At 60.2% G+C, this 57,671-nt stretch carries 53 protein-coding genes and 2 pseudogenes (2 of these 55 running past the window's edge); 31 read left to right on the top strand and 24 right to left on the bottom strand.

The genetic code is table 11. The features are described 5' to 3' along the window. Positions 1-8, top strand: the 3' portion of a protein-coding gene (locus AC0L2R_RS20665) for a competence protein CoiA family protein (RefSeq protein ID WP_473511193.1). The gene continues 904 nt to the left of window position 1, outside the view; the window shows 8 of its 912 coding nt (coding positions 905-912); its start codon lies off the left edge, out of view; it ends in the stop codon at positions 6-8. Between the two features lie 16 nt (positions 9-24). Then, positions 25-981: a hypothetical protein gene (locus AC0L2R_RS20660; RefSeq protein ID WP_473511191.1), complete on the top strand. Its 957-nt coding sequence runs from the start codon at positions 25-27 to the stop codon at positions 979-981. 372 nt (positions 982-1,353) lie between these two features. Here AC0L2R_RS20660 and AC0L2R_RS20655 read toward each other — a convergent pair whose 3' ends face one another. Further along, positions 1,354-2,757: a hypothetical protein gene (locus tag AC0L2R_RS20655; protein ID WP_473511189.1), complete on the bottom strand. Its 1,404-nt coding sequence runs from the start codon at positions 2,755-2,757 to the stop codon at positions 1,354-1,356. Between the two features lie 123 nt (positions 2,758-2,880). On the opposite strand from AC0L2R_RS20655, the gene AC0L2R_RS20650 reads away from it, so the two are divergent. Further along, positions 2,881-3,540, top strand: coding sequence for a hypothetical protein (locus AC0L2R_RS20650; RefSeq protein ID WP_473511188.1), 660 nt, complete (start codon positions 2,881-2,883; stop codon positions 3,538-3,540). Positions 3,541-3,590: 50 nt separating this feature from the next. On the opposite strand, the gene AC0L2R_RS20645 is transcribed toward AC0L2R_RS20650, so the two are convergent. Continuing rightward, the gene (locus AC0L2R_RS20645) at positions 3,591-4,199 is read right to left on the bottom strand and encodes a hypothetical protein (RefSeq protein WP_473493397.1); all 609 of its coding nucleotides are present in this window, start codon (positions 4,197-4,199) and stop codon (positions 3,591-3,593) included. A gap of 287 nt (positions 4,200-4,486) precedes the next feature. Between AC0L2R_RS20645 and AC0L2R_RS20640 the strand changes: the two are divergent. Both AC0L2R_RS20640 and AC0L2R_RS20635 read left to right on the top strand, forming a co-directional pair. Then, positions 4,487-5,188 (top strand): annotated as a pseudogene (locus tag AC0L2R_RS20640) (IS110 family RNA-guided transposase); the annotation flags it as partial. Between the two features lie 969 nt (positions 5,189-6,157). After that, on the top strand, positions 6,158-6,466 hold the full coding sequence (locus tag AC0L2R_RS20635; RefSeq protein ID WP_473493396.1) for a hypothetical protein: 309 nt from the start codon (positions 6,158-6,160) through the stop codon (positions 6,464-6,466). A gap of 176 nt (positions 6,467-6,642) precedes the next feature. On the opposite strand, the gene AC0L2R_RS20630 is transcribed toward AC0L2R_RS20635, so the two are convergent. Continuing rightward, positions 6,643-8,139: a hypothetical protein gene (locus tag AC0L2R_RS20630; RefSeq protein WP_473511186.1), complete on the bottom strand. Its 1,497-nt coding sequence runs from the start codon at positions 8,137-8,139 to the stop codon at positions 6,643-6,645. Positions 8,140-8,887: 748 nt separating this feature from the next. On the opposite strand from AC0L2R_RS20630, the gene AC0L2R_RS20625 reads away from it, so the two are divergent. Continuing rightward, positions 8,888-9,772 carry a DUF4365 domain-containing protein gene (locus AC0L2R_RS20625; protein ID WP_473511185.1) on the top strand — a complete coding sequence of 295 codons (885 nt, stop codon included), beginning with the start codon at positions 8,888-8,890 and terminating at the stop codon, positions 9,770-9,772. Here the strand turns inward: AC0L2R_RS20625 and AC0L2R_RS20620 are convergent, their stop codons facing one another. Then, a complete protein-coding gene (locus AC0L2R_RS20620; RefSeq protein ID WP_473511183.1) occupies positions 9,773-10,087 on the bottom strand; it encodes a hypothetical protein in 315 nt (104 codons plus the stop codon). Between the two features lie 863 nt (positions 10,088-10,950). Further along, a complete protein-coding gene (locus AC0L2R_RS20615) occupies positions 10,951-11,187 on the bottom strand; it encodes a helix-turn-helix transcriptional regulator (protein WP_473511181.1) in 237 nt (78 codons plus the stop codon). Positions 11,188-11,321: 134 nt separating this feature from the next. Between AC0L2R_RS20615 and AC0L2R_RS20610 the strand changes: the two genes are divergently transcribed. From AC0L2R_RS20610 to AC0L2R_RS20590, 5 genes are all read left to right on the top strand, one after another. Further along, entirely contained in the window at positions 11,322-12,008 is a 687-nt protein-coding gene (locus AC0L2R_RS20610; protein WP_473511179.1) for a hypothetical protein, read from the top strand. A 132-nt stretch (positions 12,009-12,140) separates the two neighbouring features. Then, positions 12,141-12,350, top strand: coding sequence for a hypothetical protein (locus AC0L2R_RS20605; protein ID WP_473511177.1), 210 nt, complete (start codon positions 12,141-12,143; stop codon positions 12,348-12,350). 133 nt (positions 12,351-12,483) lie between these two features. Next, positions 12,484-14,076 carry a recombinase family protein gene (locus AC0L2R_RS20600; protein WP_473511175.1) on the top strand — a complete coding sequence of 531 codons (1,593 nt, stop codon included), beginning with the start codon at positions 12,484-12,486 and terminating at the stop codon, positions 14,074-14,076. 207 nt (positions 14,077-14,283) lie between these two features. After that, positions 14,284-16,320, top strand: a complete 2,037-nt coding sequence (locus tag AC0L2R_RS20595) for a gluzincin family metallopeptidase (protein ID WP_473511174.1) — start codon at positions 14,284-14,286, stop codon at positions 16,318-16,320. Beyond that, on the top strand, positions 16,302-17,663 hold the full coding sequence (locus tag AC0L2R_RS20590; protein WP_473511172.1) for a ComEC/Rec2 family competence protein: 1,362 nt from the start codon (positions 16,302-16,304) through the stop codon (positions 17,661-17,663). The genes AC0L2R_RS20595 and AC0L2R_RS20590 overlap by 19 nt, the downstream gene beginning before the upstream one ends. Positions 17,664-17,702: 39 nt before the next feature. On the opposite strand, the gene AC0L2R_RS20585 is transcribed toward AC0L2R_RS20590, so the two are convergent. From AC0L2R_RS20585 to AC0L2R_RS20570, 4 genes are all read right to left on the bottom strand, one after another. Beyond that, complete coding sequence (locus AC0L2R_RS20585) at positions 17,703-19,790, bottom strand: patatin-like phospholipase family protein (RefSeq protein ID WP_473511170.1); 2,088 nt, start codon at positions 19,788-19,790, stop codon at positions 17,703-17,705. Between the two features lie 211 nt (positions 19,791-20,001). Continuing rightward, positions 20,002-20,418, bottom strand: a complete 417-nt coding sequence (locus AC0L2R_RS20580) for a hypothetical protein (RefSeq protein WP_473511169.1) — start codon at positions 20,416-20,418, stop codon at positions 20,002-20,004. A gap of 197 nt (positions 20,419-20,615) precedes the next feature. Further along, positions 20,616-21,956, bottom strand: a complete 1,341-nt coding sequence (locus AC0L2R_RS20575; protein WP_473511168.1) for a hypothetical protein — start codon at positions 21,954-21,956, stop codon at positions 20,616-20,618. A 1,287-nt stretch (positions 21,957-23,243) separates the two neighbouring features. Further along, positions 23,244-23,480 carry a hypothetical protein gene (locus AC0L2R_RS20570; protein WP_473493387.1) on the bottom strand — a complete coding sequence of 79 codons (237 nt, stop codon included), beginning with the start codon at positions 23,478-23,480 and terminating at the stop codon, positions 23,244-23,246. Positions 23,481-23,663: 183 nt separating this feature from the next. Between AC0L2R_RS20570 and AC0L2R_RS20565 the strand changes: the two genes are divergently transcribed. Together AC0L2R_RS20565 and AC0L2R_RS20560 are read left to right on the top strand one after the other, a co-directional pair. Beyond that, a complete protein-coding gene (locus AC0L2R_RS20565) occupies positions 23,664-23,864 on the top strand; it encodes a hypothetical protein (protein WP_473493386.1) in 201 nt (66 codons plus the stop codon). A 9-nt stretch (positions 23,865-23,873) separates the two neighbouring features. After that, complete coding sequence (locus tag AC0L2R_RS20560) at positions 23,874-24,449, top strand: Fic/DOC family protein (RefSeq protein WP_473511166.1); 576 nt, start codon at positions 23,874-23,876, stop codon at positions 24,447-24,449. An 86-nt stretch (positions 24,450-24,535) separates the two neighbouring features. Here AC0L2R_RS20560 and AC0L2R_RS20555 read toward each other — a convergent pair whose 3' ends face one another. Further along, on the bottom strand, positions 24,536-24,736 hold the full coding sequence (locus AC0L2R_RS20555; RefSeq protein ID WP_473511165.1) for a hypothetical protein: 201 nt from the start codon (positions 24,734-24,736) through the stop codon (positions 24,536-24,538). Positions 24,737-25,548: 812 nt separating this feature from the next. On the opposite strand from AC0L2R_RS20555, the gene AC0L2R_RS20550 reads away from it, so the two are divergent. From AC0L2R_RS20550 to AC0L2R_RS20525, 6 genes are all read left to right on the top strand, one after another. Continuing rightward, positions 25,549-25,710: a hypothetical protein gene (locus tag AC0L2R_RS20550; RefSeq protein ID WP_473511163.1), complete on the top strand. Its 162-nt coding sequence runs from the start codon at positions 25,549-25,551 to the stop codon at positions 25,708-25,710. 761 nt (positions 25,711-26,471) lie between these two features. Next, positions 26,472-27,431 (top strand): MBL fold metallo-hydrolase, encoded by a 960-nt coding sequence (locus AC0L2R_RS20545; protein ID WP_473511162.1) that lies wholly within the window; start codon positions 26,472-26,474, stop codon positions 27,429-27,431. Positions 27,432-27,483: 52 nt separating this feature from the next. Further along, positions 27,484-27,690, top strand: coding sequence for a (2Fe-2S)-binding protein (locus tag AC0L2R_RS20540; protein ID WP_473490919.1), 207 nt, complete (start codon positions 27,484-27,486; stop codon positions 27,688-27,690). 148 nt (positions 27,691-27,838) lie between these two features. Next, on the top strand, positions 27,839-28,006 hold the full coding sequence (locus AC0L2R_RS20535; protein WP_473511160.1) for a hypothetical protein: 168 nt from the start codon (positions 27,839-27,841) through the stop codon (positions 28,004-28,006). Positions 28,007-28,091: 85 nt separating this feature from the next. Next, positions 28,092-29,345 carry a cytochrome b gene (locus AC0L2R_RS20530; RefSeq protein WP_473511158.1) on the top strand — a complete coding sequence of 418 codons (1,254 nt, stop codon included), beginning with the start codon at positions 28,092-28,094 and terminating at the stop codon, positions 29,343-29,345. A gap of 51 nt (positions 29,346-29,396) precedes the next feature. Further along, entirely contained in the window at positions 29,397-30,950 is a 1,554-nt protein-coding gene (locus AC0L2R_RS20525) for a mechanosensitive ion channel family protein (RefSeq protein ID WP_473511157.1), read from the top strand. A 136-nt stretch (positions 30,951-31,086) separates the two neighbouring features. Here AC0L2R_RS20525 and AC0L2R_RS20520 read toward each other — a convergent pair whose 3' ends face one another. Beyond that, on the bottom strand, positions 31,087-31,845 hold the full coding sequence (locus AC0L2R_RS20520) for a sensor histidine kinase (RefSeq protein WP_473511155.1): 759 nt from the start codon (positions 31,843-31,845) through the stop codon (positions 31,087-31,089). Between the two features lie 417 nt (positions 31,846-32,262). Between AC0L2R_RS20520 and AC0L2R_RS20515 the strand changes: the two genes are divergently transcribed. The 9 genes and pseudogenes from AC0L2R_RS20515 to AC0L2R_RS20475 all read left to right on the top strand — a co-directional run bounded on the left by AC0L2R_RS20515 (position 32,263) and on the right by AC0L2R_RS20475 (position 38,523). Continuing rightward, positions 32,263-33,048: an alpha/beta fold hydrolase gene (locus tag AC0L2R_RS20515; protein WP_473511153.1), complete on the top strand. Its 786-nt coding sequence runs from the start codon at positions 32,263-32,265 to the stop codon at positions 33,046-33,048. Positions 33,049-33,109: 61 nt separating this feature from the next. After that, a pseudogene (locus AC0L2R_RS20510) lies at positions 33,110-33,205 on the top strand (NmrA family transcriptional regulator); the annotation flags it as partial. Between the two features lie 336 nt (positions 33,206-33,541). Continuing rightward, positions 33,542-34,312, top strand: a complete 771-nt coding sequence (locus tag AC0L2R_RS20505; RefSeq protein WP_473511152.1) for an SDR family oxidoreductase — start codon at positions 33,542-33,544, stop codon at positions 34,310-34,312. Between the two features lie 199 nt (positions 34,313-34,511). Beyond that, on the top strand, positions 34,512-35,342 hold the full coding sequence (locus AC0L2R_RS20500) for an alpha/beta fold hydrolase (protein ID WP_473511151.1): 831 nt from the start codon (positions 34,512-34,514) through the stop codon (positions 35,340-35,342). A 97-nt stretch (positions 35,343-35,439) separates the two neighbouring features. After that, on the top strand, positions 35,440-35,862 hold the full coding sequence (locus AC0L2R_RS20495; RefSeq protein ID WP_473511150.1) for a cupin domain-containing protein: 423 nt from the start codon (positions 35,440-35,442) through the stop codon (positions 35,860-35,862). A gap of 95 nt (positions 35,863-35,957) precedes the next feature. Beyond that, complete coding sequence (locus tag AC0L2R_RS20490) at positions 35,958-36,395, top strand: CBS domain-containing protein (protein ID WP_473511148.1); 438 nt, start codon at positions 35,958-35,960, stop codon at positions 36,393-36,395. 49 nt (positions 36,396-36,444) lie between these two features. Beyond that, positions 36,445-37,089 (top strand): glutathione S-transferase C-terminal domain-containing protein, encoded by a 645-nt coding sequence (locus AC0L2R_RS20485; protein ID WP_473511146.1) that lies wholly within the window; start codon positions 36,445-36,447, stop codon positions 37,087-37,089. Next, a complete protein-coding gene (locus AC0L2R_RS20480; protein WP_236473690.1) occupies positions 37,076-37,825 on the top strand; it encodes an SDR family NAD(P)-dependent oxidoreductase in 750 nt (249 codons plus the stop codon). Before AC0L2R_RS20485 ends, AC0L2R_RS20480 begins: the two co-directional genes overlap by 14 nt. 50 nt (positions 37,826-37,875) lie before the next feature. After that, complete coding sequence (locus AC0L2R_RS20475) at positions 37,876-38,523, top strand: HD domain-containing protein (protein ID WP_473511145.1); 648 nt, start codon at positions 37,876-37,878, stop codon at positions 38,521-38,523. Positions 38,524-38,635: 112 nt separating this feature from the next. Here AC0L2R_RS20475 and AC0L2R_RS20470 read toward each other — a convergent pair whose 3' ends face one another. The 6 genes from AC0L2R_RS20470 to AC0L2R_RS20445 all read right to left on the bottom strand — a co-directional run bounded on the left by AC0L2R_RS20470 (position 38,636) and on the right by AC0L2R_RS20445 (position 47,083). Continuing rightward, entirely contained in the window at positions 38,636-39,343 is a 708-nt protein-coding gene (locus tag AC0L2R_RS20470; RefSeq protein WP_473511214.1) for a response regulator transcription factor, read from the bottom strand. Beyond that, positions 39,333-39,722, bottom strand: a complete 390-nt coding sequence (locus AC0L2R_RS20465; protein WP_473511143.1) for a response regulator — start codon at positions 39,720-39,722, stop codon at positions 39,333-39,335. The genes AC0L2R_RS20470 and AC0L2R_RS20465 overlap by 11 nt, the downstream gene beginning before the upstream one ends. Then, positions 39,719-40,366, bottom strand: a complete 648-nt coding sequence (locus AC0L2R_RS20460) for a response regulator transcription factor (protein WP_473511142.1) — start codon at positions 40,364-40,366, stop codon at positions 39,719-39,721. The genes AC0L2R_RS20465 and AC0L2R_RS20460 overlap by 4 nt, the downstream gene beginning before the upstream one ends. Further along, entirely contained in the window at positions 40,363-43,974 is a 3,612-nt protein-coding gene (locus AC0L2R_RS20455) for a PAS domain-containing protein (RefSeq protein ID WP_473511141.1), read from the bottom strand. The genes AC0L2R_RS20460 and AC0L2R_RS20455 overlap by 4 nt, the downstream gene beginning before the upstream one ends. Before the next feature lie 356 nt (positions 43,975-44,330). After that, complete coding sequence (locus AC0L2R_RS20450) at positions 44,331-46,058, bottom strand: DHA2 family efflux MFS transporter permease subunit (RefSeq protein ID WP_473511139.1); 1,728 nt, start codon at positions 46,056-46,058, stop codon at positions 44,331-44,333. Continuing rightward, positions 46,055-47,083 carry an HlyD family secretion protein gene (locus AC0L2R_RS20445; RefSeq protein WP_473511137.1) on the bottom strand — a complete coding sequence of 343 codons (1,029 nt, stop codon included), beginning with the start codon at positions 47,081-47,083 and terminating at the stop codon, positions 46,055-46,057. The genes AC0L2R_RS20450 and AC0L2R_RS20445 overlap by 4 nt, the downstream gene beginning before the upstream one ends. Positions 47,084-47,165: 82 nt before the next feature. On the opposite strand from AC0L2R_RS20445, the gene AC0L2R_RS20440 reads away from it, so the two are divergent. After that, positions 47,166-47,789, top strand: coding sequence for a TetR/AcrR family transcriptional regulator C-terminal domain-containing protein (locus AC0L2R_RS20440; RefSeq protein ID WP_473511135.1), 624 nt, complete (start codon positions 47,166-47,168; stop codon positions 47,787-47,789). 335 nt (positions 47,790-48,124) lie between these two features. Here the strand turns inward: AC0L2R_RS20440 and AC0L2R_RS20435 are convergent, their stop codons facing one another. The 3 genes from AC0L2R_RS20435 to AC0L2R_RS20425 form a co-directional block, all read right to left on the bottom strand. Continuing rightward, positions 48,125-48,487, bottom strand: a complete 363-nt coding sequence (locus AC0L2R_RS20435; RefSeq protein WP_473511134.1) for an SPW repeat protein — start codon at positions 48,485-48,487, stop codon at positions 48,125-48,127. A gap of 263 nt (positions 48,488-48,750) precedes the next feature. Further along, entirely contained in the window at positions 48,751-49,929 is a 1,179-nt protein-coding gene (locus AC0L2R_RS20430; protein ID WP_473511132.1) for a patatin-like phospholipase family protein, read from the bottom strand. Positions 49,930-50,080: 151 nt separating this feature from the next. Further along, entirely contained in the window at positions 50,081-50,218 is a 138-nt protein-coding gene (locus AC0L2R_RS20425) for a hypothetical protein (protein ID WP_192357996.1), read from the bottom strand. A 536-nt stretch (positions 50,219-50,754) separates the two neighbouring features. Here AC0L2R_RS20425 and AC0L2R_RS20420 point away from each other — a divergent pair. Further along, entirely contained in the window at positions 50,755-51,393 is a 639-nt protein-coding gene (locus AC0L2R_RS20420) for a response regulator transcription factor (protein ID WP_202367412.1), read from the top strand. A 92-nt stretch (positions 51,394-51,485) separates the two neighbouring features. Then, entirely contained in the window at positions 51,486-53,330 is a 1,845-nt protein-coding gene (locus tag AC0L2R_RS20415) for a PAS domain-containing sensor histidine kinase (protein WP_473511130.1), read from the top strand. A gap of 9 nt (positions 53,331-53,339) precedes the next feature. Here the strand turns inward: AC0L2R_RS20415 and AC0L2R_RS20410 are convergent, their stop codons facing one another. The 4 genes in view from AC0L2R_RS20410 to AC0L2R_RS20395 are tightly spaced (at most 29 nt apart) and all read right to left on the bottom strand, a layout consistent with a single transcriptional unit that may run on beyond the window. Next, positions 53,340-54,425 (bottom strand): ABC transporter permease, encoded by a 1,086-nt coding sequence (locus tag AC0L2R_RS20410; protein ID WP_473511212.1) that lies wholly within the window; start codon positions 54,423-54,425, stop codon positions 53,340-53,342. Then, entirely contained in the window at positions 54,329-55,192 is an 864-nt protein-coding gene (locus AC0L2R_RS20405) for an ABC transporter permease (RefSeq protein ID WP_473511129.1), read from the bottom strand. Before AC0L2R_RS20405 ends, AC0L2R_RS20410 begins: the two co-directional genes overlap by 97 nt. Further along, positions 55,189-56,991, bottom strand: coding sequence for an oligopeptide/dipeptide ABC transporter ATP-binding protein (locus tag AC0L2R_RS20400; RefSeq protein WP_473511127.1), 1,803 nt, complete (start codon positions 56,989-56,991; stop codon positions 55,189-55,191). The genes AC0L2R_RS20405 and AC0L2R_RS20400 overlap by 4 nt, the downstream gene beginning before the upstream one ends. A 29-nt stretch (positions 56,992-57,020) precedes the next feature. After that, a protein-coding gene (locus AC0L2R_RS20395) for an ABC transporter substrate-binding protein (RefSeq protein WP_473511125.1) crosses the window boundary here: on the bottom strand, positions 57,021-57,671 show its end. 1,002 nt of this gene lie beyond the right edge of the window; the window shows 651 of its 1,653 coding nt (coding positions 1,003-1,653); its start codon lies off the right edge, out of view; the stop codon is at positions 57,021-57,023.

Raw genomic sequence — 57,671 nt, 5'->3', positions numbered from 1 at the left:
CTTGGTAGCGCAGCTGCCAAGGCAGTGCCGATCGCCAAGCATTTGGAAAAGAGCGCGCTGATACGGCCGCAATTTCAGCGTGTCACTACCGAAGTAGCGAACGGTGTCGCTGTCGCCGAACCTCGCTTCGCGCCCGCTTGGAAGGCGATCGACAACTATTTGCAAAACCTGCTCGGAAAGGGCGTTCTCGTTCAGCAAGGCTACGGAGTGACGCTGGAGAGGTCCCTTGCGGACAAGTGGACCGCGCGCACGCTGGCAGAGACACAGAGAACCGCTGTCGTGCATGCCGCAGTGCAAGCAGTCGATTGGATCTTAGCCGAGCTTCCCGCCGAAGAGCGAGGGGACATGACCGGCGAGTCGTGGCTGGATTCTATCCACACGGAGACGAACATGACATATCGGGCCGCGATCGAGTCTGATGTCGAAGCGCCGAAGATCGCCGCCGAAATAGACGCCGTTGTCGCGATGTTCGGAAAGAGCGGCGCGATCCCACATGCGGCGTTGGGTTTGCCTATTCGAGGCGCAATCGAGCGCTGCGAGGCTCAGAGATCAAAGCAGGTCGAAGGGCTACGGCAGAAACAGATTCAGGAAGCCAACCGACTTAGGCAATCGCGTCGGGACCGGCTATGCGTTGACGCTGAAACGGAACTGAGCGGCCCTAATCTTGGGGCCTTTCTGAACGCGAAACGCGACGATCTGAGCGGCATGTCGCCGTTGGAAGCGGCGGAGGATAGCGAGTCGGGATTGACCAAGGCTCGAGGCGTGCTCTCCGCCGATGTCAAGCGCAAGCGATATCAGGAGAAAATCACTGCCGATACCAAGCAGTCTTTGTCAGCGAAGCATGTCGATGCTTTCCTGAACGGCCGGGATGACGACTTAGAGCGGACAACGCCGCTCTTGTACGTCCGAGATGACGCCACCTATCGGAAGGCGCTCGGGAAGCTAGCTGAATGGCAGAGGGGGTTCGGCGGACCGTTTTGATCATAGGAGCACCACCGTAAAAAATCATGGCCGGGAGGAGTCTCGGTCACTTTTCTGCGCTCATTTCACCTGGGGCCAGTGACCTGCGTTAGGATTGAGCAGTCCGTCCTCGTAGACTGCCGTAAAGCGGCGTAAATCAGCGTCATCGGCGTGACCTATCTCACGCCGTTTCTCAGACACGCCGCATTGATTTCACTGAAGAGTCTAGTGGCAGTGGGAGACCGCCACATAGTGAGACCCACTATTGAAGGGGCATTCTTTTGCTATCGGCGATGCTCAGCATAGATCGTAAACATCGCCGAAGATCGCTCGGAATTAGGATGGCTTGGGCCATAACACGAGGCTCAAACGATCCGGCTGGTGTATTGAGAGCTATGGCTGCAAGAGACCGTATTTCGTCATGAGCGCAGACACGCGGTCAATATGCGGCTGGATATTCGATCTAAGCGGAGCGACATAACCAGCTTGAGTGTGGTGCGCGGGATCACAAAACTTGATCGTGTCCCGCATTCCAGCGTGTTCGAAAGGAAGGGTGTTTGGGGTTGAGCGAAACAGGTCGGCAAGCTGGCCGGAGTTAGCGGTGTCGTAACTTGACGGTACAGGCTGACCAGTTTGCCTTAGGTACAACTCCCGAACGAATTCCTCGACTAGCACTCGGAGGCGATCAACGGCGTATGTGCGGTTGCCTTCATTGCTACTGGCTGCGCCTCTAATGTCCGCGAGCATTTGCTGGAGCCGCAATTGCCGGACAATGACAGGGCCGCCGAGTTCAAAATTCTCGTAGTGATAGTGGCGAATGTCCCTTGCCATGTTCAGGCTTCGGAGTTTGTCGATGACGCCTTTGACGTGAGAGAGGACCAGGATTTGTTTGCCGCTCTGGTCCAGAAGGTGCGGGACCACATTGGCGATAAATGCCTCCGCGTGATCATCGTCCATCGCTTGAACGGGGTCATCGAGAAGAATGAAGCCGAAGGGTGATGACGGCGTTGTCGCCCGCATCAGCCAAACCGCCAACCCGAGGCAATTAAGCTGGCATTCGCTAAGGTTTGCCGCAGCCGACATGCGTGTGCCGAAGCTGGTCGCGTGCAGTTTCATAGAGTCGTTGGCCGGTTCCATCATATCGAAACCGACAGAAACTCCCGGATTGAGGAGGGCGTAGAGTTCTTTCACCTCCTTGCCCCGCGTTTCTAGGAGGAGCGTTTGTTTGGTCTGCGCCATGGCTTCGACCGAACGGATTAGTTCCTGTGTTTCCTCCAATATCGCTGCATAGCGGGCTAACAGGTGCACGTCAGCGATGCCCTTAAGACCCTTGCCTACTGCGTCGATGAGGGCGACAGCCTCGTTCGCTGCTATTTTGCTACTGACTGTCTCAGCAATCGTGTCCCATGCCCGTTCGTAAGCCAACAGAGAACCAATGAAGGCATCCACCGCCCGAGCCAATGAATGGCGCGAAGCGTGTCGATCCTCAATCAAAGCGGCAAGCTTCTCGGCCTGCGAAGCTCGATCCTTTGTTGTGGTTGTCAGTTCCCTGTCGGCTCGAAGTGCGGTGCCAAGTTCCCGTTGAGCCTTTATGTACGCGTCGTGGGCTTCAAGATAGTTGGGGAGTTCTGCGTTTGGGCCGAGAAGGCTAGAAAGCGAGACTCTCTCCTCATCGTTCAGACCTGTGATGCCAAGGGCAGACACGGCATTTGATGCCGATGTTCTGGCCGTTTGAGAGAGTTCAATCTTGCCGTCGAGCAAGTTCGCGGCTTCGACTGTGCCGCTGGCCTCCTCCAATCGCTTTCTCAACACTGCTCGCTGTTGCGGGACCAATGTCGGCTGCTCGCACATGGGACAGTCATCCCCATGAAGTTCTAGGGCTAGCCCGTTTGTCCAGAATATAAGCAAGGCTCTTGAGTAGTGCGCGGCGGTAATGCCGGCGAGTACGCCCACAGCGTCGTCTATGGCTCCGACGGCACGCTGAAACTCTTTCAAGTCTTCGACGGCATGATCGCGGAGGAGCGAATGGTCTACGCATCGGCCGCCCAGGACTTAGCGATTTGGACACCCTTGAGCCCACCGAAACGGGCGGATTTCAAAGGTTGGAATGAGTTGATCTGCGATGCTGCCCTGGCTGGAAGCGCCCAAAAAGAGCGGCGGCACCTGTTCAAATCATTGGGGGCTGATGGTTGGGTGTTTGCCAACTGGCTGACGCATTCCCACTCAGTCACATGGCACGATGCGGAAGCTGCTCTCACAACTGTCGAACATTTTCTCGGCCTCGCCACTTCAATGGTGCTGCGGCACATCCGTTTCGTTCCCGAGGAGTGCCCCGAGTGCGGGTCTCCGCACCTGTCCCCGGGAGAGGGATTGCGTGAAGATATGCCTGAAATCGCTTGGGAGCGCCCTGTATGTGCAGACTGTGGCTGGACGGGAACTCCCGTGCCCAGCCGAGAACGAGAGCCCGAGGAATTAGCTGAACTATTCGAGCGGGAGGGCGGGGATGACAGCGACGAATGCATCATTCCAACGGTGCCGTTGAGGGAACTGCGCGGACCAAATGGTCGCAAAGGTGGGTAGGCGTCATCCGCCTCTGCCGGCTCGACCTCGCCGTCCGCACCAGCAATGGCTCATCCGGTGAGAAAGGTCGGGCCGGAGTTTGCGACAACATCAAATGCCTTTGCAACGTCATCCTCGGTGAGGAAGACAGCGGCGTACCAGTCTGTCCGTCCCGGACGTGATAAAAAGCTGGGGGACAAAACAGAACCCCAACTTTGTTGAAGTGCGGCCCCCCTTTTGGCGTTGTCGTGTTTCAACAGGTTGACCAAATCGCGGACCGCACCGAGGTCCGGATGAATGGCGATGCCCTTGGCGACTGCAAGAACCACCAGTTCGTCGTGCTTCGCCTTGTCATTCCCTCCGAGCGCGAGGCGGGTTGCTCGCTCCCAATAGTGATAGGCGGCGATCACGAACGCCTTCCTCAAGGCCGAAAGAGCTTCGTCACAGGTTTCGATCTGCAATTCCAGCGCTTGCTCTTTGGTATAAAGCAAATGGCCCTCTTCATCCCGTTCTTCAATCCATTCTCCGCCGTTTTCAATGTCCTGCGCATATTCCGCTGCCTGGGCTCTGGCCCGCTCGACATCGCTGCGAAGCGCTCGCGACGCCGAGAGGTAGCCATCGCGCAAAATCCGCGTACTTTGCTGAAACCGGTAGCCATTAAGATTAAAAAAGAACGACATTCAGGCCCCCTTAGAAGGCGTCTCAGGGAGAGTAGTCGATCCGCCACCGGTCCGCGCTCCCCGCCACCAAATTTGTATCACCATTTTGGATGTTCCCGACCGAGACGGGTTAAATGGCCGATTTCAAAATCACCAAAAAATCTGAGAGGCGGACCTCGACCTGTGCGGAACCGCGAGGCCCCCGTTGGGGGTCTGGACCACCGCGTGGCTGCGCATGGGCGCACCTTTGGCCGCACGGTGCCGCTGTCCTGTCCGTCCTGTCCGTCCCACCGATCACTTATGCGCACCGGCGCAATCTGAAGGCCAAGTTCCTCGACTTGGAGAACGCCATACGCCATTCGCTGAAGGCGTTCGGCATCCGCCTTGGCAAGGTCGGCCGAGGAGCCTTCGATCAGGCGGTGCGCGCTGCGGTATCGGAAGACCCACTGTCGTCCGAGCTGATGGACGCCATGCTGTCGGCGCGCGCAGCGCTGTGGAGGCAGTATTGCCGCCTGCACGATCTCGTCGTCAAAATGGTGGCACGCAGCGAACTGTGCCGACGCTTCATGGCAATCCCCGGCGTCGGTCCGGTGACGGCGCTCTCGTTCATGACGGCGATCGATGATCCGTCGCGCTTCCGTCACTCACGCGGTGTCGCGGCCTACTTCGGGCGGACCTCGCGGCGCTGGCAGTCGGGCACCTCGATCGACGTTCAGGCTCGCATATCAAAAGCCGGCGATGCTGATGTACGACGCTCGCTTTACGAGGCGGCGTCGGGGTTGATGACGCGCTTCAAGGGCTCCGACAAGGTCAAGAGCTGGGGCCAGGCGATCGCCAAACGTTCCTGCCACCGCAAGGCCTGTGTCGCCGTGGCGCGCAAGCTGGCAGTGATCATGCACGCCATGTGGAGCGATGGCACGTTCTATGTCGGCGATCCGGCGGCAAGCCAGGCGGGTGCCGGCCGGCGTACCCATGACAAGGCCCGCAAGCTGCTCGGAGCGCATCGATGAGAAGAAGACCGACAGTTGAAACGCATGGCGCCGGCACGCTGACAGGCGCCATCTGACACAAAAGATCCGCTCCGGCGGATGAGGACCGATGCAGACCAGGAACGACGGAACGCACGTTATCTTGCCTGCGGCCGCGCCGATCGCGAGACGGCCGGACCGCGCCGGATTGCCTGTGGCGCTGCTCCGTCACTCCGATGGAAAAGTGCGCCACGACGGTTCCCGTGCTGCAAATAAGCAGCGCTGCTACCCCGTCGCAGAGCGCGGAAGACTGCACGGCGCATCGGAACTCGACGCAAGAGTACGGAATCGTAGCATCGAGTATAGAATATTGTATTATCGTAGACTTGAGGAGCAGCGACGACGGAAATCAAGTCTATCAAAATACGACCGATTAAGATGGCAGGATAAAAGGGGCCACGTTTCGCTGCGGTTGGGGCGTTGTTTTTCAATGGGTTACATGGTGATTTCGCAATGTGTGCATAACGACTGCACATTGCGAGTATCTCATTTTCGCAGCGATTTCCGCAGCTTGACGCAGTGTGCGGCGGCTCGGCCGACCGTTGAGGAGACTTGGGCCGGGAAGGAGGCGCAGTCAGAGACGGAAGCGAGACGCTCGACAGAAACCCCAGTTCTCGGAGGGCGCACGGGTCCCTTCGGTGGCCCCTGGTCGGCACGGCTGCCTGTCAGTCGTTGTTGCGGCTCGGCGAGAGCCGACATCGCCAGCGTCGGCCGTAGGATGGCGGCCGAGCGCAGGCTTGTCAGCCAGCCGCCCAGCCTGTCGGCTGCCATGGGACCTTCCATCCTGACACGAATGCGCAAACCGTCGTGTTACGGTTCGATCGTGCTACGTCACCAGTTCGATAGCCCTCGAAGCAAATGGGAGAGTTCGCCACGTCCAGGATCAACCGCCGCGCCTTGCTTTTCCACTCCTGCAGCGCAGTCGTCGCCTCGACGGGTCCGGCGACTGCGATGGGCACAGAGCCGCCGGGCCAGGCCCTATTACCATCCAATGAACTGCGAACGCTGATCGACGTGCACAAGAGAGCATACTCGTCCTTCGGCGAAGCCTTGCACAAAGTGGGCGGTGGCAGAAATCAGTCCGCCGGAGCCAGCCGGGAGGAGGAGAAGGCGCTGCTCGCCATCTGCAGCTATGCTGCGGTTGGCGAAGCGGATCGCCTGGCCAAGGCCCGATATCTTTTAGAGATCGAGGCGCGCGGTGAACTCGACCTCGCAGAGCATATGCAGGCTGTTCTCCAATCGACGGTGTGGAAGCGATGATACGACTGGCATGCGGGCGGTCGGCTGCTGAATGGCAAACTATGCGCCTCATTTCAGACGTTGAGCCGAAATCTTGTCAACTGAAAGCCGGGCGGCGAGACCAGCAAGGGGAGCGGCTGGGAAAAGTGGCGGCGAAAGTCGACGCCGAACAAGTTCGCTAAATACCGGGTGACTGGCTAGTTCGACAGCGGGTGCTTGAAGAAGTGCTGGTCTATGGCGTCGGTGATGGTTTTCTCTTTCAGTCCCGTGCCTACCCCTCGAACAGCTTTGCCATTCTTCCAGTCGATGCGGACGTTGGTGCGTCTGGCTTTCTCATACGCCAGCATAACTAGTGCGTCGGCATCAAATTCCCCTGAAGTCCATACCTCGCAACGGATTTCAGCTTCCCGCAAAAACATATTCGCCCGCACATACTCCACAAAGGTCGGAATTCGCCTCAGCCATTCCTCTATCTCCGCTTGTGTGACCACGTGGCCAGGCTCACCAGCTTTGCATTCGTAAAGCACGCACTCGGCTTTGCCGCGCACGCACATAATGTCGATGTCGTAGAACTTACCCACCTTCGGGTCGTAAGCCTTCTTTCCCAAGTCGATTGAATTGCCGTCGTTGCGAATGAGATAGGCGCACACCAGCTCGAACAGAACGCCGCGAAGGTTCCCTGCGCGCCCGGCAATGTCTTTGAGGCTGCTCAAGAGAGTTATTAGCCTGCTCGGGTTTTTTGAGACGATTGCGGCGGCGTTCTGCAGCGTCTCTACCAGGCTGGTGAACGCGGACCCGGCGTAGCTTCCGAACAGCGATTCCGGCGTTGCCATCATCAGCCCGTTTCGATGGCCGAGCGTGTATGCCTTGCCCGTGAAGCCATCGGCCACGATAATAGGGAGTACCGAGCCTATTCGTGTTGCTAGGAGACCTCTCGCCTTCCGGATGAAATAGCGGATTTGGTACTCATCGAGAACCGTCCCCACGAACACATCGGCCACAGTGAAACCTTGCTGGTCCTTCCCCACGTTCGACTTTTTCAACGGCAGGAGGTAGCTCGGGCCAGTCAAGTCCCACTTGTATGGGCCAACCGTCCTCGGATGTTCATCGCCTCGAATGGCGATTGAATTGTAGCTGGCAACTCCGAGACGCCGTGCCCACTCCCGAATTCCATCCAGCAGGACACCTTCGGCCATCTGGCGCACATTGTACAGCGTGGGACCGTGGGAGCTCAGCGCTGGGATGCGGAGTGCGATGACACTGCCATAGTTTTGAATGTCGATAGTATGCGTCATCCCGGCGTCCTGAAGACGCTGCGCAACTTTCGCGGCCGGCACTTGCTTCTTCTGCAGGATTGGGGCGCCACTGATTACAGAGAACTCATCGACGGACACGATGCCCCCGCGTGCAGCCAATCCATCGATAGCCGCGCCATAAACTGACTCTGTTTCTCTTAGGTCGCGGTGGAAGTTGTGCCAGAACCGTTCGGTCTGCCTATCCTTGACGTGGTAGACGAAGGCTTCCTGTTTGGGCAGGAGCGGAATCGGGAAGGAATAGATGGGCGGTTTGCTACGGGAGAGGCGCTTGCGAGCTGCTTCAGCTGACAGGCCGTGCTCGGAGATAAGCAGCTCGGCCAGACGCGAGGAGCGGCTCGGGCCGTGCAGGTCTATAAGCGACGTTAGGGGGTCGGGCATGACCTGTCACACTGCGCAATTTATTAAAAGAACTACCTATTGCGAGTCTGTTTTTCGATTTCTCGTCAATGCCATTATAAAAACAATAACTTAGCAGGCGTTTTGACGCGCTGTCAATTTCTTGCTTGTCCTCTGGCCCAATGACATACCCCATGTGGCTGCCATTCGGAAGTACTTGGCCGGTCGGTCGGCCCTTGCCGTGTCCTCATCGGTAGCGGAGCGCACTTTCGGTATCTCCGTCGGTGTGGGAGGCGCGGTGCCAAGCCGTCCAACCGACAAACCGGCATGCTGCAGGTGCGGCGCAACACCTCATGTTGGGCAGTTGTATTCCTGCTTCCATCTTCTCAATCGCCGTCGGTCCACGCGCGGTGGTCACCTTATGAGGGTCGTTCATGTGGGCTCCGCCGTAGAGCTGCGCCTGCGTCACATGGAAACCCTGGGCTTGGAGACGAAACGGATGATGGTGAAAGGGCGCTCTTTGGAGCGCCTGTTTTAGTTTCCCAAGTGAATTGCGTTTTCGAACGCGTGCAAGCAATCTCCTCCCGCTATGGTCACGGTGCATCTGATTCCCGAAGGTAACCGCGAAACGTACGAGGTCCACGAGTGGCGCAACGCCGCTGGCGTGATTTCGACCGCGCATCCGAACGAGTGGGCAGATATTATTGGGGTGCCTGACGATAGCTACAAGCCGACGTGGGCGACCTACGCGAACCACAGCGCTTCGCGGTTGCATGCTGCGGAGTAGCCAATGGCGAGCGTCGTCGGTTCCGCCCTAACGGAGCGAGAAGGCGTTATCGCCGCCGATACCATCTTTACGAAGCAATTCCGCTGGCTCTTTCGAGAGCAAAAGGTTCTGGATTTCGGGGTCGATGCCGAAGTCGAGATTACTGAAAACGATATGCCTACGGGCAAACTTATCGCGCTCCAAATCAAGAGCGGCACCTCGTTCTTTAAGCGGGAAACTCGTGAAGGGTACGTATTTTACGGAGAAACGCGCCACCTAAAATATTGGACGAACCACGTCCTACCCATGTTTCTTATTCTCCATAACCCGGAAACCGACGTTACCCTTTACCAGCGAATTGAAGAGCGCCTTTGCAGGGTAACGGCTAGAGGGTGGAGCATTGTCGTTCCCCGCGAAAACGTGCTCGATGCCAGCGCCGCAGGCGACCTTGCATCTGGTCCCGACCTGGACGAAGAAGGCCAACTGCGTCTCCGCTTTAGCCTGGACGCTCCTCTGATGGAGCGCTTTGTCGACGCCGACGCCAAGATGATTTGGGAATACTGGTTCAATAAAAGCCTGAGCCTCCGCAACGCCCGCTTCATATTTGAGGGCGAAGCGCCGATAGAAGTGGGCGGTTGGTATCCCACTAGCGATATCGGTCTCGCCATGCAGAATCTCTTCCCATGGCTCACCTATGAGTACGAGGACGATTCCACCAAATGGGATATCGCTGGCGAAGCTGACATCTTTACCCTCCTGGTATCTTTGAGGCCGGAAGCTAAAGCCTATCTGGAAGCCGAGAGGTTCTTTCGAGAGGGCCTCACCGAGGAACCGCCTGACCAGCCGGTCCGCGACGATGACCAGGATGAGGACGGTTGGTATTATCGCATCCGCGACGACGACGACTGACTAGCCCTTTTGCGCCTGCTCCCAAAATTTGCGCATGACGTCGTCGGCGGTCGGCGGAAGTTCTAATCGGCTTTTGACCGTGGCTTTCTTCACAAGGACTTCCATTTGAGGCCTGTCGGCTCTCGGTGTGCCTTCCCAATATCCTGCAGCAGTGGCGTCATCGAGTGGCTTACCTGCCTTCACGGCGTCTTTGAGTGCTGAGTAGTGTCGCAGGTCGCCTACGTGAATAAAGTCCTCCTCGGCGTATTCCATTGTGTAGAGGGATTTTCTCGGATCAGAACCTTTCCCACGCATCTCCCAAAGAAATTTGGCCACCGCCAGGTCTCGCCATAGATACAGCCCCCCTTTCTTAGAGCCTCTCCCCCGGGGTGTGCAGCACGGAGGAACGTCTCTGCTACTTTCGCCATTTCGGTCAAGCCGTCCATGTTATCGCGGCCGGACACGACGATTTCGTCGTCTTCATAGTTCTCGTTCGAATAATGATATCCGATAGGCACGTACAACCCGCCAAAGCATGCGCCGATAGAAAATGCATTCTGCTGTATGATAACGGAGCTATCTGGCGTTCGTAATCGTGTGCGGGCGGATTTCCACCCCTAACTTGGCTGCTGTTTGTTGCGGATGGGTAGATGTCTCGCTACGCTTCTGCCAATTCATGCTGAATATGTTTCGGGGGTTTGATGCGAAATCGCTTTGCAGTATTGGCGGTTGTATTGGCGCTTTCGGGTTGTGAAACCAATGGGGGCACGGACGCCAGCTTCGATATCAACTCGTCTCCCGAATACAAAGAACACCAAATGTGTTTGGGTCGCCAGACATACATATACTCAAAGGCTGAGGGTTCCCCCCTTGAACTAGGGATTATAGCGTCGTCGGCATGCAACGGGACACGGACAGCTCTCTATAAGGCGATTGCCAGTGTTAAGGGCCCGGCGTACGCGCAGGGCTACACAGGGGCGTCCGAAAGGGAAGACCCGAAGTTGATAGCTGGCTCGATTATTAAAGTGCGGCAGGGCCAGAAGCCCTTTTAGCCTTCGGGGCTTTGGTTTGATGGCATAGATGAAGGCCCGCTAGGGGCCTTTTTCGTTCGACTTACGGGTTAGCGCGCTGCGGTAGACTTAGAATCGAAGAAGGGCCCGGCTTCCAGGTTTCATCGCTTGGTGGATTGGCGAGGACGGCTACACGTTGTCAGATCGTCGCGCCAATCGCACGCCGGGGCCGCCACCGTTCTCCGGAATGAATTCCACTCCGGCACCTTCGAAGGTCTCGCGTATTCGATCGAGGGTCGGTTGCTTTAACGCGTCACCTCGTTCCAGACGTACAATCGTCTGTGTTGAAACCCCTGCTTTCTTAGCAAGTTCCAGAACGCCCCAATCCAGCGCGGCCCGAGCCATCCTGCACTGCACCGGCGTCATAAGATCACCATATTATGGTGATTTTTGTTGCTCATAGTCTGCTCTAACTGTATTCATGAGTACGTTCAGCGGCCGGAAAGGTGATGCAACACCGATCCGGCCTGACCACACCCAAGCTGTTTGGAGCTCGGATCATGGCTGATTCCGACAATACCATGAGTTTGTCTGCCGTCACCCGAAGGAAGGTGCTTGCGGGAACGGCAATTACAATTGCGGCCTCCAAGGGAGGCACATTTGGCCGCAAAACCCTGGAAACCGACCAAATCGCCGATCCAGCCGTAGCGGCCTGGCAGAAATGGCGGCTGGCCCACGACCACACTGAATATCTGTGTCGGCAGCAGCAACTTCTGGAGCGAAAACTCGTCCAAACTGTTGGATTTCCTTGTTCGAAGATTCTGCTGCGCGACGGCAGGAATGTGACGTTGCATTCTCTTGAGCCACTCCGCGACGCGCTCGATCTTGGCAAAGAAGACCTCTCGGTCGGTGTAAAGGCTGAAGCCGACCTAGCAGCTCATCAGGCGCGCTGGGATGCCGCCGATAGGGAGATCGGCTATTCGGAGGCGTTGAGGGCCGAGTGTGAGGCTGCTAACCGGGCCGACGAACTGCTTGAGACGCTCTCCGAACTCCCTGCAACTTCCCTTGCCGGTGTGGCAGCCAAGCTTGATGCCGTACTTACGCAAGGGGAGGCTTCGAAGGACGATGATGAGTTTCCTTGGCCGCAGATTCGCTCGGCCTTGGAGGATGTAGTTAGGATTGGCCACCAACGAGAACCGAACTCGGTCGCTGCCTCGAAGGGGCCCAAAGGACCGCTAGAGCCCTAGGAACAACCTCCGGAAAAATGAGCGGAGCAGAAAAGGCTACAGAAGAGTACACAACGGCCATGCGAGATTACGGAGATTTCGACGATCGTTGCCCTGACAGCGCAGATGCGCGTCCCCAACAGGGTAAGTGCGATGAAGAAAACGCGAAGGGATGCTGGTCGGCAGGTCGAGGCCAATCCCTTGTCTCATACGCGGGCCGTGGACGACGCCTTACTGGAAAGGACAGTTCAGCTCTTCGAAGCACGAAGCGGTCGATCTCTGTCCAAGGAGGATGCACGCCAGATCGTGGAAAACGTCAGTGGCTTCTTCCGTATCCTTGCAGAATGGCGGAAGCTCGATTGAGCGAAGCAGCCTCGCGTCTGGCCCGGCACCTCCAACCCGATGCCATCGCCGGATCGCAGCTGGCTGACGCGACGGTCGCTCGCTTGGCAGGTAGCGTTGACTTGCCACCACTCTAAATCGCCGCGAGGAGATAATGGACAGGCGAACTGCTCAAATCGCTAAGCCCAGCAGTTTGGTCAAGGCGCTTCTGTATGCACGCGTGTCTTCGAAGGAGCAGGAGAAAGAGGGCTTCTCGATCCCGGCACAATGCAAGCTATTGAGAGAATATGCCGCTCAGAGACAGTTTGGCATCATCCAAGAATACGTGGACGTCGAGACCGCGAAAAGCAGCGGCCGGACCAACTTTAATGAGATGGTCAAATACCTGCGCAAACATCCAGGCGTACGTGTCATCTTGGTCGAGAAGACCGATCGCCTCTACCGCAACCTCAAGGATTGGGTGACGCTCGACGAGTTGGATGTCGAGATCCACCTTGCCAAGGAAGGCGTCGTGCTGTCGAACGACTCACGCTCCTCGGAAAAGTTCATGCACGGCATCAAGGTGCTGATGGCCAAGAACTACATCGACAACCTTTCCGAGGAAGCGCGTAAGGGGCAGATGGAGAAGGCCGAGCAGGGGCTCTGGCCGTCCAAGGCACCGCTGGGCTACCTAAACGTGACGGGCAAGGACGGCAGGAAGGTCATCGAGCCGGACCCGGCCTTGGCTCCCGTCGTCACGAAGCTGTTCGAGCGTTACGCCACCGGCCAATATTCGCTCAAGGCGCTTACGAAAGCGGCCCATGGTGAAGGACTGATCTACCCCAAGAGCGGCAACCCGGCCCCGGTGAGCACCGTGCATTCGATGCTGCGCAAACGGCTCTACACCGGAATGTTTCAGTGGAATGGCAAGATGCATCAGGGCCAGCACGAGCCGCTGGTATCGATCGAGCTGTGGGAGCGTGTCCAAGGCGTTCTGACCGGCCGGAACGCGACCCCGATCCATTCCTTTGGCTATGAATTTGCGTTCACGGGGCTCATGACCTGCGTCGAGTGCAACTGCGCGGTCGTGGCCGAGGTCAAGAGAGGGAAATATGTCTACTACCACTGTACCGGGCATGCCGACAAAGGGCGTGGCGGCTATGCAGACTGTCGGCGCAAATATGTGCGGGAGGAGGTACTGGACAAGACGTTTGCCGCTTTGCTCGACAGGCTTCATTTCGATGAGGAAGTGCTGACTTGGATGCGCGACGCGCTAAAGGCAAGCCATGCTGATGAGCGGCGTGAGCAGGAACAGGCCATCGAACGCTGCCAGACGCAGTACAAACGCGTCGAAGACCGCTTGCAGGCTATGTATCTGGATAAGCTCGACGGACGTATCGACAATGCTTTCTATGACCGCATGTCGGCGCAATGGCGAGTGGAACAGACGCGACTGCTACGCGAGATCGAGCGGCACAGCGAGGCGCAAGAATCATACATGGAGGACGGCCTGCGGCTCCTGGAGCTGGCCCGGGATGCCAGCCGACTATTTGCGAAACAGGCCGCAAACGAGAAAAAACGGCTCCTGAATCTAGTGCTGTCGAACTGCGAATGGGATCGCGGCGAAGTTCGCGCAAACTTCAGGCAACCTTTTGACTTACTTGCAGAATCAGCGGCTGCAGCGGCGTTGAGCGATGCCACCGGGGCGAAATTGTCCACAGGGCATCCAGTTTGGCTGGGCTTCCTGGAAGCTTTTCGAACTTTCTGACTCGCGCCTCAGCTCGAATTGCGTGTGCTTATGGGTGATATTGGGATACGAGAATCGGTTTTGGGAAAGATTTGACGAGGCATCGACTCTCTGGCGCCCGTCCCACCGGGAAGTGAACGGCAGCACGATACCTCCGCCAGGTTCGTCATGCTGAACGGCGGCTATGCTGAAGGGTTTCGGGTGCCGCCAGGCGTACGAAAGCCTCTCATGCAGGAACCCGCGGGCAGCCGGGGCGGTGAGCTGCGGCAATTGTTCAGAAGCACGCTGGTTCCGACAAGCAATGCCGACTACATGTCGTGCTGTTGTCGCATCGTCGATATGCTACGTGTGGTATTGAACTTCAATTCTGAGTTTCGGAGTCTCGCCATGCCCGCCGGACCCAAAGCGACATCTCAGACCAAAGGGACGAGGACCGGGCTCTACGCCGCCCGGCGCTACCTGACGCGGGACGCGCAAAAGGAGCTGAAGCTCCGCATTCCGTTCGACGCCTACTTCCAGGATCCCACGGTCCGCGTGCGGAATCCGGTGCTCGAGTATGATGAGTCGTTCGAGGTCCCGTGGGAGCCCGGTATCGGGGATGGCCCCACCAGCGCCTGCTTCGCCGTCGTCGACTACGACGCCTCCACCGAGATCCTCACACCGCCTGCCGAGTGGAATGCCGATAAGAATGCCTTCGTAGGCCCAGGCGGTGCGACGCTGGATCAGGCAAATGTCGACTCGCCGCAGTACCGGCAGGTCAATGTCTGGGCCACCCTGCAGAACGCTCTCGAGTTCTACGAGAACGGCTTCGGTCTCGGCAGGCCCATTCCGTTCGCCTTCGAGGGCAACCGGCTGATCGTCGTCCCCACGGCCGGCTATGGGGAGAACGCCTATTACGATCGCCAGAGCAAGTCGCTGCAGTTCTACTATTTCGACAGCGGCGAAAAGCGGATCTACACATGCCTCTCGGCCGATATCATCAACCATGAGTTTGGCCATGCCGTTCTCGACGGCCTTCGTCCTCTGCTTTCGGAATCGATCCGCGCCGAGACGGCCGCTTTCCACGAATTCGTCGGCGACCTTTCGGCAATCCTCATTGCCTTCCGAAACAACAAGCTTCGCCAGTGGCTGGCCGAAGCCACCGGCGGCAACCTGGACACCAACAGCGCCCTCTCGAGCCTCGCCGAAGAGTTCGGCAAGGCCGTCGCGGACCAGCCCTATCTGCGCAGCGCGTTGAACACGCTCCACTACGATAAGATTAAGGACGACCAGCGCCAGCACTACATGTCGCAAGTGCTGACTGGCGCCATGTTCGACATCGTCCGCAAACTGGCACCTCGATACAGGGACGGCGGTCGCTCAATCTTGCAGGCGTTCTGGTATACCGTTAGCAATATGCAGTGCATGGCGGTGCAGCCCCTCGACCTCCTGCCGCCGGTCGACGTGACCTTCGAGGACTACGCCATCGCGGTGCTGCGCAACGAGGAGATCGTCAACCCCACCGACTCCCGTGGCACGCGGCAGCTGATGATCGACGTCTTCCAGGAGCGCGGCATACTGAGCTCGGAAGTAGCTGAGCAATTCCGGCGGCCACACGACATTTTCCAGCGGCTGCGCACCGAGGTCTATCACGATCCTGCCGATATCGCCGGTTCCCGGTCCGCGGCCTACCGCTTCCTCGACGACAATCGCCGCAACCTGTTCATCCCCTACAGTGCCGATGTCGCGGTGCAGGGTCTGGCAAACGCTTCAAAATTTACTAGCGACGCGCGGCGGCAGCCGCAACAGGTGCTGCTGCAATACACTTGGCGCGAGCCCGTGCTGCTCGATGACGAACGCTTCGGGCGTTTCGCGGGCGAGACGACCAGCATGCTCTGCGGCGGCACCCTGGCGTTCGACATCGACGGCAATCTGCTCTCGTGGATGCGCAAGCCCGGCACCCAGACTTTGATCGGCGAGGACGAGGAAGACGGTGCGAATACGCCGGCCGAAGAACTGACGGCGGTGCAGACCGAGATACGGGCCGAAAGAAAGGCTGGTCGACGGCGCAAACAATCGTTCCTTGATGCGCTGGCCGCCCGCATAAAGACCGGCCGCATCGGCGAGATCGCCGGCGGCCAGCTCGGCATCCTCGAGAAGACCGTGGCGCCGCTGACCGCCGAGGCCGTAGACGGCATCCTGCGGTTCTCGCTTTCGCCGCATGTGGGCATCCACTCGGACGAGCACGAGAAAATGGGAGAGAGCCAATGGCAGATAAGCTCCTGATCCGTGCCTACAGCGTGCGTTGTGGTGATTGCATCTATGTCCGCATTCCCGACGCGCGGATAAAGGACGGCAACGTCGACGATTTCCACATTCTCATCGACTGCGGCACCAAGGCAGCCGGCGATGATTTCTTGAAGCCGGCGCTCGACCTGCTGAAGCCCGAGCTTCCGCTTGAAGACGGCAAACACCGTCTCGACCTCGTCGTCGTCAGCCACGGCCATGACGATCATATGAAGGGTTTCGACCCCGACTGGTTCGAGGACGTTGCGATCGAGAACCTGTGGTTGAGCGCGGCCATGAACCCCGAACACCCCCAGGCGGAGCTCGCCCACGCCTTTCACGACTTGGCAGACCGGGCGATGGTCAATGTCGCCGCGCGCGGCGTCGCCCTCAGCCCGGCCCTGCAGGACATCGTCGATCGCTACGGCATCAACCCCAAGGGCGCCATCAAGGCTCTCACCGAAACCCTGCCACAGCAGAACGGCATTGAACCCGTATATCTTCACACCGAAAGCACCGCCGCCGATCTCGAGCTTGAGACGCTGCAAGGCGACGTGGCGTTCCATGTCCTGGGGCCGGATATCAATATCGACTTCTACTATGGCGGCGACGAGTTGGCGGCCGACTTCCAGACATTCTCAAAGGCGGCAGCCGGCGTGATCGGCGCGCCCCAGTCGCCGAGCGCACGGCCCGAAAACATTAGCGCCCTCGACTTTCTCCGCCTCCAGTCGCGGATGATGTCCAATGCCTTTGCCTACTCCGAGGAAAACGACAGGCTGATCAACAACACCAGCATCATGCTGCTGATCGAGTGGCGCGGGCGCCGACTCCTGTTCGTGGGCGACGCCGAGTGGGACGATCCGTTCGAAGAAGGCACAAAGGCGAACGGCGCCTGGAACGTCGCCTGGAACAAGCAAAGGGCCAAGCTCGATGGGCGGCTGGACTTCCTGAAGGTCGGCCATCACGGCAGTACCAATTCCACGCCGTGGAACGAGGACGAGGACGGCACCCAGACCGAGTCGAGCACCATCCTCGACGCGATCCTGCCGCTTCCCGCCGGCAACATGCCGGCGTCCGGCCCTAAGGCCGTCGTTTCTACCGCCCGCACGCCCTACAAACCCATTCCGAGCTCCGCCCTGATGGTGGAACTCGGCAAGCGCGTCGCCAACACCGAAACCTATGGTCCACTTCTCACGCCCGCACAGATCGCGGGGCTGCCCAACTACGCCGGCCACGAGAAGGCGCTGCTCGGCCAGCCGCAGCCACAGCGCACCGACATGGAGGCCCTGGTCACGGGCACGCCCTACGTGGACATCGAGATCAAACCAGTTGCAGGGCACTAGAGCGCGGTCGTGGGCAGTCGCTCGCCCAAGCGTCGAGGGCTACTCGGCTTGGGTCAGTTCCACAAACGACGTCAGCAACTCGCCAATCTGACAGGCGGCGTAGCCATTTCGACGGGTGGACGCGTCTCTGGCGCAGGTCTCCGGCGTAAGAGGGTCCAACTGAGTATGCAGGTCGTCGATCGCCCGTTGAGAAAGAAGCCAGGCTAACGGGATTGTCACGCCGCGATCGCGCATTTGGATGCTGTAGTACCTATCGAGAGTGCTCGGCTGGTTGGCAATCGCCTCTTCAGCCATCGCGATCAATTCTTCGTCCGTCTTACCTCGTGGATCGAGCGTCACGCGCATCTCGGAAGTGGCCAAGACCAAATCTTCGAGCTCACTCAAGCCATAGTCCACTCGCGCGCTACGTACTCGGTCCACCGCCTCAAGGGCGATGCTTGCTTCGGCAAGAACGCTCGAGTAGCCGCCTGAATCTTTGGGTTCCGAGCACGGTGTTTCGTCGGCGCTCGCCTGAGCAGCGTCGCAGAGAGGTTCGTTACCGACATGCACCACCAGGATAGAAAACTTCGGTGCATCGGCTCCTCTGTCCTCCCGGTATTTATCGAGCTCCCGGTAGACTCCCATAAGTGTCGGCGCCCCCGAGTTATCGAAATAGCCCCCGTCAACGTATTGGTCTTTGATCCCCTTGAAGTCTGGGTCCTCGACCCAAACCTCACCTTCTTGTTCCACGGTAAGGGATGTGAATGACCCCGGCGGCGAAATGAACGGAAACCGCGCACTTGTACCCGCCGCCGCGCTGAGTGGCGGGCCATTGAGATAGTCCACGGCATGCCAGTCGTCCCCGCCGCCTTTCGCGTCAGTTCTGAGATAGATCGGGCTCATGCTGACCCGCCGACCGTCGCGAACTCTCGTCGAATTCAGGATGAGGTACGGAACGCTAGCGGCCTCTTCAGTCGGGACGAGGCCATAAAGCGGATTAGACAGGACGTCCTCCCCGAAAACACGTGCAAAGGAACGCTCCAAGCTCCACTCGAGCCCAAGTTGACGATCGAAAGCTGGAACGGGGACAGGCCAGAATTGCTGGAAGATCTCAGTAAAAAAGTAGCGACTGAGCAACGGTGAAAGGTGGTCGTCAGCCAACACCTCCATTGCAGCATCCTGATACGTCGAGGAACTCACGTCCTCTAGATCGCATCGGCTCGCCTCGGTTTCGGGCGGCTTGGCTTTCATTGCTGCCGCATAGATAGCGGCACCGATCGAGCCACCAGAAACCCCGCTAACTACGAATATGTGGTGGGCCAGCCGCGGGCATCTGTCGACAAGCCGAGAAAGGACCGTGGCCGTGAACACTGCGGCCCTGATGCCTCCACCTTCAGCGGCAACCAAGATCACCGGATAGGTATCAAAGTCGGCGCGGTCGGGTCGGGAGGCGAGCCAACTGCCGAAAGCATTCTCGAGTTCTATCGATGGAGTAAAATGTCCGATCCGGCGGATCTGGTGATTGTCGTTCACGTTCAGCGCGATTAGGCCGACCGCCAGCACGACCAGAAACCCAACGGCAGGTAGCCTGGTACGCCGGCCGAAACGCACCAGCCACGATGTAACGATCGTCCAAAAGCAGCAGGCCAAGAGGAGTATGTTGAGGGGACCGAGTGCCTGTGAGATCGAAATCATGCTGATGGGAAGACCAAAGGTTTCATCCCTTGTCGAAGCCGCGAATGCGCTCAGCAGCAGAATGGGCAACAGGTAAGCCAAGAGCACCGTCGGCAGGCGGTGTCCGCGTCGCGTCGTGGACGAGTGCGCCGATAGGCGCGAGTCGAGCGCAGCCCTTCGCGCCGAATGAACGTACGCGATGATCAGGACGCTCAGTAGGGCAAGAAGCCCGTAGCTCGCCGGTGCCAATTCGTCCCTGAGGCGAACCAACAAGACCGCCAGAAGGATCAGCGCAAGGCTTCCAACGATCCCGCTGATCCAAACGCGATAGCTAAACGGAACCGTCGATCGTGAAATCAAGACAGCGGATTGACGGCGCAATATGGCTGAGAGTGCTGCGGCCGACAGAAACGTGATCGCGAACTTGGTCCATTGAATATCGACCGCCTCGCTGTGACGGACGTAGCCAAGCATCGCTTCGTCCACCTGATCTGACGCCGTTCCCGGAAACAAGAAGCACGCGAGCAGGAGGATCGCCGTAATGCTGACTGGCCACATGCTGAGCAGTGCGATGGGGATGGGTTGAAGCGCTCTCCGCACCCTCCAACGCCATAGACGCAAGCGGGCGTATGCGTAGGTTGCTTCGGGCATCTCAGCTCCGTTCTTCCGTCGGCAGTATCGGCGACTAAACTGGCAACCACACAGTAGTCAGGCGGACGGTGCCGTCTAGATGCTCCATCGACACTAAGCCGTCTGAGCACGAACCTTTCCAGTGGAGGTTACCCGCGCAAATCACGACTTGCGTAATTAAATCAACGCTTTGCCGTTTGTGGACGGCCACGGCTACTCCAGGTCGACTTCCACCCAAAGGCTCTGTTTGTGGCGGATGCCCTTGATCGAACCCGAGGGCTGTAGCGCGGCAGCGCCCAATCGCTGAGTCCTTGACCTGTACTGCCTTCAGCGCACGCTCGGTAGCGATGGAATAGTCCTCGGCGACTTCGAGGTGGAGAACTTCGTGGTCTGCGAGTTCGATCAGCGCAACGGCGCCTGCGTAGATCTGATAGATGTAGCCGCGCAGCGAATGCGGTCGCCTGACGTGCACGATCGCTCCTGGTCGTGCTGCAAGCGAGGGGCCCGCTCTAAATAACTGTGAATCAGACATGCCGAAGCCTACTACGATCACCGTACTAGGAATGGATCAGCGGACGTTCCATTCCTCAAGACGCACGTTCGTGCCTCCTCCGGCAACGCACGCGCATAGCGCCCTCGAATTTGATGGTTATCGGCAGTGGATTTAAACTAGCGGACCGGAGTATTGACCAGACTATCAAAGTCAATCGACTGCAGTTGTTCGAAGGCGTCCGCTGCTGCGTCAGGCGCCAGGGCTGGTCCACCGGAATTGAGCGGCGGCAAGCAAATTGCTGGGACGCCTTCGACATCGAACGGTGCGCGGCCGGACTTCGCCTCGCTGCACATGTTCTCGAGCCCACGCTGCAGCTGCAGCGAATAGTCCACGGAAGCCGCGTCGACAATGACCGGCGTTCCGAAGAACTTGGTCTTGAGGTCGAAGACCTCGCCCGCCTTGACGTTTCGGAAGTAGTCGGTAAGCCGCTTAGGCACGTTGGTCACCGCACCCGCCGGCGGCACATTGCCGAAGTCGTCGCTGCGCGGGAATTGCGCACTACCGTGGCAAGACAGGCAAGAGCTCAGAAGGTTGTCTGCCGGTCCATTAGCGCGCCCACCCCAGCCCAGTTCTTCGCGTCCGGCCCATCCGAACAGGATGGATTGCAGCGTTGGGTCGGTCACGCTTTCGAGCAGCGGTTGCCCGGGCGCTGCGGCTGGATCGTTGCCCCAGGCCAGCCCCACGGGCCGCAGGCGACGCCATGGGTCAGGATCGGCGACGGCGTTGTTGTAGACGAAGGTGCCAAAGACCCAGCCGGTGGCGCTGTCCCGCGGGTCGCGCACCGCGATGTCGACCTGGAGCAGGCGCATCGACCGCTCGCTGCGGCCGTTCGGACCGTTGCCGCTACCGGTGTGGGTTTGCCAGCTGGGCGCGCCGGCGAGGTAGGGCAATTGTTGTTCGGTAGCCGATGTGAAGAGCAGTTTGAACGACACCGTTCCGACCGGAAACAGGATGTTGTCAATGACCGGATTGCAAGGATCGGCATAGACCTTGGCATAGGTCGTCGCGCCGAAACTGTTATAGTACCCCACCGCCCAGGTGAAAAAGGTCGTGCTGGTATTCTCTTTAAGCTGATTGGGCCGCGTCGGGCGTTCCTGCGTGAGCCCATGGAAGAACTCTCTTCCATCTTCTCCAACCTGCATCCAAAGGGCATGGTACCAGCCCCTGTCGGTGTTCTTAGTGACGTCGAAATCGACCGTATCGTTACCTTCGTAGGCGTAGTTAAGGACTGCCCAGAGGTACGCTTTCCAGTCTGCATGGTAGTCGATCGACAGGAAACCTGGCAGCGGCTCGCTCGTCGCCGCCGGATAGTCGAACTTTCCCTTGAAAGCCTCGGCCGCGGTGTGATTAGCAGGGATCGTATAGAACGTATTGTAGCTTGGAACAGTGCATGTTGCGGCCGCGGCTGCGGCCGTGGAGAGCAAAACCGCGAGAACAGCGAACACGCGCATCAGCATGACTGAATTCACCCCAAGTTCATGGAGACTAAGCGCACAAATATATCCTGGCAAGAGGCACGCTACTCGCCGTCACACTGCCGTCAACCGCCGCTAGTGGAAAGAGTTTACACCGGTCGCTTAGCCATGCGCGCGCTCCTGGATGGCGCGTCGTCAGTAGGAGGGCTCCGCCTCTATAGCGCTACGCGAACCGCGTTGCGTTTTATGATGACAAGATCCTGTCATTCGACGATAAGCGCGAGGACAGAAGGCCAGTACAACGCAATTATCGCGAACGCTACGCTCGAAGTTTGTTGTCGTTGACCCGACGACTATCGCCGCGTACGCGTAAACAGTGATCCGCAATTGCAAGCGAACCCTATCGGCAGCACTGGACACGCAATCGCCGAAACACTGATTGGACAATTCGACGATCACTACGGCGACTAAGGACGAGGAATTAACGAGGACAAGTGCGCTAATAGTCAACGCGGCGTTGACTGTCCAAATTACAATCTGTATATCCGGAAACACGAAAGCGCCGAGGTTTGGACCCTCGACGCTCCCGTACAGTCTGCGAATATGAGGCCTTTAGACGTGTCGGCGTCTGGGTCTCGTTTGCGTTGCTGTGGACACACCGCGAACGCTTCGGAAATAGCAGGCTTTTATTGAAAAGCCAACACATTCCGAAATTGTGTACAGCTTTCCCGCCCGCCATATTTTCCTCACCCAGCGCAGGAGGCGCTACCGTTTGCGGTAGTGGGCCTCCCATGCCAGCCCAATATCGGCGAATGTCCATTCACTTCGTCTGCCGTAAGCGGGGCTCTGGCGGGTAAAACATTCGTTCAAGCCGGGTTCCCTCGGGAATTTCATGGACCACGCCGTGGATTTTGGCTTGCCGCGTGCCGTTGGCTGAATCCGACGGATGAGCCCGCTGTCCGCTCAATGGTCATTCGGATTGGGAAGGGAAGCGGGGTCAGCCAGGTAGCCGCGAAGCTTTTGTAAAGTGGCGTCTTCTGGCGACTGGTGAAGGTCGGCGCGAAGTTCTTGAACGGCGAGGGCGCCCCTTGTCTGGCAGCTTCCGTCAGCATGTCGCGGCGGCTCAATTGGCTGACCGTCCCGGAAGACAGTCGCTGTAAAAGGTGGCATATCGATTTGGGTTGACCAAAGCCACAAGGCTGCTGCCAGCAAGGCCGTGATCACTGAGGCCGCTTGCAGAGCCGTCAACACTCAACTACCCATTTTGTAAGGACGCGCACCATTCGCCTCTCGGTTTTTTCCGTATCTATAAGCGCTTGGGATGGCCGTTCATAGAACCTTTGCCTCGCCGTCTTTCAAATGCACCAGTCTTGCCGCCTTGAGTACCTCTTCGCCGCTTGCGATTAAGCGAAGTCCTTGCTCCGGTAGAATATCTCCGGCCAGTTCCCTGGCTTCTTCAAGGGACTGTGCAACTGCGATTATTTGCATCCTGAGCATGCCATTCGGCATGTTCATGTCCTTGCGGCTGTGTTCAAAACGGAACCCAGTGTACGGTGCGTCTGTCATGCCACTCATACCCTTCTGTCATCTGACATTTATTTCGCCAAGCGAGCGGGTTCAAACCCGATCGAAGTGGTTATTTTCTCCAGGTTTATAGGCTTGTTTGCAAGTGCAGTAACGTTCCCTGTACAACTTGAAGGCCCCAAATTCACTTTGCCCGAGGATCGGCAGGTGTGGTAATATGGGTCCATGAAGAAGACCACCACCACCGTCCGGTCAACCAAAACAGGCCAGTTCATCCTCGGCAGCCGCAAGGGCGAGAAAATCAGCGCAGTCGAGGGCATGAAGCTATCGCCGCGCATGGGCGCAATACTGGGCGAAAGCCGCGAGCGCGGATTGAGTGGCGATGAGCGGCGCACGCTCGTCAAGAAGCAGATTGCCAAGAAGTAAGCATGCCCTGTGGTCTATGCCGCCGAAGCCGACCCGCTCTGCTATCCCGGCACGACAGTTCTCCGCAACAAGCTTGATGTCCATGACCAGGGCGAACTCGATGAAGCCGAGTTGGCCTTCTTCCTGATCCGAGCCGACGAGCCGATTCCGAGCGGTGCGCTCGATTATGCCCACTATCGAGCCATTCACCATCACCTGTTCCAGGATGTCTACGATTGGGCCGGCGAGGTGAGGGCGATCCGCATCGGCAAAGGCGGCAACTGGTTCTGTTACCCCGAATATATCGATGGGGAAATGAACCGGATTTTTAGCGAACTCGCAGCGGCTAACTACTTGATGGGGCTGTCAGCGCAAGACTTTGCGACGCGTGCGGCCCACGCACTCGCGGAAATCAATGCCGTGCATCCGTTTCGGGAGGGGAATGGGCGAACCCAGCTCACGTTCCTGGCGATGCTCACCGAGCATGCCGGCTTCGCGTTTAACGACGACGTGCTGGACCGTGAGCGTGTGATGGACGCCACGATTGGCAGTTTTGCCGGCGACGAACGACCGCTGGCCGATCTTATCGCCGACATCGTTGCCTGAGGAACGGCCAGATAATTGGAGCGCAGAGATCTTTACCCAAGATGCGCCGTAACCGCGTTTTCTTTTGGGGGCACTGGGTCTTATTTCTAAATGCCGAGAAGGGCGCCGAGCTTTTCAGTGACCGGGCGCATGGGGTTAACGCGTCCGAGATCATAGATCATGGTCGTTTCGAGATTTCCCTTGTGGTCGACGTAGTGTGATATGGCCTCATGCGACACCCCTTGACCCGCCAGCATCAGCGAGATCGCGATGCGCTTGAGGTCGTAGAGCTGGAAGTAGTCGGGCACACCCTCAGGGCTTTGAACCTGTCCAGCCCCTTGCGGAAGTTACCGCGGGGCAGGGTGTTGTCCGTATGTGACGGGAACAGCAGCTTGCTATCAGGCCAGCGGAGGCGTTGGGCCTGCACCATCCCCGCAACCCTGGAATGGATCGGCACCGAACGGTAGGCGTACTCATAGCGAGCGCGACAGCTTGATACCTTTGGTGTTGTGCTTGTGCCAGACGAGCTTGTTTGCGACGGACTTGAACACGCCAGGAGCCGGACGAGAGTTTTGTGTAGGTGGCCATTTTTTCGTGTGCGCTCCGTGTGGACCGAGAGATCGAAACGTGGCGAAAAGGGTCGTATTCTGGCGTAAATTCGTGTGCACTCGGCAGGTTCTAACGATTGATGTTACAGAGAAAATGCTGAAATCAAGATCATAGAGTGGCCGTGGCGCCCATGATGGACTGGACGGATAGGAATTAGAAACAAGTGGTTAGAGGGTGACATGCACGCGCCGTGCACACGAAGTTTTCTCTTTTCTTATGTTCAGTTTGTTCGAGCTCCCGGCGTCGAGTCCTTCCTCACGGCGTAGGCTTGACCCTCATGTATGCCTCCCTCGATCATCGAACCGACCAACGGCGCGGTTGGCAACTTCGGCGGTAGGTGAGGGCAGAGCCACATCAGGGACCGAAAAAAACCGCCCGGTCGTCGGCGACAATCTATCGTATCCGTGGACCGGATGCGACTGCTCGAAGCCCAGTTCGCCTCCGTCTCGGCAGTAGACTGTTCGAGCAATTGCCGCGTCATCCGATCGTGAGTGTTGCCTCGGCCATAAAGTTGATCGGCGCAAGCAAGCCGACCGCGATCCGTGCGATCGAGGCGCTGGCCGAAGCCGATATTCTCGTGGAAACCACCGGGAAGAAGCGCGACCGCAGCTTCGCCTATCGCGCCTATCTGGAGTGCCTGAGAACCGGAACGGAATTGGACAGCGGCGGCTGATCGCTACGCGAAATCATACCACGCAAAGCCCACATCCTAGGACCTGCATGAAGCGCCATCTTGTGCAGCGTCCTTTGCTTAGACGCGGAACCATACGGAGCGATACGGGAAGATTTCTGATTTTGGCCCGCGAAAAAGACAATGAAATCAAAGTTCTTGATACATCCTCCGGGCCCACCAAAATTATTCAATATCAACCAGTTATGCTCAACTTCGCTTAGAAGTGGCCAATCTAGTTTCTATGCTCCAGGAGTCAGGTGCATCGACTCAATCCATGAGCGGGAAGGGCGAGTTATGCCTGCTCTTCAATTCTATTGTCGTCCTGTTCGTCAGTCAGGTTTGTGCAGCCATGTATAGTCCAGCTATTTCAAGGCTGGAAAGACCCTTGGGCGACGCGTGCGGCAAAAGGCGGTAACGACGTGCGAATGGGATGGTTGGCGCGACCGATCGAGAATGCCGCGGCGGCAAGCAAGCTGGTGTCAACACCAGCTGGGCGTACTGCCAACAGGCGAGAGGCACAGCCGTTGCTCGCTGCTCAAAGCGGCGTCTTCCGACTTTCGCGGGATATCACCCATGCTCGCAACGGGTCTGCCATAGACTTTCGCATCGCCTGACCGGTGCTTCCGTCCGATGGTGGCGCAGGCCGAGGCGGTGCAACTTCCTCCGAAGACGCCAGGTGGCGGTCCATGGAGGCTCATGCCAAATCCACGGGCGCCAGCGGCGGAGGTGGCCGATACGGCCGTGGTCAGCAGGAGACAAACATGACCCTGGACAACATTTCACACCCCTCGATCCAGCATTGCGCCGACAGCCTGAACGCGAAGCACGGCAACGGTAGACCGGAGCCCGAATTGGTTCCGTCGCGCTACGCGCTGCAGGTCGGCGACATCGATGTGCTGATCGTCAGCGATGGAGTGCTGCCGATACCAGCCCCGGTTATGGCATACAACGTCGACCCGGCCGTCCGGGCGGCCTGGCTGGACGACATGTTCCTGCCGCCGGACGTGCTCGAGTGGCCGCTGAACGTGGTTGTCGTGCGCAGCGGCGGCCAGACCATACTCGTGGACGCCGGGCTGGGGGCGGACCCGGACTTGCACTTGCCGCGGGCCGGGCGGTTGGTCTCGCGGCTGGAGGCAGCCGGCATCGATCTCGCATCCGTCACCGACGTGGTGCTGACCCATATGCATATGGACCATATCGGCGGGCTGCTCATCGACGGGGTGAAGGACCAGCTGCGTCCGGATCTGCGGATTCATGTGGCGGCCGCCGAGCTCAAGTTCTGGGAGTCGCCCGATTTCTCCCGCGCCTCCATGCCAACGGGGTTCCCGGATGCGCTTCGGCGGGCGGCCAAGCGGTTCGTGAACGAGTACCGCAGCCAGTTGCGGCCGTTTGAGACGGAGCACGAGGTGGCGCCGGGGGTGGTTGTCACGCTCACTGGCGGCCACACCCCGGGGCACAGCGTGGTCCGCCTGGCGTCCGGCGGCGATAGGCTGACCTTCGCCGGCGACGCCGTGTTCCAGGTCGGGTTCGACCAACCCGACTGGCACAACGGCTTCGAACACGATCCTGAGGAGGCGGCCCGCGTCCGCATCAATCTTTTGCGGGAGCTGGCCGCGACCCGTGAGCCGCTGGTGGCCACTCACCTGCCATTCCCTTCCATCTGCCATGTGGCGGTGGACGGCGATGTCTTTCGTTGCGTACCGGCTGTCTGGGACTACTGACCCGCTTGTCGGGTCAGAGCCGCACCAGGTCGGCATCGAGACTTATCGCGCCATGATCGTGTGCTCGTGCAATGTGTTGAGCGATCAGGATGTCCGCTCCGCCGTCAAGGCGGAGCGGACGTGCTCGATCCGCCAGGTCTATGGCTGTCTCGGCTGCAGCGCCCAGTGCGGCCGTTGCGCGCGTACTATCCGCCGCATCATTGACGAGGCGCTCGCCAGCGCTCGTGCGGCATCCTGCAACGGCCGCACGCAGTCCTGACTCGGCCGCCTCGGCCGTCCGGCGCAGCCTTTCAGTCAGGAACCCATAGACCAACGTATCGGATGCATGCGTCCTCGGCGTGATAGTTCGAACACTGGAAAGGCTGGCATGCTTGGGTCCTCCACAACCCAACCAAGGAGCATCGGAAATGACGCTCGGATTCGTTCTTTCGAGGATGCTGCAGATCTTCCTGAGGGTCTGCGCCGTCGCCACGACGGCGAAGCCGGTTAGGCGCGGCGGTAACGGGTTTGCTCGCGCGATAGTCCCGCCGATCTACTACGCTGTCCCGTCGAGGAAGGTTCGTGACCGCGAGTGAACCCGCTCATCCGTGTTAAAGGGCGGCTGGCCAAGGAGCGCCGGCCGATATCGATACCGGCAATTTCAAAACCAGAGGCACTCCGATGAGCGGTGGGCATTCCACCTATATTCCCAAGACCAGGATCGGACGCTGGTTCGACGCCCGCCTGCCGGTGCCGCGCCTGGTGCATGATCAGTTCATCGTCTACCCGGTTCCGCGCAACCTGAACTACGCCTATTCGTTCGGCGGCATCCTGTCGATGATGCTGGCCGCGCAGATCGTTACCGGCGTCGTGCTGGCCATGCACTACGCGGCCGACACGACACTGGCCTTCAATTCCGTAGACAAGATCATGCGCGACGTGAATTCCGGCTGGCTGTTGCGCTACCTGCACTCCAACGGCGCGTCGTTCTTCTTCATCGCGGTCTACGTCCATGTCTCCCGTGGCCTCTATTACGGCTCCTACAAGGCGCCGCGCGAACTGCTGTGGGTCCTCGGCTGCACCAACCTTCTGTTGATGATGGCTACGGCGTTCATGGGTTACGTGCTGCCTTGGGGACAAATGTCGTTCTGGGGCGCGACCGTCATCACCGGCTTCTTCAGCGCCATTCCGCTGGTCGGCGAATGGATCCAGCAGCTTCTGCTCGGCGGCTTTGCGGTGGACAATCCGACTCTCAACCGCTTCTTTGCGCTGCATTACCTGCTGCCGTTCATGCTGACGGGCGTCGTCATCCTGCACATCTGGGCGCTTCACGTCGCCGGCCAGACCAATCCGGCAGGCATCGACGTGAAGTCAAAAACCGACGTCGTGGACTTCACGCCCCATGCCACAATGAAAGATGTGCTCGGGGCCGTGGTGTTCCTGCTCGCCTTTGCGTACTTCGTGTTCTACGTGCCGAACTATCTCGGGCATCCAGACAACTACACCGCCGCCGACCCGCTGAAGACGCCGGCGCATATCGTGCCCGAGTGGTACTTCCTGCCCTTCTACGCGATCCTGCGCGCCGTCACCTTCAACATCGGGCCGGTCGACTCGAAGCTCGGCGGGGTGCTCGCCATGTTCGGCGCCATCGCCGTGTTGTTCTTCGTGCCCTGGCTCGACACGTCGAAGGTGCGCTCGGCCGTCTACCGGCCCTTGTACAGGCGGTTCTTCTGGCTGTTTGTCGCCAACGCCCTCTTCCTTGGCTGGCTGGGGTCCAAGCCGGCGGAAGGCTGGTATATCCCCGCCATGCAGGTGTCGACCCTCTACTACTTCGCGTTCTTTCTCGTCGTCATGCCGTTGCTGGGCCTGATCGAGACGCCGCGCCGGCTGCCGAACTCGATAACCGAAGCGATTCTGGAGAAAGGCAAGGATTAACACCGAAGGATCGCTCGTCATGCGCCGAGGCGAGGATTGTGCGAGGATTTTATGGATTCGGATCCGGTCACGAGCTGGTGGAATGCTCCCCATCTCTACATGGTGCTGGTCGGTCTCGCCGGCATAGTCGTTTGGCACGTCATTCCGCGGCGGCTCTCCACCACCAGGCTGATTGTCCAGATCGCATTCTTCCTTACCATGTCGGTCCTGCTGCTTGACGGAGCCGTGCTCCCCTACGAACCGACACGGGGCACCGAGACAACCGCTAGCGCAATCCTCGTCGGTTCGGCCAAGTTGCTGTGGTGGGTTCACCTTGCCTGGGCGCTGATCGGGTTTGTCCGCATCTATCTCGTGTTCGAGCGAAAGCCGCGCGAGGCCCGCCTTCTGCAGGACCTCGTCGTCGGCGCCGTCTATGTTGGGATGCTGCTGTCGATCCTGGCTTTCGTCTTCGGTGCGCCGGTCGGAACGCTGATCGCCACCTCGGGCGTCTTTGCCATCGTACTCGGACTGGCGCTCCAGAATACGCTGAGCGACGTCTTTTCGGGCATCGCGCTCACCCTCGGCCGACCTTATGTGCTTGGGGACTGGATCGTTCTGAGCGACGGCACCGAAGGCCGCGTCGTGGAGACCAACTGGCGATCGACCCACCTGCTCACTTTGGCGCACAACGTGGTGGCGCTGCCGAACAGCTTCCTCGCGAAGCTAGGGCTGACCAATGTCAGCAGCCCTGAGGAGAGCCATGGGCTGTCCATCACGATAAGATTGGCGCCGACCAAGATGCCGGCGATCGTCGCGGACGTCATGAACGCGGCCTTACAAAGCAGCAACACAATACTGAGGGAGCCGCCGCCAGTGGTCGCCATCAAAGCTCTGGATGCGACGGCGATCGAGGTCGATTTGTTTTTTCGGGTCGCAAATGTTGGCCAGCGTATTCCAGCGACGAACGAAATCTTCGATCTTGTCTACCGTCATTCCAAGTCCGCGGGTTTGCGGCTGGCAACGCCACCCTCCTCTTCGATTCTCATGAATGACTTGCCGAACGAAGAGACGGCAAATCTCCCAGAAGTCACGCCGATCAAGCTTATAAATGCCATACCAGTATTCTCGGCGTTGACGGACAACGAAAAAGAAGCCCTCGCGGCAACGGTTACGGTGCGCACCTATCGCAAGGGCGACATCATAGCACGACAGGGAGAGATGCTGCCCTCCCTCATGATTGTTCGGACGGGCATCATTGTCCGAGAGCGCGGCGAAGATGACGCCCATCCGCAGGAGATCGGCCACCTCGCTCCCGGCGACTTTTTCGGAGAGACCGGTCTGCTCGCGGGCATTGGCGAGACCTCGACCTTGCGCGCGATGAGCCACGTCGTGGTCTACGAGATTGACCAGCAAAGCTTCGCGCCCCTGCTGCTCGACCGGCCCGAAATGGCTGAAGATCTTGCGGCGGTCCTCTCAGCCAGGATGTTCCTCGGCGGTAGCCGCACCGGACAAGAGCACACGGATTCGAAATTCGCGCTGCTCAAAGCCATGCAGACGATCTTTCACCCAATACCGTTCCGGCGCGGTTTAAGCGCCGGCAGACCGGGCCTACAAGAAGAGAGGTAGCCATGAGCATCCGACAAACCGGCGTCACAGATATCGATGATTTGCCGGTGTCCAGTGAACCTGTGAGCGGTTTCAAGGTACGGCGCGTATGGCCCTCCAGGGGCGCGCTGTGAGCCGGCACCCTATTGGCTTGCAGTTAATCCTGCCGGGCCTCCATGGCGGGCAGGCGCAATATCACTGTCGTGCCCGAGCCGACGGCGCTTTCGATATCGACGCGCCCGCCGTGGCGCTCGGCAAAATGCTTCACCATCGGCAGGCCGACGCCGCCCAGGCCCGTGCCCTTGGTGGTGAAAAAGAGATCGAAGGCGTGGAGCACGGTCTCCCGCGTCATTCCGATTCCACTGTCTTCGATACGGAGTTCGACGACAGTGCCAGGATCCAGAACGACCGCGGCGGCGTTTATCGAGATCAACCCGCCGTCCGGCATCGCGTCGCGCGCGTTGAATACGAGATTCAAGACCGCGTTCTGCAAACCCAGCGGATCGCATTTTGCAGCGGGTAGATCGCGTCCAAGGCGAACTTCGAGACGAACGTTCGTCTCCCATGCGCTTCGGACAAGGTTTTCGACCTCGGCCAAGCAGGCGCCCACGCTTGCATGTTCCGGCGCTCGATGACTTGCCGCGGCCCGGCCGACCGTCTCCCTGACAAGCGCGGCGGCTTGCTGCAGGGCGGTCCTGGCGCTGGCGATTACGGAGTCGAGAGCTGGAGCCGTCGAGACGCTCGGGTCGCGGGCGACCTGATTCAGTGCAGATGAAGCGACCTGAATTAGATTGCCCAGATCATGAACAATACCGGCCGTCGACTGCTCTGCCGGCGGGTCGGACAGGGGAACATCAGTAGTCCGGTTAAAGACATGATTGTCGGCCGTGCCTGATCTTGTTTCCGCGCCTGACATTTTCATGCCCTCTTTTGTTCGATCGACCCCTGGCAATCCGGTCGTGTGAGGACACTATATTGAGGAGCATTTCCGGGTCGATTGGATGGAGGACGAGGGCGAGCCATACGGCGGTATATGTCTCGCTGCAGTTTTCGCCGGATTGATCGCCATGGCACTGACAGCCGACGCCAGTCGGCCGCGCACTCCCTGCCAACCTTGGGCGCGCTGCCTGGGAACGTCGGCGCGGCCGGCGATGCGTTCGATCGATGCCGGGAACCTACCCGCGCGCCGACCACCGGCTACAGCTGCCACTCCCCCGGGTGCATTGTCCTAGACTTTCGGATCGCCTGACCGAGCCGTCCGTCGAATATTTTCGCGCGCCAAGTGGGCGCATTCTTCTCGGTATCGGACGACCCGCCGCACAGGAGAAGACACGTGCACAAGATCATCAGAGCTCTGGCCCTTGTTTACGCATGTTGCGTGTCGGACAGCGCGACGACGCAGGCCGCGGACCATCAGGCAAAACCGACGATCGTGCTGGTGCACGGGGCCTTTGCTGAATCGTCAAGCTGGAACGGCGTCATCGCCGAGCTCAACAGGGACGGTTTCCGGACCATCGCTGCGGCCAACCCACTTCGCGGCGTTGCAAGCGATGCGGCCGCCGTATCGGCCGTCATCGGATCCATCGGCGGACCGGTCGTCCTGGTCGGCCATTCTTACGGCGGGCCGGTCATCACCGAGGCAGCTAACGGGAAGAACAATGTGAAAGCGCTGGTCTATGTGGCCGGATTCGCCCCGGACAAAGGCGAGTCCAGTCTCACGCTTTCGGGGAAGTTCCCAGGCAGCACGCTTGGCGAGGCGCTCCTGCCGGTGGCGCGGCCGGATGGAGGACAGGACCTCTACATCCAGCCGGAAAGGTTTCACCTGCAGTTCGCGGCCGATGTGACGGCAGCGCAGGCCAGCCTGATGGCGGCGACACAACGCCCGGTGGCTGACGCCGCCCTGGCAGAACCCTCCGGCGCGCCTTCTTGGAAGACAATTCCATCCTACGCGATCTACGGCTCGGCGGATCGGAATATCCCGCCGGCGGTCATGAAGTTCATGGCCGAGCGCGCGCATTCGGTGAAGACCATCGTCGTCGAGGGCGGGTCGCACGCGCTGATGGTCTCGCGTCCAGAAGCGATCGCCTTGCTCATAGAGGAAGCCGCATCGGCGCAGTGACGAAACCGGCCGCATCGCGCCGGCTGCATTCAACAAGTGCAAGCCCCCAGGAGACATCGACATGAAAATCGTGGTCATTGGCGGCACTCGGTACATCCGGTTAGCGACCGTCGAGAGGTTGCGTCAACAGGGGCACGACGTCGTGGCGGCGTCGCCGCAACGTCGTGCCCTCACAACAGCGGCACCTCATGATCCCGGCCACGCTGGCAGACCTCTTCGGGAATTCCTCGAGAACACCGCCTCCGTCCTGCGCCACCTATGGCACGGCCGACAGCTTTGGCTTCGGCTACTACGGCAGCGCCTCGGAGGTCGTGGGTCGGGGCCAAGCGAGGGAAGGCTGCGAAGACAGTGTCGCTTGAGCCAAGCCCTTGCGCTGGCGGTCGAGCGAGTCGCGGACGCGCGTCGCTCTCATCGAGGAATTCAGGGCCGGCACGGTTAGAGCCGCCGGCGTTGTTCCAAGTAGATCTTTTCGAAGTCAGAACAGGAGAATGAAATGAAAATCGTAATCATCGGTGGCACCGGACTTATCGGCTCCAAGACCGTCGCAAGGCTGAGCGTGAAGGGCCACGACGTGTTGGCGGCGTCGCCAAGTGGCGGCGTCAACACCTTCACCGGTGAAGGATTGGATAAGGCTCTTGCCGGGGCGGAGGTTGTCATCGACCTCGCCAATTCGCCGTCGTTCGAGGACAAGGCCGTTCTCGAGTTCTTCCAAACAGCCGGAAAGAACCTGCTCGCGGCGGAGAAGGCCGCCGGCGTGAAGCATCACATTGCGCTCTCGGTAGTCGGGGCGGAGCGCCTGCCCCGCAGCGGCTACCTGCGCGCCAAGATGGCTCAGGAGAAGCTGATCAGGGAGTCGGGAATTCCCTACACGATCGTTCACTCGACGCAGTTCTTCGAGTTCCTTGGCGGCATTGCGCAGTCGGCAACCGTCGGTGACACGGTCTCGGTATCGTCGGCCTATTTCCAGCCCATCGCCTCCGACGACGTCGCAGATGTGATGGCTGACGTGGCGCTCTCCCAGCCGATTAACGGCGTGATGGAGATCGGCGGCCCCGAGCCCTTCCGCATGAACGAACTGGTCGCGCGTTTTCTGCAACTCGCCAACGATCCCAGGAAGGTGATCGGTGATCCTCATGCTCTCTATTTCGGGACCGAGCTAAACGACCGCTCGCTTGTCCCGGGCGCGGGCGCCCGCATCGGTTCGACGTCGTTCGAAGGCTGGTTCGACCATGCCCCACCTCGGCGAAGCGGTGTTGCGGCGTAACGGCGGCATCTGAAGACAACCCGCAAGGGAAACGACGATGGACCACAAGCTGCCCATTGCGCCTCAGGCAAGTCGCCGAGCCCTCCTCCTCGGCGCAGCGGCCGCCGGCATTGCAACCGGCCTGCCCAAATATGCGCTCGGGCAAGGGACAGCCGGCCAGGAATCGAACTCATCCATCTCTCAAGAAGGATCGAAAGATATGAGCACTACCACCACCAAGGATGGCACCGAGATCTACTACAAGGACTGGGGTCCGAAGGATGCTCAACCGATCGTCTTCCACCACGGCTGGCCGCTCAGCGCCGACGACTGGGACACGCAGATGCTTTTCTTCGTCGGGCATGGATATCGCACCATAGCCCATGACCGGCGCGGGCACGGCCGTTCCGCGCAGGTGAGCGACGGTCACGATATGGATCACTATGCTGCCGACGCGGCGGCGGTGGTCGAGCATCTCGGCCTGAGGGACGCAATCCACGTCGGCCACTCGACCGGCGGCGGCGAAGCCGCTCATTACGTCGCCCGCCACGGCAACGGGCGCACCGCGAAGCTCGTCCTCATCGGCGCGGTGCCGCCAATCATGGTGAAGACGCCGGCCAATCCTGGCGGCCTTCCGATCGAAGTGTTCGACGGGCTGCGCAAGTCGCTCGCCGACAACCGCGCGCAGTTCTACATCGATTTCCCATCGGGGCCCTTCTACAGCTTCAATCGGCCGGGCGCGAAAGCGATCCCGGGCATCATCCAGAACTGGTGGCGGCAGGGCATGATGGGCAGCGCCAAGGCGCACTACGACGGCATCAAGGCCTTTTCGGAAACCGATTTCACCGACGACCTCAAGATCATCGACGTGCCGACACTCGTCATGCACGGCACGGACGATCAGATCGTGCCCATTGCCGATTCCGCGCCGTTATCCGCAAAGCTTCTGAAGAACGGCACGCTCAAGATCTATGAGGGCTTTCCGCACGGGATGTGTACCACGCATGCCGATGTGGTGAACGCCGACTTGCTCACCTTCATCAGGTCCTAGGCTCGCGCCGTGTCCTGAGGCGAGAGCCCGATCGCCGGCCGTCCTCCCCTCCGGCCGGCGATCACCCCAATCTCAACCGCAAACTGGAGTCAGACAAATGATCCGGAGCATACTCTACAGCACCGCCGCTCTCGCGGCGTTCATCGCCACCGCCGCGCTGGCCGACAATACGGCTGGCGCTTTCAAAAACGTGAAGCTCGTTTATGATCAGCCGCTTCCGAACGTGCCCGGCAAGAGCATGAGAGGTGTGCTTGTCGACTATGAGCCAGGCGGCAACTCGCCCGCGCATCTCCATCCCAAATCTGCTTTCATCTACGCCACGGTTCTCGAAGGGACGATCAAGAGTCAGGTCAATGATGGCCCGGTGGTCACCTATCGCGCCGGCGAGAGCTGGTCCGAATATCCCGGCGATCGTCACCGCGTCAGCCAGAATGCCAGCGCGACTGACCCCGCCCGGCTGCTGGCCGTCTTCATCGTCGACACCAGCGAAACCGAACTTGTGCTCCCCTACGAAGAATGAGGTCGGAATCTATCGCCCTGTTTGAACAGGAAAGCGCCGCGCCGCCGTTGCGTTTGAAGCGCTCGGTGGAACGGCGCGCAACCAAGGACGGCGCAATGCTCATCGACAAACTGCATGCCTTCACGTCGTCGCGCCTGGCCGTGATCGACTTGGATGCAACGGTGCAAGCGGCCGCCCTTTCACTGTCCAGGCCTGGCATCGGCCTCGTTGTGGTATGCAATGCAGGCGGAGGCACGGAGGGTGTGCTCAGCAAATCCGATCTCGTGCGCCATCTCACCGGCACGGCGTCCAAGACACCGCCAGTGTCCGACCTGATGAGCAGGTCCATCGTCTCGTGCAGTCCGCAGGACGATGTCCATGACGTATGGCAGACCATGGCGGCGCGAAGCCTGCAGAACATTCCGGTAATCGACGTCGGCGCCAGGCCTCTCGGCATACTGGACATACGCGACGCGATGAAAGTGTTGTTCGAGCAGGAAGAAATGCAGGAGCGGATGCTCTTCAATTATGTCGCTGGCGTCGGCTACCGCTAACGGTTTTTGCCGCGCCTCCTCCAGGCATATCCCGAAAAGGATCGTGAACATGAAACTATACTACAGCCCGCTTGCGTGCAGTTTGGCCGATCACATCGCCCTACTCGAAGCTGGCGCGCCATTCGAGCGGGAGAGCGTCAACCTGAAGACCAAGCGGACGGCATCGGGGGCCGATTTCAACGATGTAACGCGAAAGGGCTACGTTCCGGCGCTGGTGCTGGACAGCGGAGAAATCCTCACCGAGAACATCGCCGTCCTCGATTGGCTCGCTACGGAGTATCCAACGCTCGGTATTCCAGGAAACCTTGGCCGCACGCGCGTGTTAGAAGCGCTGGTTTTCATCTCGACCGAGGTGCACCGCAGCTTCAAGCCGATGTGGCATGCCAGCAGCGAAACCCAAAAGGCGCAGGCAAGAGCGACGATCTCCAAGCTGCTGGACATACTTTCGGGGAGGCTTGCGGGCAACTACCTGTTTGGCGCAACGCCCAGCGTCGCGGATTTCTATCTGTTCGTGATGCTCTTGTGGGCCGAGCGCTTTGATGTCGGCATTCCCCCGCCATTCGTTGCATTGCGTCGCCGCATGGCGAGCCGTCCGGCAGTGCAAGCCGCCATGCGGCAAGAGGGCCTGATCTCATTGATAGACAGTGATGCGAATGCTCACACGCGTGAAGAGTGCGATCATGTCACTGGATAACAAGGTTGTCATCATCACCGGAGGAAGCTCCGGCATCGGCCGCGCCGCTGCCCTGAGTTTTGCCAGGCAAGGTGCAAAGGTCCTCATCACAGGACGCCGCCCAGCAATGGTGGAGGAAGCGGCTGCTGAGCACCCGAATATAACGAGCCTCGTCGCCGACGCTGCGAAGCCCGAGGATGCCCCTCGCACCATTGCGAAGGCAATCGACACATGGGGACGTCTGGACATCCTCGTAAACAATGCCGGCGCTGGCGCTCTCTTGCCTCTGGGCGATGCTGCCGCTGAGCGGATCACGGACATCTTCGCGGTGAACGTCGTTGGCCCAAGCCTGCTGGCGTCGGCAGCCCTTCCGCATCTGACGGCGGCGAAGGGAGCGATCATAAACATATCGAGCACGTTCGGTCACAAGCCCGCGGCGGGTCTGTCCCATTACGCCGCCAGCAAGGCTGCGCTCGAACACCTGACGCGCTGCTGGGCGCTCGAACTCGCGCCACAGGGAGTGCGGGTCAACGCCATCGCTGCCGGTCCAACCGAATCGGGAGCACTGACGGGTATGATGGGGCTCTCTCCGGAACATGCAGCGGTTATCGAGGAAGCGGAGCGAGAGCAGATACCGCTCAAACGACGTGGCAGTCCGGACGACGTAGCCAGGTGGATCGTGCATCTCACCGATTCGGCGTCCGAGTGGGTGACCGGGCAGGTAATCGCCGTGGATGGGGGCCTTGGCCTCACATGACGCACGTGCCGACGAACAGCCGGTCAAAAATCGCCGAGGAGACTATAGACATGAACCGAGCCAGCCGTCGAATCCTTGGAGGGGTTTTGGTTCCCGATACGCCGCTTGTGCAACAGGCCCTCGACTATGCCCGGCACGAATGCGAATCCTATCTGTTCAATCATGTCGTCCGTTCTTGGCTATTCGCGGCGCGGATTGGACAGCTTCGGAACATCGATCACGATGCGGAAGTCGTCGCCCTGGGGACGCTGTTGCATGACATCACGCTCAACGAGCGTTTTAACGGCCCGCGCCGCTTCGAAGTCGAAGGCGCCGATTTAGCCCGGATCTTCGCACAGCAAGGCGGTGTCGACGAGCGCCGAGCCCAGCTGATCTGGGACAGCGTCGCCCTAAACTCGACACCGTCGATAGGCCTCTACAAGGAGGCGGAGGTGGCGCTCTGTACTGCCGGCATCTGCCTGGATGTGATCGGCCTGCAATACGAGCTTGTCCCTGCAGCGGAGATCGCAAGGATCGTCGAGGAATTCCCGCGGCTCAAGATGAAGCGTCGCATGACCCGGTGCTTCTGTCACATCGCCGAGACCAGGCCGGAAACGACCTACGACAATTTCGTCCGGGATTTCGGTGAACGCTATGTATCTGGATACCGAGCTCCTTCTTCCGTCGATCTCGTGTCGAACGCGCCATTTGAAGGTTGAATACGGCTGGAGCCGGATTGTCCGGATTCGTCGCACCCGGCGAATTCGGCTGTCTACCTTCGCCCGTGGCCGGCGACTCGTGCCCTTCCGGTGAGCCGCTGCCGGAACTGTTTCATGCCGCTGTCCTGGCCCCGCCGACCTCGCGCATCGGCGCGGGCAGAGTTTCCCATTCCCGGATCAACTCACCGATGGAAGCGGCCTCCATCTTGCGCATGACGTTGCCGCGGTGCAGCTTTACCGTCACCTCACTAATGCCGAGGTCGAAGGCGATCTGCTTGTTGAGGCGTCCCCGCGCAACCTGACAAAGAACCTCCCGCTCGCGTGGCGTTAGCGTCTCAAAGCGTTCGACATTGCGCTTGACGACCGCAGCTTCCGCCCGCAGCGCGGCATCCATCGCAATGCCCGCAATAACAGCGTCAAGCAGCGTTTGGTCCCGCACCGGCTTGGTGAGAAAATCCACAGCCCCGGCCTTCATCGCCTGGACGGTCATCGGAATGTCGCCATGCCCGGTCAGGAAAATGACTGGCTTGGGATTGCCGCTTTGGGCCAGATGCCGCTGCAGATCGAGACCGCTCGCTCCCGGCATGCGCACATCGAGGATCAGACAACCGGCGCTATCCAGTACGTCGGCATCGAGCAATTCGCGCGTCGAGCTGAAACAGACATGCTGGAACCCGGCGGAGAGTATCAATTCCGACAGCGCCTCCTGAACAGACGCATCGTCATCCACAATGATAACGAGGGGCTGCTCCGCGTCGCTCCTGCGCTGCGATGACGACGGCGCCGATCTCCGTAAGTGCGGCAGCTGCTCAACTCTCATGTTCACCTCCATTTTTCGATTTGCGTAATGCATTGCCGATGGTTGCCAGCATGTCCTGCGCATCGAAGGGCTTACGGAAGCACCCGCTGACGCCTTGGGCTCTGTCCGCATCGGCAATCTCATGGCGGCCGGTGATCAGGAACACCGGCAGGTCCGGACGCACCTTCTTCACCAAATCACAAAGTTCGAAGCCGTCCATGCCGGGCATCCCGATGTCGGTTATGAGCACGTCAAGGCCGGACAGCCCGCTGATGAGCAATGATTGCGCTGACGAGAAGCTGCGGGCCGCATAGCCGGCGGACTCCAGCAGATCCTCCAGCGACTCGAGTAGCCTTGGATCGTCATCGACAACGGCCACGACAGGTCTTTCCTTGGTCACGCCCGGTTCCCTCCCGCTCGGCGCGAGTGGGTGATCGGTATCTCCAGTCGCTGCGCGATACGCACGAGATCGGCGAGCGATGACGCCGCCATTTTCTGCATCACATTCCTTCTATGGATCTGCAGCGTGACCTCGCTGATTCCGAGTTCAGCGGCTGCCTGTTTGTTGAGAAGGCCGCTCACCACGAGCGGCAGCACCTCGCGTTCGCGCGGCGTCAGGTCGAGATGGCGTTGCTTCAGCGCGACCAGTTCAGCACGCGCGGACCTCCTTTCCCGATCCTCGGTGAGCGCCGCCTGGATTGAAGCCATGAGATCCGCATCACTGAAAGGCTTGGTGAGAAAGTCCACGGCGCCATGCTTGATCGCCTGGACGGAGGACGGGATGTCGCCGTGCCCTGTTATGAAAACGATGGGCGGATGATCTCCCTTTGATATCTGCCTCTGTAGATCCAGGCCGTTGATATCGGGCAGCTCGACGTCGAGGATGAGGCATGCCGGGATGTCCGGCTTGTTTGCACCGATGTACTCGCTGGCCGATCCGAACGCAGCGGCGCGGATACCGTGCGAATCCAGCAGCTCGCTCAACGCCTCCCGCAGGCGCGCATCGTCGTCCACGATGAAGACGATATGGTCATCTGTGGTCATGGCGCCGCTTTCACTTCAATCGGCAAGGTGAAGACGAACGTCGCCCCCTTTGGTTCGTTCTTCTCCGCCCACAGGCGTCCGCCGTGCGATTCGACGATCGAACGGCAGATCGCGAGCCCCATGCCCATTCCGTTCCCCTTCGTCGTGAAGAACGGTTCGAATATCTTGTCGGGAAACTCGATCCCCGCGCCACGATCGCTGATCTCCGTCTGAACCACATCGCCTACGCGGCGCGCACGGACCTCAAGAACCCGGTCGCCCGTAACGGCGTCCATGGCATCCATGCCGTTGCGAATGAGGTTCACCAGAACCTGCTGGATGTGTACGCGGTCCAGCGCGACGAGCGGCAGGTCGCTTTCGACGTCGATATCCATGCGGACGCGCCGCCGCGCCGCTTCCTCGGCCATGAGGTTGCGCGCCTCGGCGATAACGCCACTGAGCGCCGTAGAACTCCTTGCCTCGCCGGATTGTTTGAACAGAGCGCGGATGCGACTCACGACGTCGGCGGCCGCATTTGCGTCACGAATAATGCGCTCCACTGTCTTCTGCGCACGCTCGAGATTTGGCGGCTCAGCCATAAGCCATCGCTGGCAGGCATGCGAGTTCGCCACCACGGCCGCCAGCGGCTGGTTCACTTCGTGCGCGATGGAAGCAGAGAGCTCAGCAAGGCTCGCGGCCTGACTCGCTCGTGCAAGGCGCTCTTGGGCCAGCCGCAGCTCTTCCTCCGCCCGAACCTCATTTTCAACATCGAGGCAGATGACATTCCACTGCACGATGGTCCCTTCGGTATCGCGCATCGGCGCGGCGCGTGTCTCGACCCAGCGATACTCGCCGTCGAACCGCCGCAGGCGGTGCCTGCGCGCATAGGGCTCGCCGGTGGACAATGAATGAGCATATCCTCCCTTGACGCCCGCCAAGTCGTCGGGATGCACACCGGCGTCAAGGGTGCCGGCCAGCCGGGACTTTCCGGTGCCGTCCAATAGCTCAAGCTCATACCCCAGGAACTCGCGGAGCTGTTGGCTACGATAGACCGGCTCGCCATCCGGCGCCGCGCAATCGATCATTGCCGGCAGCGTTTCAACGAGTTGCCAGAGGAAGCGCTCCCGCTCTTGCAGCGCTTCCTGAGAAGTCACGAAATCATGGATATCGACGTTGGCGCCGAACCACCGGATGATGCGGCCGCTCTCGTCACGGAGTGGTTCAGCACGCCCCTCCGTCCAGCGGTATGAACCATCCCACCGGCGGTTTCGAAACTTCAGCTCGAACGGTTCGCCCGTGCTGAAGGAATGGGTCAAGGCCTGCAGCAAAGAGGCCCTGTCTTCCGGATGGACGATGGTCCGGATCGCACTGGGCAGGCCTCCGTCGGCATCAAAATCATCCAGCTTCAGGCCGATATAGTCCATCATCGTTTTGTTGATATATGCAGGGTCTCCGCCAGGCGTGACGCACCAGATCTGCACGGGCACGGTGTCGATGAGCTGTTGAAGCTGACGTTCCCGGTCGCGCAGCGCTTCTTGCGCGCGCATCTCATCGTCTATGTCAATGGAAATGGCATACCATTGCATGATCGCGCCGCTTTGGTCTCGCACCGGTTCCCCGCGGCCGTCCACCCAGCGATACGCGCCATCCGCATGACGCATGCGGTACTTCATGGAGTAAGGCTCCCCGGTGGCGAAGGAGTGGCGGACGGTCTCCAGCAGACGTGCGGCATCTTCCGGATGGACGAGGGTCGTTATGGCTGCCGCCAGTCGGCTCATGTCCGGCTTGTCCAGTTGGGCCAGGTCATTCAAGCCGAAGAAGTCGAGCAAGCGCTTGTTGAAGAAGGTCGGCTCGCCTTTCGGCGTCAGACGCCTGATATGGACGGGAACCATATTTACGAGCTGCGAGAGCTCGCGCTCCCTGTCGCGCAAGGCTTGCTGCGCACGCACCTCTTCGTCGACGTCGAGCGAAACGCCGTACCATTCCGCGACCTCACCGTCTTCGTTACGCCGAGGCTCTACCCTGCACTCCGCCCAGCGGTACGCGCCGTGCTGTTCGCGCCAACGAAATCGCATCGTGGACATGCCACCGGTTTCGAAGCAATTCCGCAGGGTGTTCTGTACCTCGGGAGCATCTTCGGGATGGATCAGCTCCTGCAGCAGTTGCTCGATGCGCGGCTCCCCGAGAGCTTCGAAATCCGCGATCACGGAGCGGAAATGATCCTGGTAGCGCTTGTTGAAGTAGACCGGCCCGCCCGTGGGCTTTGCGCTCCAGATCCGGACAGGTACGGCATCGATCGTCTCCTGAAGCTGCCGCTCGCTCCGCCGCAGCGCCTCTTCGGCATGCATCTGATCGTCTATGTCGTGACAGAGCCCGTACCACTGGACGATGCTCCCGTCCTGGTCCCTCATCGGCTCGGCGCGGCTCGACATCCAGCGGTAGATCCCGTCTTGACGGCGCAAGCGATATCGCATCGCAAGGACTTCGCCGGTGGCGAGACAATGGCGGAGCGTGTCCGAGAACGCTGCTCTGTCGTCCGGATGGACGCCGGCCTCTATCATCGCCGTCATGCGACTCATGCCCGGCTTGATCGTATCCGCCACGTCCAGGCCGAGAAAATCGACCATGCGCTTGTTGAAGAAAATCGGCTCGCCGTCGGGCGCGAGACGCCAGACGTGGCTTGGAACCATATCGACAAGCTGCGAAAGCTCCCGCTCCCGGTCGCGCGATGTGACCAGCGCCAGCTGACGCTGCCGAGATATGGCCGCTACGATGAGCGCCGAAAATGCCGAGATTGCCAGGAAAAGCTGCAGCATGACCTGCCTTTCCCTCTGGAACTCGGGAGCGCCGACAAACTGGCTGTCTCCAGATATCGTCAGTGCCATCGTGATCAGGGCGAGGAGCGTCAAGGCGACGGCGGCGCCTCTGAACTCGAAGCGCGCCGCTGCCCAAAGAAGGGGCGGCATGATGATGTAGGGGGTGGGCAGGTAGACGTCGCTCAAGGAAAGCGCGGCAACTCCCAGGAAGATCAGACCCAGGACGCCGGCTTCCACCCGCTGTGCGGGAGGGAGTTGGGTCTTGCTGCGCCAATACTGGATCACGACCAGCGCCGGTGGCGCTACGAGCAGGATTCCGGTGGCGTCGCCAATCCAAAACAGCGGCCATACCGCCGTGAAAGTTTGCGATGCTATGCCAAACCACGCAAGCGTCGCGCTTCCAACCGTCGCGCTGACGAGCGGCGCCACTCCAGCGCCTAGCAAGACGAATGCGAGAACTTCCTGCAAAGTTTCAAGCCGAACCGGACGCCCGCATGCCCGATTCACAAGCGTTGCGCCGACAGCCGCGCCAAGGGCGTTGCCGACATAGATCAGAAAGCCCGCAGGCAGCGGGCTGTGGAACCACACGAACTGCGCGAACATCTCCGCCAGGCAACCCGCCAGTATCCACCACGGCCAACTGTAAGGCGAGGTGAGGATGAGCGTCGCGATGAAAACGCCGCCCGGAGGCCAAATGGAAACCGTTATTCCGGGGACGATTGCCAGCGCCTGGGCGAACCCGCAGCCCAAGACATATGCCGCAAAAAATAGCCCCAGATGAAGGAATTGCGGGCGCGACCAGACGGACATCATCGGTTTCTCCTGCCGGGCAAAGAAGGGCTGGGGATTGTCAACGCTGCGTGTAGCACGTCTCCGCGATATCTGGGCTGGCGAACTCATGATCTCGGCTGGCGAACTCATGGCCCACCCTAATTCGGCGCCCCCCCGACTGCACCTCATGGAAATCCATGAGGCGTGGCCGAAGCGTACCTGACCTAGCCCTCAGGATGATACTGGCTAGACCAGCCGAGTGGCGACATGGCTCTCGCATGATGGCTCGGCGCGGCGTGTCCCGGCATGAGCCCCTGCCATGTTATGGCTGCCAATCGGTCACACCGTACTGCGGGCATCCACGACATGGCTGGCGAGAATCTTTCCAGGGGCGTTTGTCACGCTGGCAACTTCGCGTCTTCCATCTGCCTCTGACTCCCTTCGACAAGGGCGTTCGAGGCCAAGGTAGAAGGCGGCAAGCTCGGGGTTATGTCGGGCGTCGGCGCGATCGGCATCGGAATCGCGCTCAGCGCCAGGGACGACTGTTCCGTGCGCTTTCTCATGTATCGGGCGAGGCCGATCTTGATCGTGACCAGCACGGGCGCGGCAACCACGAACAGCAGCGCGACTGCGTTGAACGCGGTGTCGAAGGCGATCACTGTGGACTGACCGGCGACCGCTCCGCCCAGCAGGCTCGTCGCTGCCCGGCCAGTTGCCACGGGATCCATTCCTTTTGCCGCGAGCATGGCTGTCGTCGTTGCCAGACGCTCGCTGACCGCGGGAATGCCCGCGGTGACGTTGGCGCCGAGCACCGCGACATTGGCGGCGACGTTATTCTCGATCAATGTCTGCAGCCAGGCGACACCCATGAGGCCACCGAGCTGGCGACCCGTATTGAAGAGGCCTACGCCGGATGCGAGGTTTTGGTGGTTGAGCTTGCCGAAAGCGATGAGAGTGATCGACAGGAACAGAAAGCCGAGGCCGAGGCCACGCAACAGAATGGCTGGCATCATGTCGTCCGCGCCGCTTTCGATGGTCGAACCGGACAGCATCCACATCGCAACCATGATCATAAGGATTCCAAAGGGCACCGTGGCGATTGGAGGAATGCGGCGGACCTGCATGAGGAAAGCAGCGATGAGGAGCGCGCCGATGAAAAGTGCGCCGCTCGGCAACAGGAGCAGGCCGGCGTCGGTTGGCGTGAACGCAAGGACGGACACGGCGAACGAAGGGATCAGGAACGCGCTCCCGAACAAGGCGGCGCCGGCGACGAAACTGACGATGAAGGCGAACGAAAAATCGTCTGACCGGAACGGGGTGAAGTCCAGCAGGCCCTGACCTTTGACGATCATTTGTTGGCCGAGAAATGCCAGCAGAGTGGCCGTGCCGACCACCGTTAGGCAGGCGATTTGACGTTCTTCGAACCAGTCCCATCGGCTGCCTTGGCCGAGCACGTATGTGAAGCAGAACAGTGCGGTCGAGAGGAGCGAGAAGCCAAGCCAATCGAACGGGCGAGGTCCGGCTTTGACGGGCGCCGGGCAGTCCGCGAGCAGCAAGAATCCGGCGGCCGCCAGCGCCACCGGGACGACGCTGAAGAAGATCCACATCCACGACTGGCTGTCGAGCAACCAGCCCTCAAAGGCTGGGGCGATCGTCGCCGGGGCAACGACCGAACCGATTGCGAACAGGGCCTGAAGGATCGGCTGGTGGCGTCGCGGATAAGCGAGAAAAATGATCGTCTGCCCCGCGACGAGCAGGACGCCTCCGGAGAAGCCTTGCATTACGCGGAGCACAACCAGCAGATCCAGTTGCGTTGTGATGGCGGCAAGGGCGCAGGCTGCGCCCATGGCTATGGTCGAGCCGACGATCAGACAGCGTGGACTGGCGCGGTTCATCAGCCAGGCGGCGGCCATGAACCCGATCAGCTTCGAAGCGGTATATCCCACATCCAGCCAGGCGAACTCATCGGGAGTTGCATGGGTGTCGCCGATGATATCGCCACGCCCGAGCGACAGGACTGTGCTGGCGATCGCCTCTGTCAGAGTGGCGAGTATTATGCCCGCGACGAGAAGGGCTCCTGTTGCTGGTCGGTTGCGGTCCGGGATGGCGATGACCACTGCGGTCATGAGTCTCTACCGCGATCAATCTCGACACGCGCGGACAGGCCGGGCACGAGGCGACCGGGCAGCGGATTGCCGATGAATCGGATCTTGACCGGAACGCGCTGAACGACGCGAACGAAGTTTCCTGTCGCATTGTCTGCGGGGAGCAAACTGAAGGCAGACCCACTGCCGGGCGCAAAGCTGTCCACCATTCCTTCAAACGCCTCGTTTGGGTAGCCATCGATGGTGATGCGGACGTGTTGACCGGGCTGGATATGTTTAATCTGAGTTTCCTTGAAGTTCGCCACGACCCACAGATCATTGACCGGAACAATATCGAGCAGAGAGGCACCCGGCGCCACAAGCCGGCCGATGCGAACCTGGCGGTTGCCGACGACGCCGTCTACCGGCGCGCGAACCACGGCGTTGTCGAGGTCGATTTGAGTGAGTTCCTCCGCGGCCCGGGCCTGCGCTACCGCGGCAACGGCGGCTTCGCGCTGGGCGTCGAGCACGGCGATGCGCTGCCGCTGTGCCTCCAGTGCTGCCGATGCCGCCGCCACGGCCGCTTCGGCCCTCGACCGCGCGGCATCGCTTTCGTCGACCTCGGCCTGGCTTACGGCGTGGGTACGAATAAGTTCGCGGCGGCGGCCGGACGCCTTGGTCGCGAGGTTCAGCTCGGCCTCGGCCGAACGCGTCTGGGCTTCGGCCTGCCTGATGAGGGCATGCTGAAGCTGGACTTCGGCGTCGACATTGCCAAGGCGCGCCTGAGCGGCTTCGACATTGGCCACAGCCTGCGCGAGCCGCGCGCGGTAGTCGCGGTCGTCGATGCGGAACAGGACGTCACCCGCCCGGACGGCCTGGTTGTCCCGAACCTCTACTGTGGTGACGTAGCCCGCGATCTTCGGCGCAAGCCCTGTCACATCCCCGCGGACGTACGCGTTGTCGGTCGACGTGTCATCCGAACGGGCCCAAGCCCATCCTGCGCCAAGGGCGACCACGGCTGAGAGGCACAGCAGCAGCCCGATTGTCTTTCTCCTGCTATACGGCATGACCGGCCTCCGGTAATAGGCGTTACCATTGACGCTTATGGTAATGATTGTTACCAGTCAAGGGATGGACTGGAGTGGATGAATGGCTGCTGCAAGGACCACACGGCGCAATGGCCGCCGGGAGGCTCTTCTTCAAGCGGCTGCCGAGGTCTTTTTCGAACAAGGCTACGCCGCGACGAGCATCGACGCGATCATCGAACGCGCCGGCGGATCGAAACGCAACATTTACAATGAGTTCGGCAACAAGGAGGGCCTGTTCTCCGCTATCGTGAGGGAAAGCGCAGACAATCTGCTGTCGCCGTTGGTGATCGAGGAAATAGAAGGCCACGATCTGCGGGCGACACTGACGGCGTTCGGCCGGCACTCCATGGACGCCTACATGTCTCCCACTTTGATCGGAATCTTCCGAATTGCCGTTACCGAGGCCAACCGCTTCCCCGACCTCGTGAAGTCGTTCTACGAACAGGGGCCAGGACGGACCGCGGTCCGGCTCGCCGAGGTCCTCGAAGCCGCCAGGGAACGGGGCGAAATCCAGGCGGACGATTGCTTGCGTCTGGCCGGGCACTTTGTAGGCATGACCCGCGACAACCTGCATCTGCAGGTCGTTCTCGGGCTCCGGCCCCCGCCGTCGGACGAAGAAGCGCGGGAGGCGGTTGCTTCTGCTGTGGAAATCTTCCTGAACGGCGTTCGACGCAGCCGGAAGTAGAAGGACAATCGTTGCCGTCAGCATCGGGTCGTTTGGCGAAAAGTCGAGCGACGCGCCCCGTTCGACCAGCAGGCCTCGACGCCGATATGCCTCACGGGCCTCATGAACGATTCGCCTCACATCGTCGGCGCAGACGTTGTCGCGCCGCATTAGATGCTGGATGATAGGATCGTCCAGCATCTCTTCGAGTGTTGGTTCGGAATTCACGGGGTCCATGATCTGTTCTCTTGCCGGTTCGGGCTTGCGGCGCGGGTTTTCACGCGCAACGCGCCGAAGCATCCCAGGGGACGGTCGCGGAAACAGTTCGGCGCCGTCCCCTGGTGCCTTCCATGAAATTATCTGACGTCGGACCTGGAAAGCATCTGCGCCTTGCGGCCGCTCGAAAGCTGGATGATGGCGATCGTCGCTACGCAAAGCCCAACCAAGGCGTGCGTCCACATCGCCGCCTGCGCCGATCCGAAGCCGAGCAGGAACGGAGCGGCTACGCCCCAGCACCCCAAGCCGAGATTGGACCACTCCGTCCATGCTCCGTAGCGGTAGAGTGCCACGGCGGAGCAGCAGGCAATCAGCGCGCCGACGATCCCCGCGTTCCAAGCCGCGGCGGGCATCTCGGTGAACGCGAAGGCAGCGCAGACCAGACCTGCGCCCAGAACGAGGTTGGTCCACTCCAACCCCTTGCTCGGTACTTCATTTGTCATCTTCGTCTCCTTCTCCAGTCCGGCTCCGCACCACGCCGTCGATGTCGGGGGCGGGCCGATGCGAGGAGAATGACGCGGTCCCGCGCAGCAGCCTATTCTACGCAGGCATCTGTCGGGCGATGCTAAGGTCTAGTGCAGCTGAGCGCGGTACTGGCGGAGAATATCGAAGCGCTTGGGGTCACAGCGTTGCTGGGGGTAGGAAACCCGCCTTCTTACTGTCGGACATGCTCCTGCCGAGCAGACCCTTGCGTTGAGGATGCCGATCACAGGCGCCTGTCGGCGAATACAGGGCTGTCTTTCCAGAGGGTGCCAGCCGCCAACCCGGCGTATCCGAGGTCATAGACAGCTTGCATATAGCTGGCGTTGTAAGGATCGAGCATCGAATAGGGGACTTGAGCGTCAATGGTCGCAAGGTGGAAACGTGCCCCGGTCAGTTTGGCATAATTGTAGAGGATAGCCAGTTCGCTCTGGGTCTGTGACTTGAGGAGGATGGAATACGCTCTTGCGATCACGGACAACGTTCGATTCCGCGTGGTGGCGAATTCCGGTATGAGCGCATTGTTTACGATCACATGAAAATCGACACTCTGGTGTTTCCCCGGCACGAGAGGGTTCGTGCTTGCCAGAATTGCCTGCGGAAGTATCAACACTTGCGACGTCGACCCTCCATCGGAATGCATTTCCTGGAAGCGTCGCCCTCCTGACTCGGCTTCGATCATGACCGCCGGATAAACGCCAGGAATGCTCGCCGAAGCGATCATAACGTCCTGAAACAGCTTCAGCGCGTCCAATCGGCCGCTGTTGGCGATGGCGCCCATGTTCCATACGACGGCCCGCTGGGTGTCGAGATTCGTCGTGAGGATCAGGAGGCGGCGGCCTTTGCGATGCTCGGCTGCAACCTGCTGCAGGACCGCTTGTGTGATGAACTCCTCGACCATCCGCCTCATTGGCGTGGATCTCAGCAAGCTCGATCCGATCAAGCCCACGGGAAATTTGGTTGCGACAAGATCGTCGGCGACGCCGCTTGTAAAGAGATGCACCAGCGTGCCGTCATGAGCCGATCCGAGGAACGCGAATGGCGCGATCAGGGCGCCAGTGCTTACGCCGGTGACTACATCAAATTGCGGGCGGGTCCCGGTCTCGCTCCACGCCGAAAGCACGCCGACGCCAAAGGCGCCTGCCGCACCGCCGCCGGAGATCATGAGGACATCGAGGCCATCCGGCTCGGTTGCCGGCGTCCAGTCGCGCACAGCTCCCGCAGCGATCCGAGCGTCGCGATATATCCTGATCTCGCCATAGCCGGCGATCGAAGCCTTCTCTGCTTCCGCCGCGTCAAGGGGTATGTCCGTGGCGGCGATCCGAGTGTCGCAACCCGGGAACCAAACCAATGTCGCGACCAGTGCTGCCAGCCCAACGAGCACCGATACTTTCAAAGGACGCAAATTGGATCTCCCGTGCTTGGCTTCGTGAACGCGGAGTAGTTCGCATATCCGACAGCCGCGGGTCTCCGACGCTTCGGTCGAACAATTCGCTTTCGGCAAAGAGCCTGATTTCCATCAGCCGTGCGCAACGCTGGCAGCACGATATTCGCCGTCAGCCTGACGCATCATGCGGGACAGCATGCTCCTCATTTTTGCCCGACACGATGTCGGTGATGAACCACATCGAGAAGGCTATGTGAAAGGCGCGGCTGTAGTCGATTGATCCAAGGATGAGGGCGAGCAATACCACGGTAGAGATCGCCCGCCGCGGTGACGTCGGCGGACCGCAGTTCTATCCGCTGTGATCGTGGCTCGGCGCGCGCCTGACGCCCGGAATCCACGAAAACTCCAGCGCACGGGACTGCACGACTAGGCAGGCGCCGAGTGCACGAAATGGAGTGCCGATGCGGCTTTCATGGCGAGTCGCAGGACCATCGGAGCCGCTTGAGGGCGCAGCAGCCGATCACCGCGACGGCGATGTCCTGCTCCGAAGGTGAATGACATAGGGCAGGAACCGACGGTCCACGCACCTATACTGACGTCTAGGTCAGCCATTCAAATCGCTAGGTCCGATCACCCTTTGTAGTGTTGCGTTGCCCGCCGCGATACGGGTACGCAAGACCTGACGTAGAGACTACGAATTGGCGGGCATAGCTGACGCAGAGCAAGCTCCGGCCGCCTCGCGTGAGGCGCAGGTCCTGATTGACGTGTGACAGAAGCGCGGTTGATACTGACTGCGTGAACCCAGCCAATTCGTGTTCAGCATATCTCCCCGAGGCCAGAGTCATGGGCGTGGCAACTTCAGGAATCGCAGACAGTCCCATAACAATTTTGGTCGACGATGACGCAACGGTCCGCGACGCGTTGGAGGAGTTGCTGAATTCGGTCGGCATCGACACCATGTCGTTTTCTTCGGGCCAGGAACTATTGGACGCAAAACTGCCGGACCGCCCAGGCTGCCTCGTTCTCGATGTGCGAATGCCGGGTCTGAGCGGCCTCGATCTTCAGCATGTCCTGGCAACCAAAGGCATACTAACGCCGATCGTATTCTTGACCGGCCATGGCGACATCGCGATGGGCGTCCAGGCGATGAAGGCGGGGGCGGTGGATTTCCTAACCAAGCCGGTGCGCGACCAGACGTTCCTTGACGCAGTGTCCACCGCTATCGCCAACGACGTCGCGCGAAGAGCAGCATCGACCGTATCGCGAAAGAACGTGGCACTTTATGAGACCCTTACGCCCCGTGAGCGGGAAGTGCTGAGGCTCGTGGTCTCCGGTGCGATAAACAAGCAGATTGCATCGGATCTCGGCATCAGCGAGATCACCGTAAAGCTCCATCGGAGCAACATGATGAAGAAGATGAACGCAAGGTCCATCTCCCATCTCTTCAATGTGTGGCAGTCGCTTCCAGTCGACAGCCGCTGAGCGGCTTACAATCAGGCATTGGCGCTCCGTAACTGACTCGGACATCGACCGCGACAGGGAGTGGGACGCAGAGGCGGTCTCGAGAGGTCGAAATGGAGCTGACGTCAACGAAACAACGCCGCGCCGTCGCATTGGCGATTGGCGCTGCGAGCGTCTTGCTGGCATTATTCGTCAATGAGCCATACATTCTGCTGGTCGCCGTTGCAGTCATATGCATCTGCATCGGCTGGGAGGCCGGTTTGGTGGCCGTTGCCGCGGCCGGTCTGCTTTCATGCGTGATCCTGTTTTCGCTGGAATTGGGGGCCACAGGCGGCGCGGTCCGGTTGGCGGTATTTGTCATCGCGGCGTTAGCCCTATGGTTCGTGATAAAGATCTTCAGGACCATGAGCTTCTATGACCGGGTCTACCATGATACCGGACCCGGCGTTGCCGATATTCCGGGCCTCGGATGGTCGGCCTCTTCGGATGGCCGCCTTCGCTTGGTCAGTCCCGCGGCGCTCGAGTATGTAGGTGTGACAGCCGATGAGATGCGCCGGATCATGGATGGCGATGATTATCATTGGACACAGTTCATCCATCCGGACGATGTCGAGGCGAGCATGGGGCGATGGCGTCACAGCTTGCAGACGGGCGAGCCTGTGATCGACGAGCACCGTATGCGTCGGTTCGACGGAACGTATCGATGGTTTCGCGACACCGGCATTGCTTCGCGCAATGAGTACGGGAGGATAACCGGCTGGTACGGCCACACGACGGATATCGACGATCAGAAGAAGGCCGAAGCTGCGTTGCGTGAGCGCGAGCGCGAACTGCGCCTGCTGGTCGATACAGTCCCCACCATGATCTGGCTGATGACGCCGGCAGGGGTACCGTACTATTTCAACAGACGGTTCGTAGATTGGGCGGGCATCAACTCGATTAAGGAGGAACCGCGAGGCACGCGGCAATTCGCCCCGCATGTAGAGTTGTTCCATCCAGATGACCGGGCGGCCGTCAAGGCTGTGTTCGAGAAGTCCTTTGCCCGTGGAGAGCCACTTCAGCACAAAGGTCGGCTGTGCCGGAAGGATGGCGAATATCGCTGGATTGATTCGCGGTTCGAACCGCTACGCGACGAAGACGGCACTATCCTTCGCTGGTACGGCGTCAACTTCGACATCGACGATGAGGTTCGCGCCCAAGAATCCCTGCGTCTGGCGGACGAACGGCTCGCGCGCGCCTTGCGCGCAGCCAGCTTGTCCGAACTATCCGTGTCCATTGCGCACGAACTCAACCAGCCGCTCCAGGCGGTCGTGGCAAACACCGGCGCCTTCCAGAGATGGCTGAACGCTGATCCGCCAAATTTCAATCACGCCAGCCGTGTCGCCCAAAAAATCATCAGAAACGCTGACGCGGCGGCACAGGTGATCACCCGCATCCGGGCCCTGTTCAACAAGACGGAAGGCGAACCGCAAGCGATCGATCTGAACGCGGTGATCCGCGAAGTGTGTGATCTCCTGGCCGACAAGCTCGCATCGAGCGGCGTCAAGCTGGACCTTCACCTCGATCCCCGCCTTCCCGCGACGGTCGCCGATCATGTCCAGATGGAGCAAGTCGTTCTCAACATCGTCCGCAACGGCATTGAAGCGATGCAGGAAGTCGACAGTAATGTGCGATGCCTGCGAATCGTTTCGCGGTCTCAGAACGACGGAACAGTTGAAGTCGAAGTGCGAGATAGCGGCCGCGGACTTAGCAATCCAGAACGGATTTTCGAAGCGTTCTACACAACCAAGCCGGATGGAATGGGGATGGGTCTGGCAATCTGCCATTCGATTGTCGAGGCGCACCGCGGACGGCTTTGGGCGGAAAATGCCGAGACCGGTGGAGCATCCATAACTTTCAGCCTCCCCGTTGCCGTTGCCGACTCGGCCCAGACGCCCAGCACGACTATAGGCGGCTGAGTGGCCGCTTTAGAGATTGATCCGGGAATCGGCCATCGACTGTCCGATCTCGATGAGCGTGCTGATTAGAATGTACAAAATTCCAAAGACGATTGCGACGCCCAGCACTGCCGGAAGATCGGCGCTGGCAAAAGCCTGGACCGTGTAAAGACCCAGACCAGGCCACCCGAAAACGCGCTCGACGACAAGCAAATTGCCGAAGAGAATGGGAACCTGCAATCTGAGCATGGACAGTGGGGCCGTGGCGGCATTGCGCAAACCGTGGCGCAACAGCACCTTTATCTCGCTGAGACCCTTGCCACGCGCGGTCCGGATGTATGGCTGCCTCATCACCTCGTGAAGCGCACCGTTCAGGCTTCGCCCAACCGCGACGCCAATTGGCAAGGCAAGCGCAAGCGCCGGCAAGATCATGTGCAGCAGCGCGTCGATGCTGACTTCGGGCCGGCCGACCAGTAGTCCGTCGATGACGTAAAGTCCCGTTGGGCCTGCGAAGTCGCGGTAGGCAAGCCGACCCGCTCCGGGAAGCCAATCGAGACGGAACCAAAAAAAGTAAGCGAGAAGCAAGGCCGACAGAAAGATCGGCGTTGAGCCCATCCCCACTATTGCGAACCTTATCCCGCCTGATCCCGGAATCAGGAACTGAAGCGCCGCCATGACGCCGGCGAGCGCCACTCCCAAAACGATCGACGCCAGTCCAAGTTCAAGCGTAGCGGGAAGATATTCCCGTATGTCGTCAAACACCGGCTGTCGCGTCCTTACCGACGTCCCCAGATCCGCATGCGAGAGGCGCAATAGAAAGCGCCCGTACTGAACATGGACCGGGTCGTCCAATCCGAGGTGCTCTCGCATCGCTTCGACAGTTTGCGGCGGAGCGCTGGGCCCGGCAATGGCCCGCGCCGGATCGGCGGGAATAATGCTTTGGAGACCGAAAACAATGAAGCTCATCACCAGGAGAACGACGACGGCGCCGACGATGCTTTTGGTGAGATATGCCAGCACTACGCTCCCCTCAGCGCGGCGCGAATGCCGTCGCCCGCAAGGTTGGCGAGGAGACAGAGGAGAAAGATGATCGCCGCCGGCAGGATCGGCAGCCACCAATGGACCGTGAGACTGTCGAGGCTGCGCGCCGTCATCGCTCCGAGCTCAGGCGCCGGTGCTGGCAATCCAAGGCCAAGGAACGACATCAGCGACAAAGTCATGACGATGTTGGCCACATCCAGCGATGCCCCGATGAGCAAAGCCGGGACGACTCCCGGCAACAAGTAACGCAACAGCAGGCGTGGACCGCTGACCCCGGCAATACGCGCTGCCTCGACATGTGGACGGGCCTTCAGGCGACGGATTTCATCACGGGATATGCGCGCATACCAGGGCCACCAGACAATGGCGATCGCGATCATCGTGTTGCCGAGCCCGGGGCCAAGGGAAGCCACGACAGCGAGCGCGATGAGCGTTGCCGGAAGAACCAAGAACAGGTCGACGATCCGCTGGATCACCAGATCGACCTTGTCGCCCACCAGGCCTGAAATCAGTCCGACCAGGGCGCCCACGGTGAGACTGAAGCCGATAACGGCAAGCGCTGGCAGCCACGTATATTGAGCGCCTAGGATGACGCGCGAGAACAGGTCGCGGCCGATTTCGTCGGTGCCGAACCAATGTCCTGCCGAAGGCGGCAGGTAGGCTCCGGCGACGCGCAGCTGCGGGTCGAACGGCGTAATCCAGGGCGCCAGCACGGCCACAACGGTGACGGCAGGCACGCCGATGATACCGACGCTTTCAAGCCAACCGGCCCGCCGGAAGAAATCGCGCCAGTTGAATCGACGCCGCGCAGGCAGCGTGTCCGGGCTTGGCCCTCCGGTCATCGTCCGTCTCCCGGCTGAAGGGACGGCATCGCCGCCACGAGAGATCGCGTGTAGGAGGACTGCGGTGCGGCAACGATGGCATCGGGATCCGCAATCTCAACCAGTTGGCCGTCCTTCAGCACGGCGACACGGTCGGCGATGATCCTGGCGGCCGCTAGATCGTGGGTGACGAACAGCATGGCCATGTCGAGCCGCCGCCTAAGGTCGCTAAGAAGATTCAAGGTGGTGGCCGCCAGCGACACGTCCATGGCGCTGATTGGCTCATCGCATAGCAAAAGCCTTGGGGGGACGATCACTGCGCGAGCCAAAACCGCGCGCTGGCATTGACCCACCGATATCTCGGCGGGCAGCGCGTCCATCAGGACTGGGTCGAGGCCGACCAGCTTCATGGCCTCCCCGACGCGACGGCGGCCGTAATCGCTGTCCGGCGAAATGGCCCGCAGGCGCTCGCCGATCTGCTCGCCGATCGTGAGCCACGGCGTCAGCGCCGCCACGGGGTCTTGAAATACGACTTGCGGAGGAAGCTTGTCGAAGCGTGTGACAGTACCGCTCTCGGGGACCACAAGCCCGGCAGCAATCCTCAGGAGGGTAGACTTGCCGGCGCCACTCTCGCCCACCAGGGCCACGCACTCGCCAAGCTTGATCGAGAGGTTGACCGACCTGAGAACAGGCTGCGGTTGACGCCCTCCCCAAAACGATCTGGCGCCAGTCGGGAATGTTTTTCCGATGTTAGACAGCCTCAAGGCGGCGGTTTCCTGGATTGCCTGGGCCGGCCATGATTTCGCACCAGCGCGCTGCGTTGCGAGAATTGCGGTTTGCTCGTGATGAAGGCAGGCGACTGCGCCACCATGGACAGAAGCAGGCTCCAGCGGTGGGCGGATCGCCATGCAATCCGGCTGGGCGATCGGGCAACGTTTCGCGTAGGCGCAGGCGTTTTCAACATTTATGGAGGGCGTGTGCTCGGACGGGAGCGTGGGAAGCGGGCGCAGTCGATCGGAGTCCAGATCGAATCGAGCGGCGAGCAGGCCGGCGGAATAGGGATGCGCGGCATTGCGGGCCACGTCCTGCGTGCGGCCCATTTCAACGATGCGTCCGGCATAGAGAACGAGGACGCGGTCGGCCAGTGATGCCGCCACGGTTAGATCGTGCGTAACAAACAGAATTGCCGTCTGCTGATCGCGGGCAAGATCGCGCAGCAGGTCGAGAATCTGCGCCTGCATGATGACGTCGAGCGCGGTGGTAGGTTCATCGGCGATGAGAAGCTTCGGTCTTGCCATCATCGCCATGGCAATAAGCACGCGCTGACGCTGCCCCCCCGACAGGCGATGCGGAAGCGCATCGGCGATGCGTTCCGGATCAGGCAGGCCGGTTCGGCTGAGCCAGTCTTCGATCGATCTCTCGGAGCCCCCATTGGATTCGCGCATTTGGCGGCGGATCGTCATGGTGGGATTGAGCGCACCCATCGGATCTTGCGAGATGGCGCGGACGAGGTGGCGGCGGGCCGCCTGCCAAGTATGCCTTCCCGCGCCGACAAGCTCGATCCCCGCAAGCCGGATCGAGCCTGCCACCTGCGGAAGGTATTCGCGCGGCAGGAGCCCCTGAAGCGTCAACCCGATGCTTGTCTTGCCGGAACCGCTTTCCCCGACCAGCGCGATGATCTCGCCCGGAAACATGTCGAAACTGATGCCATCGAGGACGCGGGAGGGACGGCCTTCGCGGCTAAGAATGACCGACAGGTCTTTGACCGCGAGGACGGGCTCGGTCACGGATTCGGACATTCGGTGCGAAAGCTTGACCATAAGGGACGAGCCTGCCCTGGTTCTGGAATTCAGGGTCCCCAGCGAACGGTGGCGAAGTCGATGTTGCCGGGTGGGTTCACGGAACGGAGTCCAAGGTCCTTCAGGCCCTTAGCGTGGACAACCACATCATTGACGTCGACGAGCGGGATGACGATGCCGGCATCGAAATACATCTGCCCCGCTCTCTCGTAGAGAGCGTCGCGTTCCTTGACGCCGGTCATTTGTCCGGCCTGGTCCACAATGGCGTCCGCTTCCGGCAGCACCCGCCCAAAAAAGTTGAGGGAACCGCTCTTTGTGAAAAAAGCCTTTGCCTGGCTCTCCGGATGAGCGGCGTCCGGTCCCGCGATCGTGAGTAGCAAATCGGGAGGGTTTGGGTCGTCTTTCAAGGTGTAGGCAGCGCCGGCGGGCAGCACGTAAGCCGTTGCTTTTACGCCGATCGACGCCAGTTGCGCTATCATCAAGTCGGCGACGCGGCCATAGCTCGGGGCCGCGCTGTAGAGACCGATGGTCAAATTGACCGCGCCATGTCTGGCGACCGCGGCTTTCGCTGCCTCGAAGTCGGTCGGAAACCGGATCGGATTCACTGGGTCGAGCATCACGTTCGGATAAACCGACTTCGACACGCCTGCGAACTCTCCAAAGGCGTCCTTGACCCACAGCGCTGGGTTGATCGCTGTCAA

Source organism: Mesorhizobium sp. WSM4820 (assembly GCF_055811075.1).
The sequence above is the reverse complement of the archived record's forward strand: the minus strand, read 5'-3'. Positions and strand labels throughout refer to the sequence as shown.

Excerpts from the sequence above, each read along its gene's own strand:
- AC0L2R_RS20645 (WP_473493397.1), bottom strand. The coding sequence starts at position 4,199 with ATGTCGTTCTTTTTTAATCTTAATGGCTACCGGTTTCAGCAAAGTACG.
- AC0L2R_RS20635 (WP_473493396.1), top strand. The coding sequence starts at position 6,158 with ATGGGCACAGAGCCGCCGGGCCAGGCCCTATTACCATCCAATGAACTG.
- AC0L2R_RS20630 (WP_473511186.1), bottom strand. The coding sequence starts at position 8,139 with ATGCCCGACCCCCTAACGTCGCTTATAGACCTGCACGGCCCGAGCCGC.
- AC0L2R_RS20625 (WP_473511185.1), top strand. The coding sequence starts at position 8,888 with ATGGCGAGCGTCGTCGGTTCCGCCCTAACGGAGCGAGAAGGCGTTATC.
- AC0L2R_RS20615 (WP_473511181.1), bottom strand. The coding sequence starts at position 11,187 with ATGACGCCGGTGCAGTGCAGGATGGCTCGGGCCGCGCTGGATTGGGGC.
- AC0L2R_RS20610 (WP_473511179.1), top strand. The coding sequence starts at position 11,322 with ATGGCTGATTCCGACAATACCATGAGTTTGTCTGCCGTCACCCGAAGG.
- AC0L2R_RS20605 (WP_473511177.1), top strand. The coding sequence starts at position 12,141 with ATGAAGAAAACGCGAAGGGATGCTGGTCGGCAGGTCGAGGCCAATCCC.
- AC0L2R_RS20600 (WP_473511175.1), top strand. The coding sequence starts at position 12,484 with ATGGACAGGCGAACTGCTCAAATCGCTAAGCCCAGCAGTTTGGTCAAG.
- AC0L2R_RS20595 (WP_473511174.1), top strand. The coding sequence starts at position 14,284 with ATGCAGGAACCCGCGGGCAGCCGGGGCGGTGAGCTGCGGCAATTGTTC.
- AC0L2R_RS20590 (WP_473511172.1), top strand. The coding sequence starts at position 16,302 with ATGGCAGATAAGCTCCTGATCCGTGCCTACAGCGTGCGTTGTGGTGAT.
- AC0L2R_RS20585 (WP_473511170.1), bottom strand. The coding sequence starts at position 19,790 with ATGCTTGGCTACGTCCGTCACAGCGAGGCGGTCGATATTCAATGGACC.
- AC0L2R_RS20575 (WP_473511168.1), bottom strand. The coding sequence starts at position 21,956 with ATGCTGATGCGCGTGTTCGCTGTTCTCGCGGTTTTGCTCTCCACGGCC.
- AC0L2R_RS20570 (WP_473493387.1), bottom strand. The coding sequence starts at position 23,480 with ATGACAGACGCACCGTACACTGGGTTCCGTTTTGAACACAGCCGCAAG.
- AC0L2R_RS20565 (WP_473493386.1), top strand. The coding sequence starts at position 23,664 with ATGAAGAAGACCACCACCACCGTCCGGTCAACCAAAACAGGCCAGTTC.
- AC0L2R_RS20545 (WP_473511162.1), top strand. The coding sequence starts at position 26,472 with ATGACCCTGGACAACATTTCACACCCCTCGATCCAGCATTGCGCCGAC.
- AC0L2R_RS20540 (WP_473490919.1), top strand. The coding sequence starts at position 27,484 with ATGATCGTGTGCTCGTGCAATGTGTTGAGCGATCAGGATGTCCGCTCC.
- AC0L2R_RS20535 (WP_473511160.1), top strand. The coding sequence starts at position 27,839 with ATGACGCTCGGATTCGTTCTTTCGAGGATGCTGCAGATCTTCCTGAGG.
- AC0L2R_RS20530 (WP_473511158.1), top strand. The coding sequence starts at position 28,092 with ATGAGCGGTGGGCATTCCACCTATATTCCCAAGACCAGGATCGGACGC.
- AC0L2R_RS20525 (WP_473511157.1), top strand. The coding sequence starts at position 29,397 with ATGGATTCGGATCCGGTCACGAGCTGGTGGAATGCTCCCCATCTCTAC.
- AC0L2R_RS20520 (WP_473511155.1), bottom strand. The coding sequence starts at position 31,845 with ATGTCAGGCGCGGAAACAAGATCAGGCACGGCCGACAATCATGTCTTT.
- AC0L2R_RS20505 (WP_473511152.1), top strand. The coding sequence starts at position 33,542 with ATGAAAATCGTAATCATCGGTGGCACCGGACTTATCGGCTCCAAGACC.
- AC0L2R_RS20500 (WP_473511151.1), top strand. The coding sequence starts at position 34,512 with ATGAGCACTACCACCACCAAGGATGGCACCGAGATCTACTACAAGGAC.
- AC0L2R_RS20495 (WP_473511150.1), top strand. The coding sequence starts at position 35,440 with ATGATCCGGAGCATACTCTACAGCACCGCCGCTCTCGCGGCGTTCATC.
- AC0L2R_RS20490 (WP_473511148.1), top strand. The coding sequence starts at position 35,958 with ATGCTCATCGACAAACTGCATGCCTTCACGTCGTCGCGCCTGGCCGTG.
- AC0L2R_RS20485 (WP_473511146.1), top strand. The coding sequence starts at position 36,445 with ATGAAACTATACTACAGCCCGCTTGCGTGCAGTTTGGCCGATCACATC.
- AC0L2R_RS20480 (WP_236473690.1), top strand. The coding sequence starts at position 37,076 with ATGTCACTGGATAACAAGGTTGTCATCATCACCGGAGGAAGCTCCGGC.
- AC0L2R_RS20475 (WP_473511145.1), top strand. The coding sequence starts at position 37,876 with ATGAACCGAGCCAGCCGTCGAATCCTTGGAGGGGTTTTGGTTCCCGAT.
- AC0L2R_RS20470 (WP_473511214.1), bottom strand. The coding sequence starts at position 39,343 with ATGAGAGTTGAGCAGCTGCCGCACTTACGGAGATCGGCGCCGTCGTCA.
- AC0L2R_RS20460 (WP_473511142.1), bottom strand. The coding sequence starts at position 40,366 with ATGACCACAGATGACCATATCGTCTTCATCGTGGACGACGATGCGCGC.
- AC0L2R_RS20455 (WP_473511141.1), bottom strand. The coding sequence starts at position 43,974 with ATGATGTCCGTCTGGTCGCGCCCGCAATTCCTTCATCTGGGGCTATTT.
- AC0L2R_RS20450 (WP_473511139.1), bottom strand. The coding sequence starts at position 46,058 with ATGACCGCAGTGGTCATCGCCATCCCGGACCGCAACCGACCAGCAACA.
- AC0L2R_RS20445 (WP_473511137.1), bottom strand. The coding sequence starts at position 47,083 with ATGCCGTATAGCAGGAGAAAGACAATCGGGCTGCTGCTGTGCCTCTCA.
- AC0L2R_RS20440 (WP_473511135.1), top strand. The coding sequence starts at position 47,166 with ATGGCTGCTGCAAGGACCACACGGCGCAATGGCCGCCGGGAGGCTCTT.
- AC0L2R_RS20435 (WP_473511134.1), bottom strand. The coding sequence starts at position 48,487 with ATGACAAATGAAGTACCGAGCAAGGGGTTGGAGTGGACCAACCTCGTT.
- AC0L2R_RS20420 (WP_202367412.1), top strand. The coding sequence starts at position 50,755 with ATGGGCGTGGCAACTTCAGGAATCGCAGACAGTCCCATAACAATTTTG.
- AC0L2R_RS20415 (WP_473511130.1), top strand. The coding sequence starts at position 51,486 with ATGGAGCTGACGTCAACGAAACAACGCCGCGCCGTCGCATTGGCGATT.
- AC0L2R_RS20405 (WP_473511129.1), bottom strand. The coding sequence starts at position 55,192 with ATGACCGGAGGGCCAAGCCCGGACACGCTGCCTGCGCGGCGTCGATTC.
- AC0L2R_RS20400 (WP_473511127.1), bottom strand. The coding sequence starts at position 56,991 with ATGGTCAAGCTTTCGCACCGAATGTCCGAATCCGTGACCGAGCCCGTC.